This is a genomic window from Pseudomonas sp. Irchel 3H9 (genome assembly GCF_900187495.1).
Taxonomy (GTDB): Bacteria; Pseudomonadota; Gammaproteobacteria; order Pseudomonadales; family Pseudomonadaceae; genus Aquipseudomonas; species Aquipseudomonas sivasensis.
Genome location: NZ_FYDK01000003.1, coordinates 286,178 through 342,394 on the forward strand (window position 1 = coordinate 286,178; position 56,217 = coordinate 342,394).

At 59.9% G+C, this 56,217-nt stretch carries 53 protein-coding genes (2 of these 53 only partly in view); 15 read left to right on the forward strand and 38 right to left on the reverse strand.

Annotated features, from left to right (window positions below; translation table 11 throughout):
* The 5 genes from CKW32_RS13065 to CKW32_RS13085 form a co-directional block, all read right to left on the reverse strand.
* Positions 1-272: the 5' end (the start) of a putative 2-aminoethylphosphonate ABC transporter substrate-binding protein gene (locus tag CKW32_RS13065; protein ID WP_095185149.1), read on the reverse strand. 751 nt of this gene lie to the left of the window's left edge; 272 of the gene's 1,023 nt are visible here — the first part of the coding sequence; the start codon lies at positions 270-272; its stop codon lies off the left edge, out of view.
* Positions 273-291: 19 nt separating this feature from the next.
* Positions 292-1,998 (reverse strand): putative 2-aminoethylphosphonate ABC transporter permease subunit, encoded by a 1,707-nt coding sequence (locus tag CKW32_RS13070; protein WP_095185150.1) that lies wholly within the window; start codon positions 1,996-1,998, stop codon positions 292-294.
* Position 1,999: 1 nt separating this feature from the next.
* Entirely contained in the window at positions 2,000-3,064 is a 1,065-nt protein-coding gene (locus CKW32_RS13075; protein ID WP_032884191.1) for a putative 2-aminoethylphosphonate ABC transporter ATP-binding protein, read from the reverse strand.
* A 237-nt stretch (positions 3,065-3,301) separates the two neighbouring features.
* Complete coding sequence (locus CKW32_RS13080; protein WP_032884193.1) at positions 3,302-4,165, reverse strand: LysR family transcriptional regulator; 864 nt, start codon at positions 4,163-4,165, stop codon at positions 3,302-3,304.
* A gap of 16 nt (positions 4,166-4,181) precedes the next feature.
* A complete protein-coding gene (locus CKW32_RS13085) occupies positions 4,182-6,470 on the reverse strand; it encodes a heavy metal translocating P-type ATPase (RefSeq protein WP_095185151.1) in 2,289 nt (762 codons plus the stop codon).
* An 85-nt stretch (positions 6,471-6,555) separates the two neighbouring features.
* Between CKW32_RS13085 and cadR the strand changes: the two genes are divergently transcribed.
* Complete coding sequence (gene cadR / locus CKW32_RS13090) at positions 6,556-6,996, forward strand: Cd(II)/Pb(II)-responsive transcriptional regulator (protein ID WP_032884195.1); 441 nt, start codon at positions 6,556-6,558, stop codon at positions 6,994-6,996.
* A gap of 117 nt (positions 6,997-7,113) precedes the next feature.
* On the opposite strand, the gene CKW32_RS13095 is transcribed toward cadR, so the two are convergent.
* From CKW32_RS13095 to CKW32_RS13105, 3 genes are all read right to left on the reverse strand, one after another.
* Positions 7,114-7,947, reverse strand: coding sequence for a thymidylate synthase (locus CKW32_RS13095; protein WP_015886389.1), 834 nt, complete (start codon positions 7,945-7,947; stop codon positions 7,114-7,116).
* A 55-nt stretch (positions 7,948-8,002) separates the two neighbouring features.
* On the reverse strand, positions 8,003-8,815 hold the full coding sequence (gene lgt / locus CKW32_RS13100) for a prolipoprotein diacylglyceryl transferase (RefSeq protein WP_095185152.1): 813 nt from the start codon (positions 8,813-8,815) through the stop codon (positions 8,003-8,005).
* Positions 8,816-8,880: 65 nt separating this feature from the next.
* A complete protein-coding gene (locus CKW32_RS13105) occupies positions 8,881-9,663 on the reverse strand; it encodes a sulfite exporter TauE/SafE family protein (RefSeq protein ID WP_032884198.1) in 783 nt (260 codons plus the stop codon).
* Between the two features lie 121 nt (positions 9,664-9,784).
* On the opposite strand from CKW32_RS13105, the gene CKW32_RS13110 reads away from it, so the two are divergent.
* Positions 9,785-10,531 carry an NRDE family protein gene (locus CKW32_RS13110; RefSeq protein ID WP_032884199.1) on the forward strand — a complete coding sequence of 249 codons (747 nt, stop codon included), beginning with the start codon at positions 9,785-9,787 and terminating at the stop codon, positions 10,529-10,531.
* A gap of 126 nt (positions 10,532-10,657) precedes the next feature.
* Here CKW32_RS13110 and ptsP read toward each other — a convergent pair whose 3' ends face one another.
* Together ptsP and CKW32_RS13120 are read right to left on the reverse strand one after the other, a co-directional pair.
* On the reverse strand, positions 10,658-12,937 hold the full coding sequence (gene ptsP / locus CKW32_RS13115) for a phosphoenolpyruvate--protein phosphotransferase (protein ID WP_032884201.1): 2,280 nt from the start codon (positions 12,935-12,937) through the stop codon (positions 10,658-10,660).
* Between the two features lie 22 nt (positions 12,938-12,959).
* On the reverse strand, positions 12,960-13,439 hold the full coding sequence (locus CKW32_RS13120; protein WP_003176750.1) for an RNA pyrophosphohydrolase: 480 nt from the start codon (positions 13,437-13,439) through the stop codon (positions 12,960-12,962).
* Between the two features lie 143 nt (positions 13,440-13,582).
* On the opposite strand from CKW32_RS13120, the gene CKW32_RS13125 reads away from it, so the two are divergent.
* The gene (locus CKW32_RS13125; protein ID WP_032884204.1) at positions 13,583-14,242 is read left to right on the forward strand and encodes an HAD family phosphatase; all 660 of its coding nucleotides are present in this window, start codon (positions 13,583-13,585) and stop codon (positions 14,240-14,242) included.
* A gap of 149 nt (positions 14,243-14,391) precedes the next feature.
* Here the strand turns inward: CKW32_RS13125 and CKW32_RS13130 are convergent, their stop codons facing one another.
* Both CKW32_RS13130 and ilvA read right to left on the reverse strand, forming a co-directional pair.
* On the reverse strand, positions 14,392-14,805 hold the full coding sequence (locus CKW32_RS13130) for a DUF2269 family protein (RefSeq protein WP_095185153.1): 414 nt from the start codon (positions 14,803-14,805) through the stop codon (positions 14,392-14,394).
* A 42-nt stretch (positions 14,806-14,847) separates the two neighbouring features.
* Positions 14,848-16,362, reverse strand: coding sequence for a threonine ammonia-lyase, biosynthetic (ilvA, locus tag CKW32_RS13135; RefSeq protein ID WP_032884206.1), 1,515 nt, complete (start codon positions 16,360-16,362; stop codon positions 14,848-14,850).
* 136 nt (positions 16,363-16,498) lie between these two features.
* On the opposite strand from ilvA, the gene rpiA reads away from it, so the two are divergent.
* Positions 16,499-17,170, forward strand: a complete 672-nt coding sequence (rpiA, locus tag CKW32_RS13140) for a ribose-5-phosphate isomerase RpiA (protein WP_017253881.1) — start codon at positions 16,499-16,501, stop codon at positions 17,168-17,170.
* A 51-nt stretch (positions 17,171-17,221) separates the two neighbouring features.
* Here the strand turns inward: rpiA and CKW32_RS13145 are convergent, their stop codons facing one another.
* The 4 genes from CKW32_RS13145 to CKW32_RS13160 all read right to left on the reverse strand — a co-directional run bounded on the left by CKW32_RS13145 (position 17,222) and on the right by CKW32_RS13160 (position 21,518).
* Entirely contained in the window at positions 17,222-18,136 is a 915-nt protein-coding gene (locus CKW32_RS13145) for an SdiA-regulated domain-containing protein (RefSeq protein WP_032884208.1), read from the reverse strand.
* A 120-nt stretch (positions 18,137-18,256) separates the two neighbouring features.
* Positions 18,257-19,183 carry an SdiA-regulated domain-containing protein gene (locus CKW32_RS13150; RefSeq protein WP_095185154.1) on the reverse strand — a complete coding sequence of 309 codons (927 nt, stop codon included), beginning with the start codon at positions 19,181-19,183 and terminating at the stop codon, positions 18,257-18,259.
* A 251-nt stretch (positions 19,184-19,434) separates the two neighbouring features.
* A complete protein-coding gene (locus CKW32_RS13155; RefSeq protein ID WP_095185155.1) occupies positions 19,435-20,100 on the reverse strand; it encodes a fumarylacetoacetate hydrolase family protein in 666 nt (221 codons plus the stop codon).
* Positions 20,101-20,123: 23 nt separating this feature from the next.
* Complete coding sequence (locus CKW32_RS13160) at positions 20,124-21,518, reverse strand: FAD-binding oxidoreductase (protein ID WP_032884215.1); 1,395 nt, start codon at positions 21,516-21,518, stop codon at positions 20,124-20,126.
* A 205-nt stretch (positions 21,519-21,723) separates the two neighbouring features.
* Here CKW32_RS13160 and serA point away from each other — a divergent pair, with 205 nt between their 5' ends.
* Complete coding sequence (gene serA, locus CKW32_RS13170; protein WP_003176761.1) at positions 21,724-22,953, forward strand: phosphoglycerate dehydrogenase; 1,230 nt, start codon at positions 21,724-21,726, stop codon at positions 22,951-22,953.
* Positions 22,954-23,021: 68 nt separating this feature from the next.
* Here the strand turns inward: serA and CKW32_RS13175 are convergent, their stop codons facing one another.
* On the reverse strand, positions 23,022-23,462 hold the full coding sequence (locus CKW32_RS13175) for a DUF4399 domain-containing protein (RefSeq protein WP_032884216.1): 441 nt from the start codon (positions 23,460-23,462) through the stop codon (positions 23,022-23,024).
* 134 nt (positions 23,463-23,596) lie between these two features.
* Between CKW32_RS13175 and CKW32_RS13180 the strand changes: the two genes are divergently transcribed.
* On the forward strand, positions 23,597-24,121 hold the full coding sequence (locus tag CKW32_RS13180) for a transporter substrate-binding domain-containing protein (RefSeq protein ID WP_095185156.1): 525 nt from the start codon (positions 23,597-23,599) through the stop codon (positions 24,119-24,121).
* On the opposite strand, the gene CKW32_RS13185 is transcribed toward CKW32_RS13180, so the two are convergent.
* Positions 24,072-24,554, reverse strand: a complete 483-nt coding sequence (locus CKW32_RS13185; RefSeq protein WP_032884217.1) for a DUF523 domain-containing protein — start codon at positions 24,552-24,554, stop codon at positions 24,072-24,074. The two genes, CKW32_RS13180 and CKW32_RS13185, sit on opposite strands and share 50 nt — an antisense overlap.
* A gap of 2 nt (positions 24,555-24,556) precedes the next feature.
* Complete coding sequence (locus CKW32_RS13190) at positions 24,557-25,189, reverse strand: 2OG-Fe(II) oxygenase (protein ID WP_095185157.1); 633 nt, start codon at positions 25,187-25,189, stop codon at positions 24,557-24,559.
* A 131-nt stretch (positions 25,190-25,320) separates the two neighbouring features.
* On the opposite strand from CKW32_RS13190, the gene CKW32_RS13195 reads away from it, so the two are divergent.
* The gene (locus CKW32_RS13195) at positions 25,321-26,073 is read left to right on the forward strand and encodes a DUF2059 domain-containing protein (RefSeq protein WP_078050614.1); all 753 of its coding nucleotides are present in this window, start codon (positions 25,321-25,323) and stop codon (positions 26,071-26,073) included.
* 106 nt (positions 26,074-26,179) lie between these two features.
* Here the strand turns inward: CKW32_RS13195 and CKW32_RS13200 are convergent, their stop codons facing one another.
* Complete coding sequence (locus tag CKW32_RS13200; RefSeq protein WP_095185158.1) at positions 26,180-27,121, reverse strand: alpha/beta hydrolase; 942 nt, start codon at positions 27,119-27,121, stop codon at positions 26,180-26,182.
* A 104-nt stretch (positions 27,122-27,225) separates the two neighbouring features.
* On the opposite strand from CKW32_RS13200, the gene CKW32_RS13205 reads away from it, so the two are divergent.
* The gene (locus CKW32_RS13205; protein ID WP_032884222.1) at positions 27,226-27,801 is read left to right on the forward strand and encodes a DUF6436 domain-containing protein; all 576 of its coding nucleotides are present in this window, start codon (positions 27,226-27,228) and stop codon (positions 27,799-27,801) included.
* 27 nt (positions 27,802-27,828) lie between these two features.
* Entirely contained in the window at positions 27,829-30,183 is a 2,355-nt protein-coding gene (locus CKW32_RS13210; protein WP_095185159.1) for a penicillin acylase family protein, read from the forward strand.
* A 29-nt stretch (positions 30,184-30,212) separates the two neighbouring features.
* Here CKW32_RS13210 and CKW32_RS13215 read toward each other — a convergent pair whose 3' ends face one another.
* Positions 30,213-31,184: a GlxA family transcriptional regulator gene (locus CKW32_RS13215; protein WP_095185160.1), complete on the reverse strand. Its 972-nt coding sequence runs from the start codon at positions 31,182-31,184 to the stop codon at positions 30,213-30,215.
* 292 nt (positions 31,185-31,476) lie between these two features.
* On the opposite strand from CKW32_RS13215, the gene CKW32_RS13220 reads away from it, so the two are divergent.
* Positions 31,477-32,118, forward strand: coding sequence for an HD domain-containing protein (locus CKW32_RS13220; RefSeq protein ID WP_095185161.1), 642 nt, complete (start codon positions 31,477-31,479; stop codon positions 32,116-32,118).
* 112 nt (positions 32,119-32,230) lie between these two features.
* Here CKW32_RS13220 and CKW32_RS13225 read toward each other — a convergent pair whose 3' ends face one another.
* The 7 genes from CKW32_RS13225 to CKW32_RS13255 all read right to left on the reverse strand — a co-directional run bounded on the left by CKW32_RS13225 (position 32,231) and on the right by CKW32_RS13255 (position 40,599).
* A complete protein-coding gene (locus CKW32_RS13225) occupies positions 32,231-33,115 on the reverse strand; it encodes an ABC transporter permease subunit (RefSeq protein ID WP_095185162.1) in 885 nt (294 codons plus the stop codon).
* Entirely contained in the window at positions 33,112-34,032 is a 921-nt protein-coding gene (locus CKW32_RS13230; RefSeq protein ID WP_032884234.1) for an ABC transporter permease subunit, read from the reverse strand. Before CKW32_RS13230 ends, CKW32_RS13225 begins: the two co-directional genes overlap by 4 nt.
* Entirely contained in the window at positions 34,029-35,171 is a 1,143-nt protein-coding gene (locus CKW32_RS13235; protein ID WP_003195240.1) for an ABC transporter ATP-binding protein, read from the reverse strand. Before CKW32_RS13235 ends, CKW32_RS13230 begins: the two co-directional genes overlap by 4 nt.
* A 67-nt stretch (positions 35,172-35,238) precedes the next feature.
* On the reverse strand, positions 35,239-36,333 hold the full coding sequence (locus tag CKW32_RS13240) for a polyamine ABC transporter substrate-binding protein (protein ID WP_032884236.1): 1,095 nt from the start codon (positions 36,331-36,333) through the stop codon (positions 35,239-35,241).
* 208 nt (positions 36,334-36,541) lie between these two features.
* Positions 36,542-37,636: a polyamine ABC transporter substrate-binding protein gene (locus CKW32_RS13245; protein WP_095185317.1), complete on the reverse strand. Its 1,095-nt coding sequence runs from the start codon at positions 37,634-37,636 to the stop codon at positions 36,542-36,544.
* 181 nt (positions 37,637-37,817) lie between these two features.
* The gene (locus CKW32_RS13250; RefSeq protein WP_032884238.1) at positions 37,818-39,182 is read right to left on the reverse strand and encodes an aspartate aminotransferase family protein; all 1,365 of its coding nucleotides are present in this window, start codon (positions 39,180-39,182) and stop codon (positions 37,818-37,820) included.
* Positions 39,183-39,240: 58 nt separating this feature from the next.
* The gene (locus CKW32_RS13255) at positions 39,241-40,599 is read right to left on the reverse strand and encodes a glutamine synthetase family protein (RefSeq protein WP_032884240.1); all 1,359 of its coding nucleotides are present in this window, start codon (positions 40,597-40,599) and stop codon (positions 39,241-39,243) included.
* Positions 40,600-41,197: 598 nt separating this feature from the next.
* Here CKW32_RS13255 and CKW32_RS13265 point away from each other — a divergent pair.
* On the forward strand, positions 41,198-42,574 hold the full coding sequence (locus CKW32_RS13265) for a glutamine synthetase family protein (RefSeq protein WP_003213894.1): 1,377 nt from the start codon (positions 41,198-41,200) through the stop codon (positions 42,572-42,574).
* A gap of 220 nt (positions 42,575-42,794) precedes the next feature.
* Positions 42,795-43,424: a TetR/AcrR family transcriptional regulator gene (locus tag CKW32_RS13270; protein WP_032884245.1), complete on the forward strand. Its 630-nt coding sequence runs from the start codon at positions 42,795-42,797 to the stop codon at positions 43,422-43,424.
* 128 nt (positions 43,425-43,552) lie between these two features.
* Here CKW32_RS13270 and CKW32_RS13275 read toward each other — a convergent pair whose 3' ends face one another.
* From CKW32_RS13275 to ssuE, 6 genes are all read right to left on the reverse strand, one after another.
* Positions 43,553-43,768 (reverse strand): molybdopterin-binding protein, encoded by a 216-nt coding sequence (locus CKW32_RS13275; RefSeq protein ID WP_003176783.1) that lies wholly within the window; start codon positions 43,766-43,768, stop codon positions 43,553-43,555.
* 28 nt (positions 43,769-43,796) lie between these two features.
* On the reverse strand, positions 43,797-44,603 hold the full coding sequence (gene ssuB / locus CKW32_RS13280) for an aliphatic sulfonates ABC transporter ATP-binding protein (protein WP_032884247.1): 807 nt from the start codon (positions 44,601-44,603) through the stop codon (positions 43,797-43,799).
* Entirely contained in the window at positions 44,600-45,388 is a 789-nt protein-coding gene (ssuC, locus tag CKW32_RS13285; protein WP_032884249.1) for an aliphatic sulfonate ABC transporter permease SsuC, read from the reverse strand. Before ssuC ends, ssuB begins: the two co-directional genes overlap by 4 nt.
* Positions 45,389-45,397: 9 nt before the next feature.
* Positions 45,398-46,546, reverse strand: a complete 1,149-nt coding sequence (gene ssuD, locus CKW32_RS13290; protein ID WP_003176786.1) for an FMNH2-dependent alkanesulfonate monooxygenase — start codon at positions 46,544-46,546, stop codon at positions 45,398-45,400.
* A 25-nt stretch (positions 46,547-46,571) separates the two neighbouring features.
* Positions 46,572-47,540: a sulfonate ABC transporter substrate-binding protein gene (locus CKW32_RS13295; RefSeq protein ID WP_032884251.1), complete on the reverse strand. Its 969-nt coding sequence runs from the start codon at positions 47,538-47,540 to the stop codon at positions 46,572-46,574.
* 92 nt (positions 47,541-47,632) lie between these two features.
* Entirely contained in the window at positions 47,633-48,226 is a 594-nt protein-coding gene (ssuE, locus tag CKW32_RS13300; RefSeq protein WP_032884253.1) for an NADPH-dependent FMN reductase, read from the reverse strand.
* Between ssuE and CKW32_RS28100 the strand changes: the two genes are divergently transcribed.
* Positions 48,225-48,422, forward strand: a complete 198-nt coding sequence (locus CKW32_RS28100; RefSeq protein WP_143499368.1) for a hypothetical protein — start codon at positions 48,225-48,227, stop codon at positions 48,420-48,422. The two genes, ssuE and CKW32_RS28100, sit on opposite strands and share 2 nt — an antisense overlap.
* 125 nt (positions 48,423-48,547) lie before the next feature.
* On the opposite strand, the gene CKW32_RS13305 is transcribed toward CKW32_RS28100, so the two are convergent.
* Together CKW32_RS13305 and CKW32_RS13310 are read right to left on the reverse strand one after the other, a co-directional pair.
* Positions 48,548-49,186: a peroxiredoxin gene (locus CKW32_RS13305; protein WP_095185164.1), complete on the reverse strand. Its 639-nt coding sequence runs from the start codon at positions 49,184-49,186 to the stop codon at positions 48,548-48,550.
* A gap of 293 nt (positions 49,187-49,479) precedes the next feature.
* On the reverse strand, positions 49,480-50,880 hold the full coding sequence (locus CKW32_RS13310) for an OprD family porin (RefSeq protein ID WP_032884257.1): 1,401 nt from the start codon (positions 50,878-50,880) through the stop codon (positions 49,480-49,482).
* 370 nt (positions 50,881-51,250) lie between these two features.
* On the opposite strand from CKW32_RS13310, the gene tauA reads away from it, so the two are divergent.
* Positions 51,251-52,237 (forward strand): taurine ABC transporter substrate-binding protein, encoded by a 987-nt coding sequence (tauA, locus tag CKW32_RS13315; protein WP_095185165.1) that lies wholly within the window; start codon positions 51,251-51,253, stop codon positions 52,235-52,237.
* Between the two features lie 132 nt (positions 52,238-52,369).
* Here tauA and argA read toward each other — a convergent pair whose 3' ends face one another.
* A complete protein-coding gene (gene argA, locus CKW32_RS13320) occupies positions 52,370-53,671 on the reverse strand; it encodes an amino-acid N-acetyltransferase (RefSeq protein WP_032884260.1) in 1,302 nt (433 codons plus the stop codon).
* 135 nt (positions 53,672-53,806) lie between these two features.
* Positions 53,807-54,955, reverse strand: coding sequence for an acetylornithine deacetylase (gene argE, locus CKW32_RS13325; RefSeq protein WP_095185166.1), 1,149 nt, complete (start codon positions 54,953-54,955; stop codon positions 53,807-53,809).
* 158 nt (positions 54,956-55,113) lie between these two features.
* On the opposite strand from argE, the gene CKW32_RS13330 reads away from it, so the two are divergent.
* Positions 55,114-56,217: the 5' portion of an inorganic triphosphatase gene (locus CKW32_RS13330; protein WP_032884264.1), read on the forward strand. Its footprint extends 264 nt past the window's final position; only the first 1,104 of its 1,368 coding nucleotides appear in the window; its start codon is at positions 55,114-55,116; its stop codon lies beyond the right edge, outside the window.

A 56,217-nucleotide genomic window follows, 5' to 3' on the forward strand; every position in this document is an offset into this window, starting at 1 on the left:
TGGTCGAGGATCGCCAGACTGGAGGCCGCCAGTCCCCAGACCACGTCGGCTTGCGGGCGATCTTTCTCGGCCAGCAGCTTGGCCGTGATGATGCCGGTGGAGTCACGTACCCACTTGATTTCAACATCAGGGTTGGCTTGCTCGAAGGCCTTTTTGTAGGTCTTCAACTGCTCGGCTTCGAGGGCCGTGTACACGGTCAGTTCGGTTTTGGCGAAGGCATTCAGGCTGAATGCAGTGAGTACGGCAGCGACCAGCGCCAGGGGCTTGAACATGGAATACCTCCTTTAAGGGTTATTGGCCGGGCGCGGTCTGGCGCCAGGCTTGGGATCGGCGCAGCGCGCCACGTGAGGCCCACGCCAGCAGCAGCGAGACGCCGGCCGAGGTGAACAGGATCAGGGTCGACATGGCCGCCGCGCCGCCCACATTGCCGGCGTCGTCCATGTTCAACACGGCGACGGCGGCGAGGATGGTGTCGGGGCTGTAGAGAAAGATCGCGGCGGACACGGTGGTCATCGCCGATACAAACAGGTAGCGCACGATGTCCAGCAGCGCCGGCAGGCAGATCGGCACGGTGACGCGCAGGTAATGACGGTACAGCGGCGCCTTGAGCGACAGCGCGGCGGCTTCAAACTCGGCGTCCAGCTGGCGCAACGCGGTGGTGGCGGTCATCTGCGCAGTGGTCAAATAGTGAGCAATGGTGCACACCACCAGCAGGGTCATGGTCCCGTAGAACACGTGCAATGGGTTGCCGTTGAGGTTGAAGAAGAACACGTAGCCCAGGCCCAGCACCAAACCCGGCACGGCCATCGGGACAAAGCTGAGCATGCGCAGCGCCAGGTTCAGGCCCTTCTGACCTTTGGTTTTTTCCATCAGATAGGCGCCGGTGAAGATCAGCACACTGCCAATCAGTGCTGTGCACAAGGCCATGCGCAGGCTGTTGCGATAGGCCAGCCAGCCGCCGCCCGCCGTGTCTTCAAACTGGTAGTGGTTCAGCGACAGCGACAGGTTGTACGGCCAGAATTTCACCAGCGACGAGTACACCGCCATGCCGAACACCAGCAGCAACACGGAGCAGATCAGTAGGACGATGGCCAGGTAGCAGCCATCCCTTACCCGCGATGGCGTGGGCTGGAACACCTGGGCACGGCCACTCATGGCGTCACCATGACGCCGGCGCAACCACGCATCCACGCCAAAACTGAACAGCGCCGGCAGTAGCAACACCATGCCGATCAACGCGCCGCGACCGAATTGTTGCTGGCCGACCACCGCCTTGTAGGCTTCCAAAGCCAGCACTTGGTAATCACCACCGACCACCACGGGCACGCCGAAGTCGGTAATGGTCAAGGTAAACACCAGGCAGAATGCGGCGAACACCGCCTGGCGCGTGGCCGGCCAGGTGATGCTGCGAAACGCCCGTGCCGGGCTGGCGCCCATGCTGGAGGCGGCATCGAACAGCCGCGCATCCGCCAGGGACAGCGCCGACAGCAGGATCATCAACGCGTGCGGGAAGGTGTAGATCACTTCCCCGAGCACAATCCCCCAGAAGCCGTAGATGTTGTCCGAAAGCAGCCCGCGCAGCATGCCCTGATTACCGAACAGATAAACCAGCGCAATGCCCGGCAGCATCGACGGTGCCATCAACGGCAGCAGCGACAGGCCTCGCCAGATCGCCTTGCCTGGAATCAACGTGCGTTGCAGCGCGTAGGCAAACAGGTAGGCCAGCGGTACGACAATGGCCGCCACGCTGAGGGAGACTTTCAGGCTATTGCCCAGCAGCCAGTGGAAGTTCTCGCTGGTGATTAAATCCCGAGCGGCCACAAGGCCACCGCCCTGCCCGGCCTCGCTGCTGAAGCCGCGCCAGAAGATCGCCAGCAGCGGCATCAACACGGCAACACTGAGCAGGCACAGCCAGAGCAGTTTGCCGCCGAGCACAAAAATACGGTCGCCGGTTTGGGCGCGGGAAACTTGCCGCGGCAGGGTCATAACAGCGGCCATCTCAGGCAAACACCTGCAGGCTGCGCGGCGGCAAGGCGACCCAGATGTCTTGGGCGCCCAGGCGCGGCATCGCCTCCGGGGCCAGTTCGGCCAGCAGCGGGTGGCCAGGCAGTTGGTCCAGTTCAAAGCTCATGCGGCAGCGGTTGCCGAGGAAGGTGATCTCGCGGACCTTGGCCGCGAACAGGTTTTCTTCATGCACTGGCGGGTTGACGCTGATGGCTTCCGGTCGGCAGAACAGGCGGCCGGACGTGGCCACACCGGCATCCTCGGCCAGGCGCATGTTCATCCCGCCGACCTGGGCATGGCTGGCACTGTTGCGGCTGAACGGCAGCCAGTTGCCCTGGCCGACAAACTCCGCCACGAACGGCGTGGCCGGGCGGTCGTAAATTTCTTGGGGCGTGGCGTATTGCTCGACCTTACCGTTGTTCATTACGGCAATACGGTCGGCCATCAACATGGCTTCGTCCTGGTTGTGGGTGACCATCAGCGTGGTGATGCCCAAGCGCCGTTGCAGCTGGCGCAGCTCGGTGCACAGGTGCTCACGCACGCGGGCGTCGAGGGCGGACATGGGTTCGTCCAGCAGCAGCAACGAAGGGGCCGGCGCCAAGGCGCGGGCCAGGGCAACGCGCTGCTGTTGGCCGCCGGACAGCTGGCCGGGGTATTTCTTTTCGCTGCCGACCAGACCGACCAGTTCCAGCATCTGCCCGACACGCTGGCGCACTTCATCGCGACCACTGCCGGTGAGGCCGTAGCCGATGTTCGCTTCGATGGTCAGGTTGGGAAACAGCGCGTAGGACTGGAACAGAATGCCGTAGTCCCGCGCCTGAGGTGGCAGCAGGGAAACATCGCGATCACCCAGGTAAAGTTCGCCGCTGTCCTGGCGCTCCAGGCCGGCGATGCAACGCAGCAAGGTGGTCTTGCCGCAGCCAGACGGACCCAGCAGACACACCAGCTCGCCGGCGGCGACGTCCAGGGACACGTGGTCCAGCGCGGTAAAGGCGCCGAAACGCTTCTGGATACCGCGCACTTTCATTGGCGCGCCGGGTTGAGTCAGGACTGTGTTCATGGTGGCACCTCATCGAACTGATGAAGGCCATGCTAGGCGGGCAATGCGTCCCTCTTGTGGCAAAAAGGCAAAAGGGAGTGATAGTGGTATTGGTGGATTTGTGTAGGTGATTTGGAGGGGGGTGTCTGGTTTACCGCAATCGGGGGCAAGCCCCCTCCCACACTTGGAATGTGTTCGCAGATCAAAATGTGGGAGGGGGCTTGCCCCCGATTGGCCCTCAAGGCAGCCACAAAACCTCTAAATTGGCGACATTTCCTGCGCCAACCCTAGAAACGCCGCCGGCAGGCGAGCACCTTTTCGTTCTTTGAGGCAGTACAGGTACTCCGGAATCTGCGGCGCATTCTCAATGGTCAAGACCCGCAACTGCGGATCATGGGGCACTTCCTGTCGAGCAATGATGCTGATACCGATATTACGCAGCACCGCCTCCCGGATTGACTCGCGACTGCCGATCTCCAGCAACGGCCCATAGCTCACCCCAGCACCCTGCAACATTTCCTCGGTAAGCCGTCGGGTGGTGGAACCTGCTTCGCGCATCAATAAGGTGTGTCCGGCCAGGGCAGTCAATGGCACATGATCAAGCTTGGCCAGGGGATGATTGCGATGCACCGCCAACACCAGAGGATCAGTGCCCAATACGCGGCGGATCAAACGCGGGTCTTCCAGCAACTGCGAAGAGGCGGCGACGTCTACGCGGTACTCGTCCAGCGCTTCGAGTACCTGCTGAGAATTGCCGATGTCCACCGACACCTCCACATGGGGCAGGCGTTCGCGAAAGGCTTTGACCAGGTCGAGGATGTAATACGGCGCTGTCGCGGCAATGCGCAAAGCGCCCTGGAGTTGACCACTGTTGCGCAGGAAAAACTCGATGTCCGCTTCCTGCTGCAACAACGCCTTGACCATCGGCAGCAACCGGGCGCCGTCATCACTGACCGTGAGGCGGCGACCACCGCGGTAGAACAGCTCAACGCCGTACTGGCTTTCCAGGTTTCGGATCTGGGTGGTGACTGTGGGCTGGCTCAGGCCGAGTTTTTTCGCCGCCTGGGTAATGCTGCCCAGGCGGGCGACCATAAAAAACGCCTTCAGCTCAGCACTCAGCACACCGCCCTCTCATCGTTTATTTGCGCAAAAGGCGCAGGCCATTGAACACCACCAGCAGGCTCACGCCCATGTCGGCGAAGACCGCCATCCACATGGTGGCCATCCCCAGGAAAGTGACCGCAAGGAAGATCGCCTTGATCACCAGCGCCAGGGCGATGTTCTGCTTGAGGATACTCGACGTTTGCCGCGACAAACGAATGAATGCCGGTATCTTGCGCAAATCATCGTCCATCAGCGCCACGTCGGCAGTCTCGATGGCAGTGTCGGTACCAGCAGCGGCCATTGCAAAACCGATCTCGGCACGGGCCAGGGCCGGGGCGTCGTTGATGCCGTCGCCGACCATGCCCACCCGGTGGCCTTGGCCGTAGAGGGTTTCGATGGCTTGCAGTTTGTCGGTGGGCAACAGGTCGCCTTGAGCCTGGTCGATGCCGACCTGGGCCGCAATCGCCTGGGCGGTGTGGGTGTTGTCGCCGGTGAGCATCAGGGTTTTGATGCCCAACTCGTGCAATTGCTGAATGGCCTCGCGACTGCTGTCCTTGACGGTATCGGCCACGGCGAACAGCGCCAGGGGGCCGGACTTATCGAGCAGCAACACCACGGACTTTCCTTGCTTCTCCAGCGCGAACAGCTTTTCTTCCAGCTCAGGCGAGCACAGGCCGAGGTCTTCCACCAGACGGTGGTTGCCCAAGTGGTAAGTCTCACCGTTGATATCGCCGCGCACACCACGACCGGCCAGGGCTTCGAAGTTATCCACAACGTGCACCGGCAGGTTTTTATCCACAGCTGCATTCGCAATGGCCAACGACACCGGGTGGTCAGAACGCCCAGCCAAACTGGCGGCGAGGGCCGGTGCGCTGTCCTCGACGTTTGGGAACAACGCCAAGTAATCGGTCTGCACCGGTTTGCCGTGCGTGATGGTGCCGGTCTTGTCCAGCGCCAGGTAGTCGAGCTTGTAACCACCCTCCAGGTACACGCCGCCCTTGATCAGGATGCCTTTGCGCGCCGCCGCCGCCAGGCCGCTGACGATCGTCACCGGAGTGGAGATCACCAACGCGCAGGGGCAGGCAACCACCAGCAGCACCAGGGCGCGGTAGATCCAGTCGAACCAGACACCGGCCATGAACAGCGGCGGAATAATCGCTACACCCAAGGCAAACAGGAAGACGGCCGGGGTGTAGACCTTGGAAAAACTGTCGACGAAGCGCTGGGTCGGAGCCCGTGCGCCTTGTGCTTGCTCGACGGCGTGGATGATCCGCGCCAGTGTGGAGTTATTGGCCGCTGCCGTGACTTTGTATTCCAAGGAGCCGGCTTGGTTGATGGTGCCGGCGAAGACTTTATCGCCCACGGTTTTTTCAATCGGCAGGCTTTCCCCGGTGATCGGCGCCTGGTCGATGGTGGATTGACCTGCGGTGACTTCACCGTCCAGGCCGATGCGCTCGCCGGGTTTAACCCTGACGATGGCGCCCAGTTCGATGCTTTTAACCTCCTGCTCAACCCAGTTACCGTCAGCCTGCTGCACCGTGGCCTGTTCCGGGGTCATCTGCATCAAGCCGCTGATGGCATTGCGCGCACGGTCCAGGGACTTGGCTTCAATCAGCTCGGCGACGGTGAACAGGAACATCACCATGGCGGCTTCCGGCCACTGGCCGATCAGGATCGCGCCCGTCACGGCGATGCTCATTAAGGCGTTGATGTTCAGGTTGAGGTTCTTCAGGGCGATCCAGCCCTTTTTATAGGTGGTGAGGCCGCCGCTGAGGATCGACACCAGCGCCACGAGGGCGATGACCCACGTCGGCGCGGCATTCGTGAAGTGCAGCACTTCGGCGCCCAACGCACCGACGCCGGACAACGCCAACGGCCACCAGTGTTTTTTGGCAGGCGGTTCGGCAGCCGGGGTACCTTCCTCGATCGGGTCGGCCTGCATGCCCAAGGACTTGATGGCATCGATGATCGGCGCGGTACTCGGCAAGTTGTGGGTGACGCCGAGGATGCGGTTGATCAGGTTAAATTCCAATTGCTGCACACCCGCCAACTTGCCCAGTTTGTTCTGGATCAGCGTTTGCTCGGTGGGGCAGTCCATGGCTTCGATGCGGAAGGTGCTGAGGCGCGAGCCGGCGGTGGGCGCTTCGCTCAATTGCACCAACTCGGGTGCTGGAGTGCCGGAACAGCAGGCACCACCGTGGCCGTGGTTATGCACAGGCGTGAGTTTCTTAGGGCCATGATCATGATCGTGATCGTGATCGTGATCGTGATCGTGATCGTGATCGTGATCGTGTTTATGCGGGGTGTGGATGGAGTCGCTCATTCGGTCGCGTCCGTAAAGGTGCCTGTTGCCAAGTAAAGACCCTGTAGCCACTATAGGGTCAAGCACCCATTTGGAGATTGCTGCGATGAAGATCGGCGAATTGGCCAAACTGACTGACTGTCAGGTGGAAACCATCCGTTATTACGAGAAAGAAGGCCTGCTGCCGCCGCCGGCGCGCACCGACGCCAACTACCGCGTGTACACCCAGGCGCACACCGAGCGGCTGATCTTTATCCGCAACTGCCGCAGCCTCGACATGACCCTCGAAGAAATCCGCAGCCTGCTCAGCCTGCGCGACAGTCCACAGGACCAATGCGAAAGCGTGAATGCGTTGGTCGACGAGCATATCCACCATGTGAAAGCGCGGATCGACGGGCTATTGGCGTTGCAGGTGCAGTTGCTGGACTTGCGCCAACGCTGTGGCGGCGGGGATCACTGTGGGATTTTGCAGCAGTTGGAGGTCAGCGGGAGTATGCAGGCCAGCGAGGCTGAGCCCTCACATGTAGGCAGAAGCCACGGCCATTAAACGGGCCAAATGTGAGAGGGCGCTTGCCCCCCGATGGCGGTGGGTCAGTTAAGTATTGGGTGACTGACCCACCGCCATCGGGGGCAAGCCCCCTCCCACATTGGACGGCGTCAGACGCTAGATAGCGACATCGGCCTTGATGCTTGGATCAGCGTCATAGCCCACAATCTCAAAATCTTCGAACTTGTAATCGTAGATCGACGCCGGCTTACGCTTGATCACCAACTCCGGCAGCTTCTTCGGTGTACGCGCCAGTTGGGTCCGGATCTGTTCCATATGGTTGCTGTAGGCATGGGTATCGCCAGTGGTGACGATGATCTCGTGAGGGATCAAGTCGCACTGTTGGGCCAACATATGGGTGAGCAACGCCAGGGCAGCGGTGTTGTACGGCAGACCAAGGAATACGTCGGAGCTGCGGATGTACAACTGCATCGACAGATGGCCGTCATGCACGAACGCCTGGTACAGCAGGTGGCACGGTGGCAGGGCTTGTTTGCCGTTGCGCGCGTTTTCCTGTGGGCTCTTGGTTTCGTCCGGCAGGTATTCGACGTTCCAGCCGTGGAACAGAATGCGACGGCTGTTGGGGTTGGTCTTGAGCGTGTGCACCATGTAGTCGATCTGGTTGATCGTGCCGCCGTCTTTGGTCGGCCAGGCAGTCCACTGCTCGCCGTAGACCGGGCCCAGGTCGCCGTCTTCGGTGGCCCATTCGTCCCAAATCTTCACGCCGTTTTCGTTAAGCCACTTGATATTGGTGTTGCCGCTCAACATCCAGATCAGCTCATTGGCGATGCTTTTGAAGTGAAGCTTCTTGGTGGTCAGCAGCGGGAAGCCGTCGGCCAAGTTATGCCGATACTGACGGGCGAACACGGCCTTGGTGCCGGTGCCGGTGCGATCGCCCTTGGTCAGGCCATTGGTCACGACGTCGTTCAGTAGTTCGAGATATTGCTTCATGTAAGTACCCGTATCGTTGAAGCCGGAGCCCGCTCGCAGGCCCCGGCATTCGAATTTAAAGCGCGGTGTTCTTCAGCGGTTGCGGGCGATTGTACGCCCACCACAGCAGGCCCAGCCCCACGAGGATCATCGGGATGCTCAACACCTGACCCATGGTCAGCCAGCCCCACGCCAGGTAACCCAACTGCGCATCCGGCACACGTACGAACTCGACGACGAAACGGAAGATGCCGTAAAACAGCGCGAACATGCCGGAAACGGCCATGGTCGGGCGTGGTTTGCGCGAGAAAATGTACAGAATGAGGAACAGTGCCACACCTTCCAGTGCGAACTGGTATAGCTGCGACGGATGGCGCGGCAGTTGTGCCGGGTCGCTGAAGGGCGGGAACACCATGGCCCACGGCACGTCGGTCGGCTTGCCCCAGAGCTCGGCGTTGATGAAGTTACCGATACGCCCGGCGCCCAGGCCAATCGGCACCAGCGGCGCAACGAAGTCCATCAGTTGGAAGAACGACTTGCCATTGCGGCGGCCGAACCACCAGGCAGCAATCATTACGCCGATAAACCCGCCGTGGAACGCCATGCCGCCCTTCCACACTTCGAAAATCAGTGTCGGATTGGCGATGTAGGCGGACAGATCGTAGAACAGCACATACCCCAGACGCCCGCCGACGATGACCCCCATGGACAGCCAGAAGACCATGTCGGAGAGTTTCTCCTTGGTCCAGGTCGGGTCGAAACGGTTCAGGCGGCGGGAGGCCAGCAGCCAGGCGCCGCCGATGCCGATCAGGTACATCAACCCGTACCAGTGGATTTTCAGCGGACCGATGGCCAGAGCCACCGGGTCGATCTGCGGGTAAGGCAGCATTGCGACTCCTCGTTAAATCATGCGTTATGGCGACCGGACCATGCCCGGGCGCGATTAAGTCTGCGTTACAGCAAAAAGTTTAAGCCCACGCAAAACAGCAAGCCGGCGAACAACCGCTTGAGCAACCGCGGCGACAACCGATGCGCCAGGCGTGCGCCAAAGCGGGCAAACACCATGCTGGTCAGGGCAATGCCCAGCAGCGCCGGTAAATACACGAACCCTAGACTATGAGCGGGCAACAGCGGGTCATGCCAGCCCAGAATCATGAAACTTAATGCACTGGCCAGGGCAATCGGCAGGCCACAGGCGGACGAGGTGGCCACCGCCTGTTGCATCGGCACGCTGCGCCAGGTCAAAAACGGCACGGTCAGCGAGCCGCCGCCGATGCCGAAAATGGCCGAAGCCCAGCCAATCACCGTACCGGCCAGGGTCAGGCCGACCTTGCCTGGCACCGTTCGACTGGCCTTGGGCTTAACCTCCAGGGCCAGTTGCACGGCGATGATCAGCGCGAACACGCCAATGATCTTCTGCAAATGCGGACCGGAAATCGCCTCGGCGGTCAGCGCACCGAAACCTGCACCGATCAGGATGCCCACGGTCATCCACACAAAGATCGGCCAACGCACCGCGCCACGTCGGTGGTGCTCACGCACGGCATTGACCGAGGTAAAGATGATCGTCGCCAAGGATGTGCCTACGGCCAAGTGAGTCAGCACCTGCGGGTCGAAGCCCTGCAAGGTGAAGCTGAACACCAGCACCGGCACGATAATGATCCCGCCGCCCACGCCAAACAGCCCGGCGAGCACACCCGCACAGGCGCCCAGCAGCAAATACAGCAGAAATTCCATGGGAGCCCCCGAATCAAGTCCGGCATGTTAACGGATGGAAGGCATGCGGCCCAACTGGATACGATGGAACACCGCTGCCGGTGTGGGTAGAGTGGCAAAAAACACAAAAGGGAATCGCCTGATGTGCCTGATTGTTTTCGCCTGGCGGCCGGGCCACGCCCAACCGCTGATCGTCGCGGCCAACCGTGACGAGTTCTATGCCCGCCCCAGTCTGCCGCTGGCCCAGTGGCCGGACGTGCCCGAAATCTATGCCGGTCGCGATCAGGAAGCAGGCGGCACTTGGCTTGGCGTGAATGCCGATGGGCGATTTGCTGCCCTGACCAATATCCGTGATCCCCACCAACCGCCGGCACGAAAGTCACGCGGCGAACTGGTCGCGCGGTTCCTCAGTGGTTCACTGCCCATTGACGACTACTTGGCCGACGTTAACGGCCGATCGATTGAATACGCCGGGTTTAACCTGCTGGTGGGCACGCGGGATGAGTTGTGGCATTACAACGCCAATCACACCGAGCCCACGCAGTTGAAAGCGGGCGTGTACGGGTTATCCAACGCAGGGCTGGATACGCCTTGGCCGAAACTGCTTAAGGCCAAAGCTGCGCTGAGTGAGTTGCTGAACAATCCGCAACCCGAAGCGCTACTGGAGATTCTGAGCGATCCGCAGATCGCGCCCTTTGCTGAGTTGCCGGATACCGGCGTGGGGTTGGCGACTGAAAGCCTGTTATCGAGCGTATTTATCGCCAGCCCAAGTTATGGAACACGGGCGAGTACGGCGCTGATTGTAAATGCCGATGGCACGCGGCGGATGGTGGAGCGTAGCTTTGGGCCCCATGGTGGCCGACTCGGGGAAGTCGAACTCACGCTCTAGACACACCACAAAACCAATGTGGGAGGGGGCTTGCTCCCGATGGCAGTGTGTCAGTCAGAATATCTGGTACTGACACACCGCCATCGGGAGCAAGCCCCCTCCCACATTTTTGATCGGCGCCAGGCGTTAGAGGGTCTTGGCAGAGGCCGGATTGATCATCCGTGTCAGCCCAAGGTTCTTCAGCGCCAATTGCAGCGAGCTGTGGATAACTTGCGGGTTGTCGATGGTCATCAACTCCGCCAGCAGATCCTTGGCCATACTCAGCTCGACTTGGCGCAACATCCACTTCACCTTCGGCAAGTTGGTGGCGTTCATCGACAGGCTGTCAAAGCCCATCGCCATCAACAGCACCGCCGCCGCCGGATCACCAGCCATTTCACCGCAGATGCTCACCGGCTTGCCTTCGGCATGGGCGTCGCGCACTACGTGTTGCAGCGCTTGCAGCACCGCCGGGTGCAGATAGTCGTAGAGATCCGCTACCCGTGGGTTGTTGCGGTCCACGGCCAGCAGGTATTGGGTCAGGTCGTTGGAGCCTACCGACAGGAAGTCCACCTGCCGCGCCAGTTCTTTGGCCTGGTACACCGCCGCTGGAATTTCGATCATGACGCCAATCGGCGGCATCGGTACGTCAGCGCCTTCGTCGCGCACCTCGCCCCAGGCGCGGTGGATCAAATGCAGCGCCTCCTCCAGCTCATGAGTGCCGGAGATCATCGGCAACAGGATGCGCAGGTTGTTCAGGCCTTCGCTGGCCTTAAGCATGGCGCGAGTCTGTACGAGGAAAATTTCCGGGTGGTCGAGCGTGACGCGAATGCCGCGCCAGCCGAGGAAGGGGTTGTCTTCCTTGATCGGAAAATACGACAGTGACTTGTCGCCGCCAATGTCCAGGCTGCGCATGGTCACCGGCAACGGGTGGAAGGCTTGCAGTTGCTCGCGATAAATCGCCAGCTGCTCCTTCTCACTCGGGAAACGCTGGTTGATCATGAACGGCACTTCGGTGCGGTACAGCCCCACGCCCTCGGCACCGCGCTGCTGCGCCCGGGCCACGTCGGCAAGCAGTCCGGTATTCACCAACAGCGGTACTCGGTGACCATCAGTGGTCACGCACGGCAACTCGCGCAATGAATCCAGGCCCAGCGCCAGTTGTTTCTCTTCTTCCACCACTTCGGCGTATTGCTTGCGCAGCACGTCGCTGGGGTTGGTGAAGACTTCACCACGATGGCCATCGACGATCATGTCGATGCCGTCGACCTTGGAGTACGGCAGGTCCACCAGGCCCATCACCGTCGGAATGCCCATGGCGCGGGCCAGGATCGCGACGTGGGAGTTACCCGAACCGAGAACCGAGACCAAGCCCACCAGTTTGCCTTCCGGCACTTCGCCGAGCATGGTGGCGGTCAGTTCTTCACTGATCAGGATGGTGTTGTCGGGGTAGACCAGGTTGGTGGTGCGGTCTTCCTGCAGGTAAGCCAGCAGACGGCGACCCAGGTCGCGCACATCCGAGGCACGCTCGCGCAGGTAGGCGTCGTCCATCAATTCGAAACGGTTGACGTGATCAGTGACCACTTGGCGCAGTGCGCCCTGGGCCCATTGACCGGTCTTGATCACGGTTTTGACTTCGTTCCCGAGGGACGCGTCGTCGAGCATCATCTGGTAAACGTCGAACAGCGCACGTTCTTCAGGGCGCAGCTGGGTGGCCAGCTTTGTCGACAGGTTGCGCATGTCGGCGCGCACGCCTTCCAGGGCGGTCTTGAACAGTTTGATTTCGGCGTCGATGTCGTTGACGGTCTTGTCCGGCACCACATCGAGGTCGGCCGGTGGCAGCATGACCACCGCCGTACCGACGGCAGCACCCGGCGAACCCGGTACGCCGACGAACTTGGCTTCCTGGATGCCCTTGCCCTGACGGCCCAGGCCGCGAATCGAACCCGTGGCCTCGGCGTGGGCAATAACCCCGGCGAGCTGCGCGCTCATGGTCACGAGGAAGGCTTCTTCACCTTCGTCGAACTGGCGGCGTTCTTTTTGCTGGATGACCAACACGCCGACAACGCGGCGGTGGTGAATGATCGGTGCGCCGAGGAATGACGCGTAGCGCTCTTCGCCGGTTTCGGCAAAGTAGCGATAACGCGGGTGATCGGCCGCGTTTTCAAGGTTGAGGGGTTCTTCACGCGTCCCCACCAGGCCCACCAGACCTTCATTGGGCGCCATGCTGACTTTGCCGATGGAGCGCTTGTTCAAGCCCTCCGTGGCCATCAGCACAAAACGGTTGGTCTCTGGGTCCAGCAGGTAAACCGAGCAGACCTGGCTGCCCATGGCTTCCTTGACGCGCAATACAATAATCCCCAACGCCGCCTTGAGATCCTTGGCGGAGTTAACTTCCTGGACGATCTTGCGCAGCGTATTGAGCATGGCTCGGGGTCGAACTCCGTCGTCAGTCGCGCGCTAAAAGGCGCGGGGCAAGCTCTTTGAGAGCGCGACGATAAACCTCGCGCTTGAATGTCACCACCTGGCCCAACGGGTACCAATAGCTGACCCAACGCCAGCCATCGAACTCCGGTTTACCGGTCAAATCCATCCGCACCCGCTGCTCGTTGGAGATCAGGCGCAGGAGAAACCATTTCTGCTTCTGGCCGATGCACAGCGGTTGGCTGTGGGTACGCACCAGGCGTTGCGGCAAACGATAGCGCAACCAGCCACGGGTACAGGCCAGAATCTGCACATCTTCGCGCTCAAGGCCGACTTCTTCGTTCAACTCACGGTACAAGGCGTCTTCAGGGGTTTCGTCGGGGTTGATTCCGCCTTGAGGAAACTGCCAGGCATCTTGGTTGATTCGGCGAGCCCATAGCACCTGTCCGGCATCATTCGTAAGAATAATCCCGACATTAGGACGGAAACCATCGGGGTCGATCACGGCAACAACCTCGCAAACGCATGTCGCCGCATTGTTCCACAAAGGTTGCGCAAGCGGCAACGAGGCTTCTTAGCTTATGTGCACTCTTGTGAAAAGACCGTATTCTGGACGCCTTTTTACAGACTTTTCAGCGAGTAACTGCAATGCGCCTGGCTTTATTCGACTTGGACAACACCCTTATCGGCGGTGACAGCGACCACGCGTGGGGCGATTACCTGTGCGAACGCGGGATTCTCGACCCGGTAGCCTACAAGGCCCGCAACGACGAGTTCTATCAGGACTACTTGGCCGGCAAGCTGGACAACGCCGCCTACCTGAATTTCTGCCTGGAAATCCTCGGCCGCACCGAAATGGCCCAACTGGATGAGTGGCACAACGACTATATGCGCGACTGCATCGAGCCGATCATGCTGCCACTGGCCGTCGAACTGCTGGCCAAGCACCGCGCCGCTGGCGACAAGCTGGTGATCATCACCGCCACCAACCGTTTCGTCACCGCGCCAATTGCCGCACGCCTGGGCGTTGAAACCCTCATCGCCACCGAGTGCGAAATGGAAAATGGCCGATACACCGGGCGCAGCACTGACGTGCCGTGCTTCCGAGAAGGCAAGGTGACGCGCTTGAATCGTTGGTTGGAAGAAACGGGGTATAGCCTGGAAGACAGCTACTTCTATAGCGACTCGATGAATGACCTGCCGCTATTGGAACAAGTGACGCATCCGGTGGCGGTGGATCCGGATCCGAATCTGCGCGCTGAAGCCGAGAAGCGTGGTTGGCCGGTGATTACGCTGCGTAGCGAGTAACCGTGGTGAGCGGGCTTGTCCCGCGCTGGGCTGCGAAGCAGCCCCAAAACCTGCCAACCGGTCTTATCAGGAAAAATGCGGGCCTTTGTCAGGGCCGCTTCGCAGCTCAGCGCGGGACAAGCCCGCTCACCACAGAAGCCCTCACCGCGTTAAACCGGCTTGGCGCCCATGAGCCCGGCAATCGCCACAAACCCCACCAGGCTCACCACCGCCAGCACCAGGGTGAAATTCAGGCTGCCGCCCTCGCCTTTGCGCAGGCGATTGAGCCGTGCCACCAGCCAGAACCACGCCAGCGCCGCCACGGTGTAGAGAATGCTGGAGCCCAGAATCCAGGTCTGCCCCAATGGCCAGCCGACTAGGTGCACCAGCCACCAGCCGGTGAACGGCATGCTCACCATACAAATACCCATCAGCAACCACACAAACGCCCACGGGCGCTGCACGGTGACGGCTGGGCCGGCGCTGCGTTTACGCCAGGCCAGTAGCGCCAAGCCAAGGCCGCTGAGCAACAACACCACGGTGGCCGCGATGTGGACAACTTTCAGGGTGATCAGGGTTTCCATGTTTCGTATTCCTTAGAGGCTGCCCCCAATCAGCGTAGTCGCTCAACCGAGGAACAGTTTGTAGGCCGGGTTATCACTTTCATCCCAATACGGGTAGCCAATCGCCTCCAGCGCTGCCGGTACCAGGTGACGTTCGTTCGCCGGCACTTGCAGGCCGGCGACCACACGACCATCAGCCGCGCCGTGGTTGCGATAGTGGAACATCGAGATATTCCAGCGCCCGCCCAACTTGTTAAGAAAGTTGAACAGCGCCCCCGGACGCTCCGGGAACTCAAAGCGAAACACCACTTCATTGCTGACGTGCGCGGCATGCCCACCGACCATATGGCGGATGTGCAGCTTGGCCAGTTCGTTCTCGGTCAGGTCCAGCACCGGGAAACCCTGCTCGGTGAGGCTGGCGATCAGCGCGCTGCGCGGGTCGGTTTCCGGGTGGGTCTGCACGCCGACAAAGATGTGCGCCTCGCTGCCGGAGTGGTAGCGGTAGTTAAATTCGGTGATCTGGCGCTTGCCCACGGCCTCGCAGAACGCTTTGAAACTGCCCGGTTTCTCAGGAATGGTCACGGCGATGATGGCTTCACGGCCTTCACCCAACTCAGCGCGCTCAGCCACGTGGCGCAGGCGGTCGAAATTGACGTTGGCCCCGGAGTCGATGGCAACGAACGTCTGGCCGCTGACACCACGGGTCTCAACGTACTTCTTGATCCCGGCCACACCCAACGCGCCTGCTGGCTCGGTGATGGAGCGGGTATCGTCGTAGATGTCCTTGATCGCCGCACAGATTTCATCGGTGCTCACGGTGATCACTTCGTCGACATAGTCTTTGCAGATTTCAAAGGTGTGCTGGCCGATCTGCGCCACCGCCACGCCGTCGGCAAAGATCCCAACCGTCGGCAAGACCACGCGCTCACCCGCGGCCATGGCAGCTTGCAGGCAGTTGGAGTCGTCCGGCTCGACGCCGATGACCTTGATTTCCGGGCGCAGGTATTTCACGTACGCCGCGATGCCCGCGATCAAACCACCGCCACCCACGGGTACGAAGATCGCATCCAGCGGCCCTGGATGCTGGCGCAGAATCTCCATCGCCACGGTGCCCTGCCCGGCAATGGTGTGCGGATCATCGTAGGGGTGAATGTAGACGTAGCCTTTCTCGTCGACCAGTTTCAGCGAGTAGGCCAGCGCCTCTGGGAAAGAGTCGCCATGCAGCACCACTTTACCGCCGCGAGAGCGCACGCCTTCGACCTTGATCTCAGGGGTGGTCTTGGGCATCACAATAGTGGCCTTGACCCCCAGCACCTTGGCCGCCAGGGCCAGGCCCTGCGCATGGTTGCCCGCCGACGCCGTGACTACGCCGCGTGCGCGCTCTTCAGCCGTCAACTGAGTCAGCTTGTTGTACGCGCCGCGAATCTTGAACGAGAACACCGGCTGCAAGTCTTCGCGCTTGAGCCAGACCTTGTTGCCCAGCCGCTCGGAGAGCTGGCGGGCGGTCTGCAGCGGGGTTTCTACGGCAACGTCGTAAACGCGCGAGGTGAGGATCTTTTTGACGTACTGTTCAAGCATCGGCGGGAATCACTGGGCGAGTTGGGCAGGGCCGAGGAGTCTAACCCGGCTTTTGGCCGTACGACCACACGAATCCCGAGGTTTTGTTGGGTTATACTCGCGCCCCTCTTTACTCCCCGCCCGTTCCGGAGCCCGCATGACCCAGGATCAACTCAAACAGGCAGTGGCCCAGGCCGCTGTCGATTTAATCCTTCCTAAACTCGACGACAAAAGCATCGTCGGTGTCGGCACCGGCTCCACTGCCAACTGCTTTATCGATGCGCTGGCCCAGCACAAGGGCGCGTTCGATGGCGCCGTGGCCAGCTCCGAAGCCACTGCCGCACGCCTGAAAGGCCATGGCATTCCGGTGTACGAGCTCAACACCGTGAGCGACCTGGAGTTCTATGTCGACGGCGCCGATGAGAGCGATGCGCACCTGAACCTGATCAAGGGCGGCGGCGCAGCCCTGACTCGCGAGAAGATCGTCGCGGCCGTGGCCAAGACCTTCATCTGCATCGCCGACGCCAGCAAGCTGGTACCGGTCCTCGGCGCATTCCCGCTGCCGGTGGAAGTCATCCCGATGGCCCGCAGCCACGTGGCCCGCGAGCTGGTGAAGCTGGGCGGCGATCCGGTGTACCGCGAAGGCGTGCTGACCGACAACGGCAACATCATCCTCGACGTATTCAATATGCAGATCACCAATCCGGTGGAGCTTGAAACGCAGATCAATGCCATCGTCGGCGTGGTCACCAACGGCCTGTTCGCTGCGCGTCCGGCGGATGTGCTGCTCTTGGGCACTTCCGAAGGCGTGAAAACCCTCAAGGCCTGAGGACACCACCAATCCAATGTGGGAGGGGGCCTGCCCCCGAATGGCGGTGTGTCAGGGACTGGGTTTCTTGAACACGTAGAACAGGTTCGGCTCGCTGACCAGGTACAACGTACCTTCGTCGTCCATGGCGATCCCTTCGGCCTGAGGCACACGTTTTTTCAGGCCATGGCGCCCATTGAGTAGAGAAAGACTGCTCAATGGGCGACCGTCGATATCCAGTTCCAACACCAAAAATGACTCATCCGACAGCGCCAGCAGATGGCCGCTGCGCTCGTCGTATTGCAGGCTCGACAGATCGCGTACAAACAGCCCGGCGTCACGCTTGGGGTTATTGATCACGTGCACCGAGTAGGTTTTTTCCGGCTTGAAATGAGGAAACCCGTGGACCTCATAGATCAACATCGGATCGCGCTCCTTGGCCACGAACAGGCGCTTGCCCACTGAGTCATAGGCCAGCCCCTCAAAGCCCTTGTTGCCACCTACATGCAGGCCCAGGGTCATTTGCTCTGCATCTGCGGCGTCGAGGAACTGGGTGTCGTCGTCAACATGCACCTTGATCAGGCGCTGTTGGCGTTCATCGGTGATGACGTAGATGTTGTCGCTGATGAACTCCACGGCCTCGGCATCACCAAATCCCACCAAGGGAATGCGCCGCAGGATCTTGCCGTCCAGCGACAACTCGATCAGTTCGGCGTTTTGATTGGTCACGGTAAACAGGCTTTTGCGCACAGGGTCATAGGTGAGTGCCGAGACATCGTCATCGAGCCCCTCGATGACTTGGGCCTCCAGCGTTACCCGGTAATCGGCGAGGCCAATGGAACGCTCATCGGCGGGATGACGCCATGTCTGCCAATTGAACCAAGCGCGCTCGAACAAGCGAAAGTGCTGCCCAGCGACCCCGGCGCAGATCAGGGCGATCAGCACGAACAGAAAAAGAATGGGCTTGGGGCGGGCAAGTCGGCGCATTGGGCGGGCTCAAAATCAAAAGTGGCGAATGAATATCACGCCTGTCTGAATTTAAACTTAAACGCGCCCGGATGTCTGGCGAATGCCGCTGATAGAGAAATATCCGACGTAACTGGTCGATTATTTCTGCTTTTCGAAACGATAGAACAGATTCGGCTCACTCACTATGTACAGAGTGCCTTCCTCATCCATGGTCACCCCTTCCGCACGAGGAATGGTTTTGTTGAGACCATTGAAGCCGCCCAGCAAGGTCATGAAGCTGACTTGTTCGCCCTTCTCGTCCAGCTCCAGCAACAGGTGAGAGTCGGCCGAAAGCGCAAGGAGGTGGCCGGTGCGCGGATCGACAGCCAGGGCCGAGAGGTTGCGCATATCCAGTTCTTTGCTGGCGAGTTTTTGTTTATCACCGTTCAGGATCTGGCTGCCGTCGCTTTTCCAGGTAAACAACGCCGGCGGGCGCTCTTCGCCCAACACCAGTTGCTGGTTGCGCTTGTCCCAGGTGATCGCCTCAAAAGCTTTGTTCTGATCTTTGGACGGGCCCAGGTCGTAGGCCTGGAAATCAGCCTTGTTCAACTGTTGGGTCGTCGCGTCGACCTTGACGATGGTCAGGCTGTGCTGGCGCTCGTCGACCACTGCCATCAGCCCATTTTCCAGCACCGTTACGCCTTCCGGATTTTCCCAGCCATTGAGCGGCATTTTGCGCAACACATCGCCTTGCAGGCTCAACTCAACGAGGAACGGGTTTTTGCCCATGACGGAAAACAGCGTTTTGGTCTGCGGGTTGTAGGCGACGTCCGAGGCTTCGTCCTTCTCCATTCCCGGCAACACCTTGGCGTCGATGACCGCGTGGTAGTCCGGCAGCCATACGCTTTCACTGCGCTCGGTGGGCGTCTCGAAGCGCTCCAGCACCCACAGCACGCCGCGGTCATCCCAATGCATGGCCCAGGCAACGCCATAAAAGATGGCCCCCGCCAGAAACAGCCAGGAATACCAGCGCAGGGCAAAACGGGAACGCGGCTTGGGTGTGGCGGAGGGCAGGGACACGGCCATGGGGCGCTTTTTCCGGAAAGTCAGCGTTAGGTGATAGCACAGGATCGACGGGCCCGCGCTCTGGAGGCTGGGGATTATCCGGATGGCGTGTGAAAAAAATGCAAAAACCCGGGGCTTTACCGGCCGACACAACTCCAATGTGGGAGGGGGCTTGCCCCCGATAGCAGCGCGTCAGTCAACATCCACTTAACTGATACACCGCCATCGGAGGCAAGCCCCCTCCCACAGGTTTGACCGCGTTGGCCAGGTGCTTATCGAACGCTGCTGTCGAAGCGATTCACGCCCGCCAACTCCAACACCAACTCATCACCCACATTCAGCGGACCCACGCCAGCCGGGGTGCCGGTGAGAATCACATCACCAGCCTGCAGCGAGAAGCAGCCGGCCATGTGCTGGATCATCGGGATGATCGGGTTGAGCATCTGCGAGCTGTTGCCGTCCTGGCGCACTTCGCCGTTGATGGTCAGGCGAATGCCGATATCGGTCACGTCCGGGAAAGTGCTGCCCACCACGAACGGTGCGATCACTGCCGCGCCGTCGAAGGATTTGGCAATTTCCCACGGCAGGCCCTTGGCTTTCAGCTCGGCCTGTTTGTCACGCAGTGTCAGGTCCAGGGCCGCGGCGAAGCCGGAGATGGCGTCCAGCACTTCTTCACGGCTTGGCTTGTTCGACAACGGCTTGCCGATCAATACCGCGATTTCCGCTTCGTAGTGCACCGAGCCACGGTCGGCAGGGATGGCAAAACCGCCTTCCAGCGCCACGACACAGCTGCCGGGCTTGATGAACAGCAACGGTTCGGTCGGCACTGGATTATCCAGTTCCTTGGCATGTTCGGCGTAGTTACGGCCAATGCACACCACTTTACCCACCGGGAAGTGGATGTTGGTGCCGTCGACATACTTGTGCTGGTAGCTCATGGAACGACTCCTTCGGGGGGCGGTTAAACAGCGAAGATCTTGCCAGGGTTCATGATCCCGTTCGGGTCGAACACTGCTTTGACGGCCTTCATGTATTCAATTTCGACCGGCGAACGGCTGTACGTCAGGTAATCGCGCTTGGTCATGCCCACGCCGTGTTCGGCGGAGATAGAGCCGTTGTATTTCTCAACGGTCTCGAACACCCATTTGTTCACGGTGGCGCATTTGGCGAAGAACTCGTCCTTGCTCAGGCTTTCAGGCTTGAGAATGTTCAAGTGCAGGTTGCCGTCACCGATGTGGCCAAACCAGACGATTTCGAAGTCCGGATAGTGTTCGCCGACGATCGCGTCGATTTCTTTCAAGAACGCTGGCACTTTGGAGACAGTGACTGAGATATCGTTCTTGTACGGCGTCCAGTGGGAAATGGTCTCGGAGATGTACTCACGCAGTTTCCACAGGTTGTGCAGTTGGGTTTCGCTCTGGCTCATCACGCCGTCCAGCACCCAGCCCTGTTCGACACAGTGTTCGAAGGTTTCCAGCGCGTGGTTGGCGACTTCTTCGGTGGTGGCTTCGAATTCCAGCAGTGCGTAGAACGGGCACTCGGTTTCAAACGGTGCCGGCACATCGCCACGTCCCAGCACTTTGGCCAGGGCTTTGTCGGAGAAGAACTCGAACGCGGTCAGGTCCAGCTTGCTCTGGAACGCGTGCAGCACCGGCATGATCGAGTCGAAGTCGGTGGTGCCGAGCACCATGGCGGTCAGGTTCTTCGGCGCACGGTCCAGGCGCATGGTGGCCTCGACCACAAAACCCAGGGTGCCTTCAGCGCCGATGAACAGCTGGCGCATGTCGTAGCCGGTGGCGTTCTTGATCAAGTCGCGGTTCAGTTCCAGCACATCGCCTTTGCCGGTGACGACTTTCATGCCGGCGACCCAGTTACGGGTCATGCCGTAGCGAATAACCTTGATCCCGCCGGCATTGGTGCCGATATTGCCGCCAATCTGGCTGGAACCGGACGAGGCGAAGTCCACCGGGTAGTACAGGCCTTTTTCTTCGGCGACGTTCTGCAACTGCTTTGTGACCACGCCCGGCTGGCACACGGCGGTGCGGTCGGTGAGGTTCACGTCCAGAATCTGGTTCATATAGTCGAAGGACACGACCACTTCGCCGTTGGCCGCTACAGCAGCTGCAGACAGGCCAGTGCGACCGCCAGACGGCACCAGTGCCACCTTGTGCTCATTGGCCCAACGGACAATGGCCTGTACCTGCTCGATGGTCTTGGGGAACACGATGGCGGTGGGCGCGGGTGCGAAGTGCTTGGTCCAATCCTTGCCGTAAGTCTCCAGGGAGTCGGCGTCGGTCAGCACTTTGCCGGGCTCAACCAGGGTCTTTAGCTCATCAATCAGGGCAGGATGGGTCATCGACAGAACTCTCGAACAATTCATGGTCATCCTGAGAACGCTTCACGTCGCAGGAATAGGTGTTTAGCGGGGCGCGTATGCTAGCATACCGCCCCCGCAGGACAGAGCCCAAGGGCGTTTCTGCGGTGACGGCTTTCCTGCCGTCCGGGTCAGCTTGCGCTGCTCGATTCCCTGCCATTTTTCTCCGGGATACAGGTTTACGCAGATGAGCAAGACTTCTCTCGATAAGAGCAAGATCAAGTTCCTTCTTCTGGAAGGCGTCCACCCATCGGCTGTCGACGTTCTGAAAGCCGCCGGGTACACCAGCATTGAGTACATCACCAGTTCTCTGCCGGAAGCCCAGCTCAAGGAAAAGATCGCCGACGCGCACTTCATCGGCATTCGCTCCCGCACTCAGCTGACCGAAGAAATCTTCGATCACGCCAAGAAACTCGTGGCTGTCGGCTGTTTCTGCATCGGCACCAACCAGGTCGACCTCAACGCTGCGCGCGAACGCGGCATCGCGGTGTTCAACGCACCGTACTCCAACACCCGTTCCGTTGCGGAGCTGGTGCTGGCCGAGGCCATCCTGCTGCTGCGCGGCATCCCGGAGAAGAACGCTTCCTGCCACCGTGGCGGCTGGATCAAAAGCGCGGCCAACTCCTTCGAAATCCGCGGCAAGAAGCTGGGCATCGTCGGTTATGGCTCGATCGGCACTCAGCTGTCGGTACTGGCTGAAGGCCTGGGCATGCAGGTGTTCTTCTACGACACCCTGACCAAGCTGCCATTGGGCAACGCTACCCAGGTGTCGAGCCTGACCGAGCTGCTGGGCATGTCCGATATCGTGACCCTGCACGTTCCGGAAACCGCTGAGACCCAGTGGATGATCGGCGAGAAGGAAATCCGCGCCATTAAGAAAGGCGGCATCCTGATCAACGCCGCGCGCGGCACTGTGGTCGAGCTGGACGCCCTGGCCGACGCGATCAAGGACAAGCACCTGATCGGCGCCGCCATCGACGTGTTCCCGGTGGAGCCTCGCTCCAACGACGATATATTCGAAAGCCCACTGCGTGGCCTGGACAACGTGATCCTGACTCCGCACATCGGCGGCTCCACCGCTGAAGCGCAGGCCAACATCGGCCTGGAAGTCTCGGAAAAGCTGGTCAAGTACAGCGACAACGGTACGTCGGTATCGTCTGTGAACTTCCCGGAAGTGGCCCTGCCGGCTCACCCTGGCAAGCACCGTCTGCTGCACATCCACCAGAACATCCCTGGCGTGATGATGGAGATCAACAAGGTGTTCGCGGAAAACGGCATCAACATCTCCGGTCAGTTCCTGCAGACCAACGAGAAGGTTGGCTACGTGGTGATCGACGTCGACGCCGAGTACTCGGACCTGGCGCAAGAGAAGCTGCAGCACATCAACGGCACTATCCGTAGCCGCGTATTGTTCTAACGCTTTAAACGCTGCACAAGAAAATGGGAGACCCGCAGGGGCCTCCCATTTTTTTGTCTGAACACATCTTACTTGACGTTAACCGTGATCACTTTCGACGCTACAGTGGGTTCGAACTGGCGATGCACGTTGTCGCCAGCTACCAGCTGCAGGGTGTGCTTGCCTGGAGTCAGGGTCAGTTCGGTTTCGGTTTGCGCCTTGCCGAAGTGAATCGAAGTTGCAGTGGCCGGGATGGCTTCGTCGGCTTTAAGCGACTGCACGTCCTGGTCTACCAGCAAGTGGTGGTGGCCGGCGTTAGGCACTTGCTTGTCGATCGGCTCCAGGTCCAGGCCCTTGACGCCGAATTTGACAGTGAAGGTTTTGTCGACGGTGGCGCCATCTTTGGGCGAGACGATAAACACCTCCGCGCCCTTGGGTGCTGGGGTACGAGGCACATCAGCGGCATTTGCCAACACCGAGGCACCCAGCAACAGGCTGGCAATCGTTGCACGGGACAAAAGGGCTTTCATTCGCTTCTCCAGTTTTTCTGTGAAATCTGTAGGGTTATGACAACTTCGCGATAAATTGCTGTCCAAGTCACTCACCACCATAGCAAAGCGATGCTGAACGGCGTCTCGCACATTCGAATTCTTTAGGAGTGACCATGCGCTTTTCGCCTGGCCTGTTACTTTTGCTTCCCCTTCTGAGCCCCTTGGCTCATGCCGAACTGATCGACGACGTCAATGATCGCGGTGAACTGCGCATCGCCCTTGAAGCCAACACCCCGCCCTATAACTTCAAGGAAGGCGAAAAACTCACCGGTTTTGAAGTCGAGCTGGGAGAACTGCTGGCTAAAGAAATGGACGTGCGCCCCTCGTTTATCACCACTGATGGCGCCGACCTGCTGCCAGGGGTTGCCACCGGCAAATACGACGTGGCCATCAACCATATCGCTCTGACTGCCGAGCTTAAGGATCAGTTCGATTTCAGCGAGGCTTATAGCGAGAAACCCGAGCTGGCAATCCCGTTCCAGAAAGGCAACCCGGCGTTCAAGACCAGCCTGGACGGGGCGTTGAAGCGGGTGAAGGACGATGGCCGGTTGAAAGCGCTGTCGCAGAAGTGGTTAGAGGGGGATGCCTCTACAGAAGCGCCAACGCCTGTGCCGCCTCCGGCAACTCCAGCTCACTGAACACCTGCACACCATGGCGTTTGAGCAGCGCCGCCGTGACGCCCTCGCCGCTCACCTTTACGCCAGTGAAGGTGCCGTCATAGGTCAGCAGATTGCCGCAGGATGGGCTATTGGCCTTTAAGATGGCGACGCGGATGTTGTGGCGCTGCACCAGCGCCAACGCTTGGCGGGCGCCGTCTAGGAAGGCAGCGCTGAAGTCTTCGCCCTCGGCAGTCAGTACTTTGGCGCGACCTTCCCAGACATCGATGCCTTGCCCGCCGGGAATTTCGGCAGAGGGCCTGGGCGTCGGCAAACCGCCCGACACTTCCGGGCAGATCGCAACCACACGGCCTTCGGCCTGCCACGCAGCCAATTGATCGAACGGCCCGCTGGCTCCGCCGTCATAACGCACCTTGTGCCCGAGCAGGCAGCGGCTGATCAGTATCTTTTGCATGATTAAAACGGCTCGTTGCCCCGCCGCCGAAACCAGCCGGTCAGGGACAGGCGTTCGCGCGTGGCGGGCATAACTTCGTGGGGCACTTCGCCCGACAGGAACACCACTAGGCAACCGCCGGTAGGCACCACATCGTATTCAACACCGTCCTTGAGGTACATGCGCAACTGGCCACCATGCTCGGGCAGCCAGGCGTCATTCAGGTAGATCACCGCCGAAACCATGCGCCGGTCATCGTCGCGGAAACGGTCCAGGTGCTTGAGGTAAAACGCCCCCGGTGGGTACATCGCGAAGTGGCTTTCGAAGTCTTCCAGACCGAGAAACAGCCCTCGATTCATCGCCAGGCGCAGGCTGTCCATCAACGCCATGTAGCTGTCGCAGACGGCGGCGTCGCCCTCCTCCAGCCACTGGATATGGTCGCCGCGAATGCCCTCGCGGATCTCCTGGGATGGTCCGCGCCCCACCGCCGCCGGTGCCAATTCACCCTCGGCCGCACGTTTACGGCACTCAGCCGCCAGTTCCAGGGTCAGAGCCTGGGGCAGGAAGCCGTTCTGCTGCGACCAACCTTTCTCGGCCAGGTCGTCGACAATGCGTTGCAGCAGGGGGTGATCAAGGGGTATTTGCATGGCGCGCATAGTATCCATACGCCTTCAAATCCGACAGCGCCGTCGAGCGTCTCAATACACTTTAGTCAGGTGACTGATAGGACTTCTCGACAAATCCTACGCCCGACACGGACAATAGTGGCCGACTGACAGGAGTCCATATGCGTCGTTTGTTTTTTTCCTTGCTGATGTTCTGCGTTTTGCCCGCTTGGGCAGACGGCCATGACCAGTTGTACAAGGTCGCCGGCTGGGCCGAACAACGTGCGCATTTCAATGACGCCCTCAGTGCCGCCCAGCAGCGCTACCGCAATAGCCTGCCACCGGCGGTGTACCAGGCGCTGGTGGACAACAGCAATAAGCGCTTTGCCGCCCAGGCCATGGACCAGCGCGCCGAGGCACAATTGCGCAAGAACCTGGCGGATCCCAAGCCTGCCCTGGCGTTCTTCCAATCACCGCTGGGCCGCAAGATTGTCGCCGCAGAGCTGCTGGCCACCCGCCGCGACCAGCTGGCCAAAAACGCCCAAGGCCTGCCGAAAATCGAAGCCGACGCCACCCGCAGCCTGATCATCGGCCACCTGGCCCAGGCCCTGCCCGCCCGCGAGGCCGGTGCGGAAGTCAGCCTGGCGATTGCCGGCGTGGCGGCCGACAGTTTGAGCCAAATGATTCCCGGTTTGCTGGGCGGTGGTCAGGCGCAGGGCATGTTGAATGGTCAACGTGAACGGCTGATGCAGCAGATCGATAAGGATCTGAACAACACCCTGCTGTACGTCTATCGGGATTTGTCCGACCCGGAGCTGGAAGAGTTCGCCACGTTTGCAGAGTCGCCGGAAGGTAAGGCGTATTACCAGGCGGCGCTGGCAGCGATTCGCGCGGGGCTGGCGGTCGGCCAAAGCACTTCAAGCCTGACGCAGTAGAAAATGTGGGAGGGGGCTTGCCCCCCCGATGGCAGTGGGTCAGCTACAGATAAGCAGACTGATGCACCGCTATCGGGAGCAAGCCCTCTCCCACATTTGGATTGTGTTATTTCAAATGGTCTGTCAAATACCGGAAGTACTCTTCACGAATCTCGGGAATCTCATTCGCCAGGTGATGCCTTCCCCGCTTCAGCATCAGCACCTCAGGCTGGTCGAACTTACCCCGAAGCACCTGCAAGTTGTGCTGCCAGTCCACCGTCATGTCTTCCTCACCCTGCACAATCACCGGCCTCCGGGGGCTGCGCGGTGCGGCTTCGATGCGCTTGATCCAGCGCGCCAACGCCCCCACCCAGGCGGTGGGCAGTTGGCGCGGCTGAAGCGGGTCGGCCTCCAGGAACGGCTTGAAGGCGGGGTCGTTAGTGTTCTCGCTGAAACGCCGGGCGATACCTTTGACGAACGGACGCAGCAGGTAATAACTGACCTGCGACCACCCCCACGCACGCGGCCGCACTAACGGTGACAGCAGGAAGGTCTTGCCTTGGGCCGGGCTGTCGGCCCCCTGGTTAAGCAAATGGTCCACCACCACCGCGCCGCCCGTGCTCTGCCCAAACAGATGCCAGGGCTGCGGCAATTTCAGCGCCTGGGCTTGGGCGAACAGCGCCTGCACCACCTCCTGGTACACCGCAAAATCATCGATGCTGGCCCGCGCGCCGCTGGACAGGCCATGGCCCGGCAGGTCGCAGGCGATCACCACAAAGCCCTGGTCCAGCGCCCAGTCCACCACGTGGCGGTACAGGCCCATGTGGTCGTAGAAGCCGTGAAACATAAACATCGTCGCCACCGGTTGTGGGGGCGACCACACCTGCCCCACCACCTCGAACCCGCGCACCTCAAAGCGCCCCAGGCGGCTCATAGCCGGCACTTTGCGCGCGGCCAGGTCCAATCCATAAAAGCGCTGGTACACCCGCGCTTCGGCGCTGAGCGGTTGCGCATCCACCAGGGGTCGCAAGCTGTCGCGCAGATGATCGGGGTCAAAGGTAACGGGCATAAGGGGTTCCAGACTTAACGCACAGGGCAGATGAATATCGAGCTGCGATATTCATCTGTCAGGACAAGCATGGCAAGCTACGCGACCTTCGAGGATAGATCCGGATGCGACAACCCTACCGTACCACCCTGTTCGCCAGCCTGATCCTGATCATCTGCGCTGTCGCGCTGTGGGCCGCGTATGACTGGTTCCAGGGCCGCTACCTGCGCGCCTTCAGCGAACACACAGCGGTGTTTTCCGGCGATGCACTGCGCCTGCCCGCCGAGCTGAGCGGGCCTGGCCCGATCCGCCTGGTGCACTTCTGGGACCCGGCCTGCCCGTGCAACGTCGGTAACCAGCAACACTTGGGCGAGTTGATCGAGCAATACGCGCCACAAGGCGTCGAGTTCTACGCCCTGCAAAAACCTGACAGCCACGGCCGTTTGCCAGACAACCTGCGCAGCATGAAGATCCTCACCGCCCTGCCCGGCGCCGACCAAGTACCGGCCAGCCCGGCCGTGGGTATCTGGGATCGCACGGGCAAGCTCGCGTATTTCGGGCCGTACAGCGAAGGCCTGACGTGCAACGCCAGCAACAGTTTTATCGAGCCGATCCTGAAGGCACTCCAAGCGGGGCGCGAAGTGAATGCCACTCACACCTTGGCAGTGGGCTGCTATTGTTCGTGGCCTGAAGATCGTTAGTCACTCCACTCCCGGTAAGGAAAGTTCATGAAGCGCGTCTTGCGGGTTCTCGCGGTTCTGCTGGTGCTGATCGCCCTCGGCGGCGGCTGGTACGTGTACAGCAAGCAGCCCACTCGCCAGGGCTCGGTCACGCTGACCAACCTGCAAGGCTCGGTCACGGTGCGCTACGACGACCGTGGCGTGCCGCATATTCGCGCCGACAACGAGACAGACCTGTATCGCGCCCTGGGCTATGTGCACGCCCAGGACCGCTTGTTCCAGATGGAGATCATGCGGCGCCTGTCCCGTGGAGAGTTGGCCGAAGTACTCGGCCCCAAGCTGCTGGAGACCGACAAACTGTTTCGTAGCCTGCGCATCCGTGAGCGGGCCTTGAGCTATGTGGAGCAGATGGATCACGAGTCTGCGTCCTGGAAGGCCCTGCAAGCCTATCTGGATGGAATCAATCAGTATCAGGACACCCACGCCAGCCCCATGGAGTTTGACGTGCTGGGCATCCCCAAGCGCCGGTTCACCGCCGAAGACACCATCAGCGTCGCCGGATACATGGCCTACAGCTTTGCCGCCGCGTTTCGCACCGAGCCCTTGTTGACCTACGTTCGCGACCAATTGGGCGGTGACTACCTGAAAGTGTTCGACCTCGACTGGCAACCCAAAGGCGCACTCAACCTGGCTGCCGGCGATTGGCAAACCCTCGGTGCCATCGCGTCCCTGAGCGAACAGGCCTTGGCCGACAACGGCTTGCCGCAGTTCGAAGGCAGCAACGCTTGGGCCATCAGCGGCAGTCGCACCAAGAGCGGCAAGCCGCTACTGGCGGGTGACCCGCATATTCGCTTCTCGGTGCCGTCGGTGTGGTACGAGGCGCACCTGTCGGCGCCGGGCTTTGAGCTGTATGGCTATCACAACGCGCTGGTGCCAGTGGCATTCCTGGGGCACAACCTGGATTTCGGCTGGAGCCTGACGATGTTCCAGAACGACGACGTCGACCTGATCGCCGAGAAGCTCAACCCGGACAACCCCAACCAGGTCTGGTACCAGGGCCAATGGGTCGACATGACCAGCAGCGAACAACAGATCGCGGTGAAGGGCCAGACGCCAGTCACCTTCACCCTGCGCCAGTCGCCCCACGGGCCGATTATCAATGACGTACTCGGCGAGAGCGCCGGCAAGACGCCCATCGCCATGTGGTGGGCCTTCCTCGACACCCAGAACCCGATCCTCGACGGCTTTTACCAACTCAACCGCGCCGACACCCTGACCAAGGCCCGTGCGGCGGCGGCCAAAGTGTCGGCGCCGGGGCTGAATATCGTGTGGGCCAACGCCAAGGGCGATATCGGCTGGTGGGCGGCGGCGCAGTTGCCGATTCGGCCGGCCGGCGTCAATCCTGGGTTTATCCTCGACGGCAGCACCGCCCAGGCCGACAAGTTGGGCTTCTACCCCTTCAGCGCCAACCCCCAGGAAGAAAACCCCGCGCGTGGCTATGTGGTGTCGGCCAATGCCCAACCGGCATCACCCACCGGCCTGGAAATCCCCGGCTATTACAATCTGGCCGACCGTGGCCAGCAGTTGAACGCGCAGTTAAGCGACAAAAGCGTGAAGTGGGATGTAAACAACAGCCAGGCCCTGCAACTGGGTACCACTACCGCCTTCGGCCCGCGCCTGCTGGCGCCGTTGTTGCCGGTGCTGCGTGAGGTGGTCAAAGACCCGGCACAGTTGAAACAGGTGGAACAGCTTGCAAGCTGGAAGGGTGACTACCCACTCGATTCCATCAGCGCCACGCTGTTCAACCAGTTCCTGTTCAACCTCGCCGATGCAGCCTTCCACCCGAAACTGGGTGACGCCATGTTCAAGACCCTGCTCACCACCCGCGTAATCGACGCCGCCCTGCCCCGCCTGGCTGCCGACCCGGACTCACCCTGGTGGGACGGCAAGCGCGCCGACACCGTCAAACTCGCCTGGGACAACAGCCTCACGCACCTGAAAGCCACCTTCGGCGATGACCCGACCCAGTGGCAGTGGGGCAAGGCCCATACCCTGACCCACGGCCATCCGCTGGGTTCGCAAAAGCCGCTGGACCTGATTCTCAACGTCGGCCCCTTCCCGGCGCCCGGCACTCACGAAGTGCCGAACAATCAGTCGGCCGCCATCGGCCCAGCGCCCTGGCCGGTGACCTACGGTCCTTCGACCCGCCGTCTGATCGACTTCGCCGATGTGGCCCACGCGCTGACGATCAACCCGGTCGGTCAAAGCGGTGTGCCGTTTGACAAGCACTATGGCGACCAGGCAGAGACCTATATCGAAGGCGGTTACGAGCAAGCGCATTTCAGTGATGAGGAAGTCACGGCGAATACGCGCGGCACCTTGAAGCTACTACCGGCGCGGTAGCCCTATGCAAGCCAACGCCTACAGTTGGTCTACGCCGTTGCTGGGGGCGCAAAGTTGAGCCGAAACTGCTGTGGCGTCCCCCCCAGGCGGCGATTGAACACACTGCGCATGTGCTGGGCATCGCGAAAACCGCATTGGTACGCCACGGTTTTCAATGGCGCGTGAGTACTTCCAAGCATCACCCGCGCCGCATCCACCCGGGCCCGCTCAACAAATTCCGCAGGCGTAACCTGCGCCTCACGGGCAAACACCCGAGAAAAATTGCGCGCGCTCATATTGGCAGCCTTGGCCAGGTCGGCGATGGTCAGATCCCCGGTCAAATTCGCCAATACATACAGCTGCACCAGCGCTACCGCCGATGTGGTTTCGGCGTGGGGTGTAAGAAAAGGGCTGAACTGCGACTGCCCGCCCGAACGCTGGGTGAACACCACCAGGCGCTTGGCCACGCTCAAAGCCACTTCCGGACCGTGGTCCTGGGCCAGCAGGTACAACGACAAATCGATACCCGCCGTGACCCCGGCCGAGGTGTAGAGGTTGCCGTGCTGGACGTACAGGCGGTCGGCTTCGACCTGGGCCGAGGGGCACAGGCGCGCCAGGTCAGCGGCGTCGTTCCAATGGGTGGTGACGGTTTTTCCGTCCAGCAATCCGGCGCGCGCCAGCATGAAGGCGCCGTTGCAGATCGAGCCAAAACGTCGCGCCCGAGCGGTGGCGCCACGCAGCCAATCATCGAACGACACGCCGAAATCTTCGAACGGCAACTGCGGGCCACCGGCGACCAGCAGCAGGTCATAGGCCTGCAGGGCTTCGCTGTAATGCCGGTGGGCCTGCAATGCCAAACCATTGGAGGCGGCCATGGTGCCGTGGCCTAGCCCGATGACCTCTATCTGGTAGTGATCCTGGGGCGGCAGAAAGCGGTTGGCTTCGCAGAACACATCCATGGGGCCGGTCACATCCAGTGACTGGACGCCGGGGAAGATCAGGATGGCGACGGTCTTGTGCATGCTCACAGACACCTTTTTCTAGCGGAATAAAATGCAAACCCTGTGGGAGGGGGCTTGCTCCCGATGGCGCTGTATCAGCCAGCAGATGCAGTGCCCGGTACTCAGCAATCGGGAGCAAGCCCCCTCCCACATTGGGATTTTCGCAGGCTTCAAGAGTGATATCGCCCGCTACACCCTAGTCGATTTCTGCTTGGCACGATGTGTCGGCACATTGGCCGGGATCGCGCCCTCACCGCGATGGCCGCTGCACAGATGAGCGACCAAACTGATTGCTTTCCAGAGGAGAGCAACCATGACCACCACCATCGCCGGTATCAAGATCCCCGACAGCGCCCTGGCCAAGGCCACCACCGAGTACATCCGCGACATCGAATCCGATCTGCTCTACCACCACTCGCGGCGGGTATTTCTATTCGGCGCATTGAGCGGTGAGCGCAAGCAGTTGGCCTATAACCCGGAGTTGCTCTACGTGGGCGCGATGTTCCATGACTTGGGCCTGGTGGAAGGGTATCGCAGCGATAACGAGCGTTTCGAAGTGGACGGCGCCAACGCGGCGGCGGCCTTCCTCAAACCTTACGGGCTCAGCGACGACGATATCGAACAGGTGTGGCTGTCCATCGCCCTGCACACTACGCCAGGTGTGCCGCAGCATCTGCGCCCTACCGTCGCGCTGGTAACTGCCGGGGTGGAGATGGACGTGCTGGGCATGGACTACGCCGCGTTTAGCAGTGTGCAGCGCGAAGCAGTGGTGCATGCGCATCCACGGGGTGAAGGGTTCAAGGAGTGCATCATCTGTGCGTTCGCCGACGGCTTGCGCCATCGCCCGCAGACCACGTTTGGCAACGTGAAGACGGATGTACTGGTGGATCAGGAGCCGGGGTTCAAACCGATGAACTTTGTCGAGGTGATTCGCCAATCGCCGTGGTTGGCGTAGCGGAGTTGAAATGCGATCAAATGTGGGAGGGGGCTTGCCCCCGATTGCTGAGTGTCAGTCACTGCATCTATTGACTGACCCACCGCCATCGGGAGCAAGCCCCCTCCCACCTTTAGACCGGCGCCTGCGCCCGACGCACGTCCGGCTGTTTCCAGCCATCCGCCGCGGCTTCTTCGATGGCTTGCTGGATGGCCTTCTTGCGCATCTCTTCGGCACGACGGCTGAAGAACCACACCAGGAAGGTCACCAACGACACCGCCAACAGAATCAGGCTGGCGACGGCGTTGATCTCAGGTTTAACCCCAAGGCGCACCGCCGAGAACACCTCCATCGGCAACGTCGTCGAACCCGGGCCCGAGACGAAGCTGGCAAGTACCAGGTCATCCAGGGACAGCGCAAACGACATCATGCCGCCTGCCGCCAACGATGGCGCGATCATCGGGATGGTGATCAGGAAGAACACCTTCCAAGGCCGCGCGCCGAGGTCCATGGCCGCCTCTTCAATCGACAGGTCCAGCTCACGCAAACGCGCCGACACCACCACCGCCACATACGCCGCACAGAACGTGGTGTGGGCGATCCAGATGGTGACGATGCCACGTTCCTGGGGCCAACCGATCATCTGCGCCATAGCCACGAACAGCAGCAACAGCGACAGACCGGTGATCACTTCCGGCATCACCAACGGCGCGGTCACCAGGCCGCCGAACAACGTGCGGCCCTTGAACTGGCTGATGCGCGTCAGCACAAACGCCGCCAACGTACCCAGCGCAACAGCGGCCACCGCCGTGTAGCAGGCGATTTCCAGGGAACGTGCCACCGAGCCCATCAACTGGGTGTTGTCCAGCAGGCCCACGTACCACTTGATCGACCAACCGCCCCACACCGTTACCAGCTTGGATTCGTTGAACGAGTAGATCACCAGGATCAACATCGGCAGGTAGATGAACAACAACCCCGCCACCAGCATGAAGCTTGAGAAACTGACGCGCTTCATATCTTGCCCTCCATCTCTTTGGCTTGGCTGCGGTTAAACAGAATGATGGGCACGATCAGGATCGCCAGCATCACTACCGCCAGGGCAGACGCCACCGGCCAGTCACGGTTGTTGAAGAACTCTTGCCACAACACTTTACCGATCATCAGGGTTTCCGGGCCGCCCAGCAGTTCCGGAATCACGAACTCGCCCACCACCGGGATAAACACCAGCATGCAGCCGGCGATGATGCCGTTCTTGGACAGCGGCACGGTGATTTTCCAGAAGCTGTTGAAGGTGCTCGAACCCAAGTCGGATGCGGCTTCCAGCAGGCTCTGATCGTGCTTCACCAAGTTGGCGTACAGCGGCAGGATCATGAACGGCAGGTACGAATAGACCACGCCGATGTACACCGCGATGTTGGTGTTGAGGATCTGCAGCGGTTCGTTGATCAGCCCCATGGACATCAGGAAACCATTGAGCAAGCCGTTATTGCTGAGGATGCCCATCCACGCATACACGCGGATCAGGATCGCGGTCCAGGTCGGCATCATGATCAGCAGCACCAGCACGGTCTGCATCTCTTTGCGCGCAGTGGCAATGGCATACGCCATCGGATAGCCGATCAGCAGGCACAGCAGCGTGCTGAAGAACGCCATCTTCAGCGAGCCCAGGTACGCAGCGATGTACAGCTCATCACCTGCCAACAAGCTGTAGTTGGCCAGGTTCAGCACCACTTGCAGCTTTTGCTCAACGTAAGTGTAGATCTCGGTGTACGGCGGGATTGCCACGTCGGCTTCGGCAAAGCTGATTTTCAGGACGATGAAAAACGGCAGGGCAAAAAACAGGAACAGCCACAGGAACGGAATCCCGATGACCACCTGCTTGCCGCTCGGGACGAGGCGGTTCAAGCGCCGCTTGAGCTTTTTTGTGTTCATGAGCGAAGTACCACGCCGCTGTCGTCTTCCCACCACACGTAAACCTGATCACCCCAGGTCGGCCGCTGACCACGGCGCTCGGCGTTGGCGACGAAGGACTGCACCAGCTTGCCGCTCGGCAGTTCCACGTAGAACACCGAGTGGCCGCCCAGGTAAGCGATGTCGTGCACCTTGCCGCTGGACCAGTTGTGCTCGCAGGTCGGCATTTCGGTGGTGACCAGCAATTTTTCCGGGCGAATCGCGTAGGTCACCGACTTGTCTTCCACCGAAGTGGCGATGCCGTAGCCCACGTAGATGTCGCGGTCCAAGTCCGGGCACTTGAGCACGGCGTGGCCTTCGGCGTCGTCCACCACTTGGGTGTCGAAAATATTGACGTTGCCGATGAACTCGCACACCAGGCGGCTGGTAGGGGTTTCGTAGATATCGATCGGGCTGCCGATCTGTGCGATCCAGCCCAAGTGCATGATTGCGATGCGCTCGGCCATGGTCATGGCCTCTTCCTGGTCGTGGGTCACCATCACGCAGGTCACGCCGACGCGCTCGATGATCTCCACCAACTCCAGTTGCATCTGCGAACGCAGTTTCTTGTCGAGGGCGCCCATGGGCTCATCGAGCAGCAGCAGTTTCGGGCGCTTGGCCAGGGAGCGGGCCAGGGCCACACGCTGACGCTGGCCGCCGGACAACTGGTGCGGCTTGCGTTTGGCGTACTGGCTCATCTGCACCAGCTTGAGCATTTCGGCTACGCGGGCGTCGACTTCGGCCTTGGGGATCTTGTCCTGTTGCAGGCCGAAGGCGATGTTCTGCGCCACGGTCATGTGCGGGAACAGGGCATAGGACTGGAACATCATGTTAATCGGCCGCTCGTACGGCGGCATGTCGGTGATGTCCACACCGTCGAGGTAGATGCGACCCTCGGTCGGGCGCTCGAAACCTGCGAGCATGCGCAGCAGCGTGGATTTGCCCGAACCCGAACCGCCGAGCAAGGCGAAGATCTCGCCTTTCTTGATTTCCAGGGACACATCGTCCACGGCAATCGTCTCGTCGAACTTCTTCGTGACCCGGTCGATTTTGACCAACACCTTCTTCGGTGTCTGGTCCCCTTCGAGGGCTTTCTTGTAGGCGCCGGAGGCAACTGCCATTTACGAAACTCCCAGAAAAAAAGAGTGCAGAGCGCCCAATACGGACGACCCTTGGATAATTTGAGCCTTACTTGCCCGTCTTGACCTTGGTCCAGCTACGGGTCATTAAACGTTGCACTTTCGGGGGTAGCTCGAAGTTGACGAATGTCCGATCGAGAACCGCCTGCGGTGGGTAAACCGCTTCGTCGGTGCGTATCGATTGCTCCATAAGTTTGTCCGCCCCTGGGTTAGGGTTGGCGTAACCGACGTAATCACTGACCTGGGCGATTACCTCAGGTTGCAGCAAATAGTTGATGTAGGCGTGGGCCTGTTTAACGTTGGTGGCGTCCTTGGGGATCGCCAGCACGTCAAACCACAGGTTGCCGCCTTCTTTCGGAATCGCGTAGGCGATGTTCACGCCCTTGCCTGCCTCAGCCGCACGGGCCTTGGCCTGAAACACATCGCCAGAGAAACCGGCCGCCACACAGATGTTGCCGTTGGCCAGGTCCGAGATGTATTTGGACGAATGGAAGTAGGTCACGTAGGGCCGTACTTTAAGCAGCTTTTCTTCGGCCTTTTTGTAGTCTTCAGGGTTGGTGCTGTTAGGGTCCAAGCCCATGTAGTTGAGCACCGCCGGCAGCATTTCATCTGCCGAATCCATGAACGACACACCGCAGGTGGCCAGCTTCTTCATGTTTTCCGGCTCGAACAGCACAGCCCAGGAGTCGATCTTGTCGACGCCCAACACTTCCTTCACTTTGTCGACGTTGTAACCGATGCCGTTGGTACCCCAGAGGTACGGCACGGCGTACTGGTTGCCTGGGTCGTTCTTTTCCAGGCGTTTGAGCAAGGCCGGGTCAAGATTTGCGTAATTCGTCAGCAGCGATTTGTCGAGTTTCTGAAACGCCCCGGCCTTGATCTGCTTGCCGAGGAAGTGGTTGGACGGCACGACTACGTCGTAGCCGGTACGTCCGGCCAGCAACTTGCCTTCGAGGGTTTCGTTGGAATCAAACACGTCATACACGGGCTTGATGCCGGTGGCCTTTTCGAAGTTGGCCAGGGTGTCGGTACCGATATAGTCCGACCAGTTATAAATATGCACCGTCGATGCGGCCTGCACGCTGACAGCCAGCGTGACACCTGCGCCCACCAGCATGGCTTTGCGAAATAAAGAAATTGGCAAGTGGAGGTCCTCTTAAATAGTTGGGCCTGAAGTTGTTGCCCGGCAACAAAACCGGCGCGCAACTTACCCTCGATAAACCGATCCGGCAAAACTTTCTGTCATTTAATGTGCGGGAGGTGGTTTACCCCCGATGGCGGTGTGTCAGCTTGCGCATGTGTTTCTGATACAACGCCATCGGGGGCAAGCCCCCTTCCACAGGTTTTAAGGCTTACTTGCCCGATTTGATCTTGGTCCAGCTGCGCGTCATTTCACGCTGAGTTGCGGCTGGCAAGTCAGCAATGGCGTAGAGCTTGGCTTGCACATCGGCTGGCGGGTAGATGCCCGGATCGCTGGTGATGTCTTTGTCGACCAGTGCGGTGGCCTTCTCGTTACCGTTCGGGAAACGCACGCTGTTGGTGATCGACGCCATGACTTCCGGCTTGAGCAGGTAGTTCATGAACTTGTAAGCGGCGTCGACGTTTTCGGCATCTTTAGGGATGGCGACCATGTCGAAGAAGCTACCAGCGCCTTCTTTCGGAATGTCGTAGGCAACTTTCACTTTGCCACCGGCTTCAGCCGCGCGGGATTTAGCCTGCTGGATATCACCCGAGTAACCCACGGCCACGCAGATGTTGCCGTTGGCCAGGTCCGAGATGTACTTGGAGGAGTGGAAGTAGCCGATCGAAGGACGGATCTTCAGGAAGAGCGCTTCGGCTTGCTTGAGGTCGTCTTTCTTCTGGCTGTCGGTCGGCAGACCCAGGTAATGCAGCGCGATTGGCAGCATTTCGGTCGGCGAATCGAGGAAGCTCACGCCGCAGCTTTTGAGCTTGGCGATGTTCTCAGGCTTGAGCAGGATGTCCCACGAGTCGATCTTGTCCACGCCCAGCGCAGCCTTGACCTTCTCCGGGTTGTAGCCGATGCCGATCGAACCCCACATGTACGGGAAGGCGTGCTTGTTGTCCGGGTCGCTGACCGACACGGCTTTAAGCAGGGACTTGTTCAGGTTGCTGTAGTTGGACAGCTTGGACGTGTCCAGCTCCTGGTAGACACCGGCCTTGATCTGCTTGGCGAGGAAGTTGTTCGACGGCACGACGATGTCGTAACCGGACTTGCCTGCCAGCAACTTGGCTTCCAGGGTTTCGTTGCTGTCAAAAACGTCGTACACCACTTTAATGCCCGACTCTTTTTCAAAGTTGGCGATGGTGTCCGGTGCAATGTAGTCGGACCAGTTGTAGACGTGCAGCACCTTATCGTCTGCCTGGGCCGCGCCCGCCATTGCGCCCATCAGGGACAAGGCGAGGAGGGTCTTGCCAGCGTTCTTCAAACCTAATGCCTTCATTTGGTGATGCTCCAATTTTTCTTTTTTGGGCCACGTTTTTTCATGTTCTGCGGCCCTTCCAGAGGGCAACAAAACAGGGCGACAGTCTGGCAAGTTCAGGGGCCGGCTTTCAACCAAAGCCCCTACATTTATAACTGCCCAGTGCTCTGCGCACTGAGCCTAGCACTTAGCCCTGCAATGCCGCCAAAGTCAGATCCAGGCACTTGCGCGCCTTGGTCACCAACTCATCGATCTCAGCCTTGCTGATCACCAGTGGCGGGGAAATGATCATGGTGTCGCCCACGGCGCGCATGATCAGGCCATTGTTGAAGCAGAAGTTGCGGCAAATCATGCCCACGCCTTTGCCTTCATAACGCTTGCGCGTGGCCTTGTCCTGCACCAGCTCAATGGCGCCCAACAGACCCACTCCGCGAACTTCGCCCACCAACGGGTGATCATTGAGCTCGCGCAGACGACGCTGCAAATAGGGTGCCGTTTCGCTGTTGACCTGCTCGATGATTTTTTCATCACGCATGATGCGGATGTTTTCCAGGGCCACCGCTGCGGCCACCGGGTGACCGGAGTAGGTAAACCCGTGGTTGAAATCGCCGCCTTCGTTCAGCACCTCGACCACTTCGTCGCGCACGATCAGGCCGCCCATAGGGATGTAACCCGAGGTCAGGCCCTTGGCGATGGTCATCATGTCTGGCTTGAGGTCGTAGAAATCGCTACCGAACCACTCACCGGTACGGCCAAACCCGCAGATCACTTCGTCGGCCACAAACAAGATGTCGTATTTAGCGAGGATTTCCTTGATGCGCGGCCAGTAAGTGGCGGGCGGGACGATCACGCCACCGGCACCCTGGATCGGCTCGGCAATAAAGGCACCGACGGTGTCCACGCCCAATTCGAGGATCTTCTCTTCCAACTGGTTGGCGGCCCAGATCCCGAACTCTTCGGGGCTCATGTCGCCACCTTCACCGAACCAGTACGGCTGGGCGATGTGGGTGATGCCCGGGATCGGCAAGTCGCCCTGTTCGTGCATATAAGTCATGCCACCCAGGCTCGCGCCGGCCACGGTGGAGCCGTGGTAGCCGTTCTTGCGGCTGATGATGGTTTTCTTGTTCGGCTGGCCTTTGATCGCCCAGTAGTGGCGGACCATGCGCAACATGGTGTCGTTGCCTTCGGAGCCGGAACCGGTGAAGAACACGTGGTTCATGCCGGCGGGTGCGATGTCGGAAATGGCTTTGGCCAGCTCCAGCACCGGCGGGTGAGCGGTCTGGAAGAACAGGTTGTAGTACGGCAGTTCTTTCATTTGCTTGGCGGCGGCGTCAGCCAGTTCATCGCGACCATAACCGATCGCCACGCACCACAGGCCGGCCATGCCGTCGAGGATCTTGTTGCCTTCGCTGTCCCACAGGTAAACGCCGTGGGCTTTGGTGATAATCCGTGGGCCTTTCTCTTTCAATTGCTTGAAGTCGCTGAACGGCGCCAGGTGGTGATCGTTGCTCAAGGCTTGCCATTCACGGGTTTGCGGGTTGTTGCTGGACATACCAATCTCCTAGACTTTTCAGTTAAGGGCGCGCGGGTTACCCCGTGCGCCCGGCGCATCAGACGGCGAAGAGCAGGAATTCCCGCTCCCACGAACTGATCACGCGCTTGAAGTTTTCATGCTCGGCCCGCTTGACCGCGACGTAGCCTGTGATGAATTTCTGACCCAGGTATTTCTCGATGGTCTTGCTGTTTTCCATGCGTTCCAGGGCGTCTTCGATGGTCAACGGCAGACGCAGGTTGCGTCGTTCGTAACCACGACCTACCACCGGTGCGCTCGGGTTATGGCCTTCGACCATGCCGATGTAGCCGCACAGCAAACTGGCGGCAATCGCCAGGTAAGGGTTGGCGTCGGCCCCCGGCAGGCGGTTTTCTACGCGGCGGTTCTGCGGGCCGGCATCCGGTACGCGCAGGCCGACGGTGCGGTTTTCTTCGCCCCATTCCACGTTGACCGGCGCCGAGGTGTCGGGCAGGAAACGGCGGAACGAGTTCACGTTGGGAGCAAACAGCGGCAGCAATTCAGGGATGAATTTCTGCAGGCCGCCAATATGGTTGAGGAACAGCTGGCTCATGCTCCCGTCTTCATTGGAGAAGACGTTCTTGCCAGTCGCGATGTCGATGATGCTCTGGTGCAGGTGCATCGCGCTGCCGGGCTCGCCGGTCATCGGCTTGGCCATAAAGGTGGCCGCCACGTTGTGCTTGAGCGCTGCTTCACGCATCGTGCGTTTGAACACTAGGATCTGGTCAGCCAGGGACAGCGCGTCGCCGTGACGGAAATTGATTTCCATCTGCGCGGTGCCGTCTTCGTGGATCAGCGTGTCGAGGTCCAGCTCCTGCAGTTCGCACCAGTCGTAGACGTCTTCGAACAGCGGGTCGAATTCGTTGGCGGCTTCTATAGAGAAGGACTGACGACCGGTCTCCGGACGCCCGGAACGGCCAATCGGCGGTTGCAGCGGGAAGTCAGGGTCTTCGCAGCGTTTGGTCAGGTAGAACTCCATCTCCGGCGCCACGATGGGCTGCCAGCCTTTGTCGGCGTAGAGCTTGAGGACTTTCTTGAGCACGTTGCGCGGCGACAGCTCGATCGGGTTGCCTTGCTTGTCGTAGGTATCGTGGATCACCTGGGCGGTGGGCTCGATGGCCCAAGGCACCAGGAATACCGCGTTCTGGTCGGGACGGCAGATCATGTCGATATCGGCCGGGTCGAGCAATTCGTAATAGATGTCGTCTTCGACATAGTCGCCGGTCACGGTCTGGAGCAGAACGCTCTCGGGCAGGCGCATGCCTTTTTCGGCGATGAACTTGTTGGTCGGCGAGATCTTGCCCCGGGTGATGCCGGTGAGGTCGCCAATCATGCATTCGACTTCTGTGATCTTGTGGTCTTTCAACCAATCGGTGAGCTGGTCGAGGTTGTTACTCATAAATGCCTCTGGGCTGGGTTTCCTGGCATCCATTAAAGGCCAGGCGTTGGTTGACGCAGCATCCGCGTCGTTTTGTTCATTCAGGGTAGGAGCTTACCTGCCATTTGCTGCAGCGTTGCATTCCTCACGCCAAAGTCGTGCAGAATCATGATCGGTTCCGTGGACGGGAGCCGGTCAGAGGCAGTTGAGGTGGCAAAGAAGAGGTCGGACGGGCTGTCAAGAATATTGGCCGGTGCAGGGACATTCACGCGGGGCGAACGAACTGCGGACAACGCCTGGCTGGAGCAGGCAGAGACGCCGAGCGGCGGCAGGTGAAACATGAAGCACCCCGGTATTATTGCTGTTATGGGTTTGAATCGAGCTTAGCCTTGTTCATTTTTTTACACAACACCCCCGTAAAAAATACAACACGGCCCGCTCAAGCCTGCGAGTCCCAAGCGAATCAAATGCAAAAAACCGCCCCAAAAAGCCCCAAAAATGCCTTCACGGCGCTTTTTTAGGGCAAAAAAGGCCTCGCTTGACTTCGGCATGCCGTTCGGGTTGACTGAAACCAGAAAAGATCAATGATTGATATTTTTAACAACAAAGGTGTTGCATCATGTCGGTACCCCCGCGTGCCGTTCAGCTTAACGAAGCGAACGCGTTCCTTAAGGATCATCCTGAGGTTCTGTACGTAGACCTTCTAATTGCGGATATGAATGGTGTGGTGCGCGGTAAGCGCATCGAACGCACCAGCCTCCACAAGGTTTACGAGAAGGGCATTAACCTGCCTGCCTCTTTATTTGCCCTGGATATCAACGGCTCGACGGTGGAAAGCACCGGCCTGGGTCTGGACATCGGTGATGCTGACCGAATCTGTTATCCAATCCCCGACACCCTGTGCAATGAACCTTGGCAAAAGCGCCCTACCGCGCAATTGCTGATGACCATGCACGAACTTGAAGGTGAACCTTTCTTCGCCGATCCACGCGAAGTGCTCCGCCAAGTTGTAAGCAAATTTGACGACCTCGGTCTGACCATCTGCGCTGCCTTCGAGCTTGAGTTCTACCTGATCGACCAGGAGAACGTGAACGGCCGCCCACAACCGCCCCGCTCGCCGATCTCCGGCAAACGCCCGCACTCGACACAGGTCTACCTGATCGACGACCTCGACGAATACGTCGACTGCCTCCAGGACATCCTGGAAGGTGCCAAAGAGCAAGGTATCCCGGCTGACGCCATCGTAAAGGAAAGTGCCCCGGCGCAGTTCGAAGTGAACCTGCACCACGTCGCCGACCCGATCAAAGCGTGCGATTACGCTGTACTGCTCAAGCGTTTGATCAAGAACATCGCCTACGACCATGAGATGGACACCACCTTCATGGCCAAGCCTTACCCAGGCCAGGCAGGCAACGGGCTGCACGTACACATTTCGATTCTGGACAAAGACGGCAAGAACATCTTTGCCAGCGAGGATCCCGAGCAGAACGCCGCATTGCGTCACGCGATCGGCGGTGTGCTGGAGACCCTACCCGCCCAAATGGCGTTCCTGTGCCCTAACGTCAACTCCTACCGTCGTTTCGGCGCACAGTTCTACGTGCCGAACTCGCCGTGCTGGGGCCTGGATAACCGCACCGTGGCGATTCGCGTACCGACCGGCTCGTCCGACGCTGTACGTATCGAACACCGTGTAGCCGGCGCCGACGCCAACCCTTACCTGTTGATGGCTTCGGTCCTGGCAGGCGTGCACCACGGTCTGACCAACAAGATCGAACCGGGCGCACCCGTGGAAGGCAACAGCTACGAGCAGAACGAGCAGAGCCTGCCGAACAACCTGCGCGATGCCCTGCGCGAGTTGGACGACAGCGAGGTGATGGCCAAGTACATCGATCCTAAGTACATCGATATCTTCGTCGCCTGTAAGGAAAGTGAGCTGGAAGAGTTCGAACACTCCATCTCCGACCTTGAGTACAACTGGTACCTGCATACCGTCTAAACGACGGCTGCAGAAAAAAGAGCGCCGCAGACCTTATGGTCTGCGGCGTTTTTTTTGGGTTTCTTCCAGAAGACCGAGCCGGCCTCATCGGGGGCAAGCCCCCTCCCACATTTGAATGTTCACAGATCAAAGTGTGGGAGGGGGCTTGCTCCCGATGGCGGCCTGGAAGACAACACAGACTCCTACTCATACAATGCCCGCTGCCTTGTAGGAGACTTCCATGACCACCCGCCCCGCCGCCCCTCGCAAACCCCGCGCACGCAGCCAGGCGCGGATCGACGCGATTCTCGACGCCGCCCGCACCTTGCTGGCCGCCGAAGGCGTGGCAGGCCTGTCGATCTACAGCGTGGCCGAGCGCGCGCAGATTCCGCCGTCGTCGGTGTATCACTTTTTCGCCAGTGTGCCCGCGTTGCTGGAAGCATTAACCGCTGACGTCCACGCAGCCTTCCGCGCGGCCATCCAGGCCCCCATCGACCATGACTCACTCAAGCACTGGCGGGACCTGTCCTACGTGGTCGAGCAGCGCATGCTCACCATCTACAGCAACGACGCCGCCGCGCGCCAATTGATCCTGGCCCAGCACGGGCTGACCGAAGTAACCCAGGCGGATCGTCAGCATGATCTGGAATTAGGGGATTTGATGCTGGCGGTGTTCAGCCGTCACTTCGAAGTGCCGACCTTGCCGACTGATGTGGATGTATTTGCGCTGGCGTTGGAACTGAGTGATCGCGTCTACGCGCGCTCAGTGCATCAGCATGGGCTGATTACGCCGCGGATGGCCGAGGAAGGGATGCGTGTGTTTGATGCGTATGTGGGGCTGTATTTACCGGCGTATCTGCCTAAGCGCTGAACCCTGGGTTGGCTGGGCGGGCCTCATCGGGGGCAAGTCGAATCGTCGCACCGCCCCTCCCACATATTGATCTGTGAACACATTCAAAATGTGGGAGGGGGGCTTGCTCCCGATAGCGGTCCAAGTGATCACAACTTGGCGATCGACACCTCAGTCGACTTCACGAAGGCAATCACTTCGCTGCCGATCACCAGTTCCAGCTCTTTGACCGAGCGAGTAGTGATCACGGAAGTGACGATACCGGACGCGGTCTGCACGTCGATTTCCGACAGCACGTCGCCGACTACGATTTCCTTGATGGTGCCTTTGAACTGGTTACGCACGTTGATAGCTTTAATAGTCATGGTGTTCTTCCTTCGCGGGACAAGTGAGTTATTGAGCCCAACGCAATTGCGTAGGCAGCGGTGAAACAGGTTCGGGTTCCGGCGGTGTACCGGGCAACGACAGCACACGGTTGAGCACTTCAGCTTCCAGTGCGGCCAGGCGGTGTGAGCCACGGGCACGCGGACGTGGAAGATCAACGATCAGATCGAGGCCGATCTCGCCGTCTTCGATCAGGATCACCCGGTCGGCAATCGCCACCGCTTCGCTGACGTCATGGGTCACCAGCAACACAGTGAAGCCGTGCTTCTGCCAGAGGTTTTCGATCAGTTGCTGCATCTCGATGCGAGTCAAGGCATCCAGAGCCCCCAACGGTTCATCAAGCAACAGCAGGCGCGGTTGGTGGATCAGCGCACGCGCCAGGGCGACACGTTGCTTCTGGCCACCCGACAGAGCCGCCGGCCATTCATTGGCACGCTCGGCCAGGCCGACCGCTTCTAACGCCTCCAGCGCTTTAGGGCGCCAGTTGCCGGTGAGCCCCAGGCCCACGTTGTCGATGATCTTTTTCCACGGCAGCAAACGTGCTTCCTGGAACATCAACCGCGTGTCTTCAATCGCTTCGCTCAGCGGCGCAGAACCGGCCAGCAACTCGCCGCCGCTGGCTTTGTCCAGACCCGCCAGCAGGCGCAGCAAGGTACTTTTGCCGCAACCGCTGCGGCCGACCACGGCCACAAACTGGCCAGCCGGAATGTGCAGATCAATCTCTTTGAGCACTTCACGTGCGCCGAAAGATTTGCGCAATTTGCGCACCGCCAGAGGAATTCCCTTCAGCAGGCGCGGAGGTTGTTGAGCTGTCATGCCGCACCGCCTTTATTCACTTGATACGCCGGATGCCAGCGCAACCAAACCCGCTCCAGACCGCGCGCGGCCAGATCGGCGAGTTTGCCGAGGATCGCGTACATCACGATGGCCAGTACCACCACGTCGGTTTGCAGGAATTCACGGGCGTTCATTGCCAGATAGCCGATGCCCGAGCTGGCGGAGATGGTTTCCGCAACGATCAGCGTCAACCACATAAAGCCCAGAGCAAAGCGCACGCCCACCAAAATCGAGGGCAGCGCACCCGGCAGGATCACTTGCCAGAACAGGCTGAAACCGGACAAACCGTAGCTGCGCGACATTTCCACCAGCGCCGGGTCGACGTTGCGGATGCCGTGATAGGTGTTCAGGTAGATCGGGAACAACGTGCCGAGGGCGACCAGGAAAATCTTCGCGGTCTCGTCAATCCCGAACCACAGGATCACCAGCGGAATCAGCGCCAGGTGCGGCACGTTGCGGATCATCTGCACCGAGCTGTCCAGCAGGCGCTCGCCCCATTTCGACAAACCGGTGATAAAGCCCAGCGCCAGGCCGATGCTGCCACCGATCACAAACCCCAGGCCGGCGCGCCAGCCACTGATGGCCAAGTGCGTCCAGATTTCGCCGCTGGCCACCAGGTGAACACCGGCTTCAATCACCGCACTGGGCGCCGGCAGAATGCGCGTCGACAACCAGCCCGCCGACACCGACAACTGCCACACCGCCAGTAATAGAATCGGCAGCACCCAAGGCGCTACGCGATGGCTCAATTTTTCAAAGTTCATAACGCCGCCTCAGCTCTGTGACGCAGCTTTGGGAAGGATGTCGTTGGCGACCATTTCACCGAACGGGCTGACGTAACCGGCGCTTTTCGGCAGTTCGGGACGTTCGATGTCCAAGTGCGGAAACAGCAGTTCAGCCACCCGATACGACTCTTCCAGGTGCGGATAACCGGAGAAGATGAAAGTGTCGATGCCCAGCGCGGCGTACTCCTTGACCCGCGCCGCAACGGTTGGGCCATCGCCCACCAGCGCGGTGCCCGCACCGCCACGCACCAGGCCGACACCGGCCCACAGGTTGGGGCTGACTTCGAGGTTGTCGCGGTTGCCGCCATGCAAGGCAGCCATGCGCTGCTGACCGACGGAATCGAAGCGCGCCAAGGAAGCCTGGGCACGGGCGATGGTGTCGTCGTCCAAGTGGGAGATCAGTTTGTCGGCGGCTTTCCAGGCCTCATCGTTGGTTTCGCGCACGATCACATGCAGGCGAATGCCGAAGCGCACGGTGCGCCCGAGTTTCGCGGCCTTGGCCCGTACCTGTTCGATTTTCTCGGCGACTGCGGCCGGTGGCTCGCCCCAGGTCAGCACCATCTCCACCTGTTCGGCTGCCAGGTCCTGGGCCGCTTCGGAGGAACCGCCAAAGTACAGCGGCGGACGCGGTTGCTGGATCGGCGGGTAGAGCAACTTGGCGCCTTTGACGCTGATGTGCTCGCCGTCGTAATCCACGGTTTCGCCTTCCAGCACGCGGCGCCAGATGCGGGTGAATTCCACCGAAGCCTGGTAGCGCTCTTCGTGACTGAGGAACAAGCCATCACCGGCCAGCTCTTCCGGGTCACCACCGGTCACCAGGTTGAATAACGCACGGCCGCCGGACAGTCGATCCAAGGTCGCGGCCTGACGCGCCGCCACCGTCGGGGAAATGATCCCGGGGCGCAACGCGACAAGGAATTTCAAACGCTGGGTCACCGGGATCAGCGAGGCGGCCACCAGCCACGAGTCTTCGCAGGAGCGACCAGTGGGGATCAGCACCCCGCCGAATCCCAAGCGGTCAGCGGCCTGGGCCACTTGCTGCAGGTAACCGTGATCAACGGCGCGAGCGCCTTCGGCGGTGCCAAGGTAATGGCCGTCGCCGTGGGTAGGCAGGAACCAGAAAATATTGAGGCTCATGGAGTTGTCTCCTGAAGAAGTCGAATTACGGCGCTTTGGCCACAGCGGCGGGTGGCGTCCAGATCACGTCCTTGATGCTCAAGGGTTTGGGGATCAATTTGAGTTGGTAGAAGCTGTCGGCGATCTTTTGCTGGGCGGCGACCACTTCCGGGGTCAGGAACAGCGCGCCGTAGCCTTGGCGTTTCACCGAGGTCAGGGTGATATCCGCCGGCAGGCCGAGCAGTGGCGCGACTTGTTCAGTCACTTCCTGGGGGTTGGCCTTGGACCACTCGCCCACGGCGCGCACTTCTTCAATCAGTGCCTTGACGACTTCAGGGTGCTGCTCGGCGTAGGGCTTGGTCGCCAGGTAGAACTGATGGTTGTCGGCGATGCCGGTGCCGTCACGCAGGGTGCGGGCTTGCAATTGTTTCTCGGCGGCAGCTTGGTACGGGTCCCAGATTACCCAGGCGTCTACGCTGCCACGCTCGAACGCGGCGCGGGCATCGGCGGGCGGCAGGAACACGGTTTGTACGTCGGTGTATTTGAGGCCGGCGTCTTCCAGGGCACGTACCAGCAGGTAGTGCACGTTGGAGCCTTTGTTGAGCACGATTTTCTTGCCCTTGAGCTCGGCCACCGATTTGATCGTCGAGTCTTTCGGTACCAGGATCGCTTCACTGGTTGGCGCTGGCGGCTCGTAGGCCACGTAGAGAAGATCGGCACCGGCGGCCTGGGCGAACACCGGCGGGGTTTCGCCGGTCACGCCGAAGTCGATGGAGCCCACGTTCAGGCCTTCAAGCAGTTGCGGACCACCGGGAAACTCGGTCCATTGCACCTGCACGCCCTGGGCGGCCAGGCGCTTTTCCAGGGTGCCCTTGGCTTTGAGCAGCACCAGCGTGCCGTATTTCTGATAGCCGATCCGCAGTGTCTCGGCGGCTTGAGCTTGAACGATGGCGCCGAAGGACACAGCCGCAGCAAACAGTGCGACCAGACCACGACGCAAGATGACAGTGCGCATGGCGCTCTCTCCAAATATGCGATTAGGGTTTTGGCTGCACCTGCTTGGCCGTTAGCGGCTGAGTAAGGTGAGTGTTTCTTAAAGGGTGAGGCTCAGATGCTCCAGCGAGCAGTCAACAAACGGTCATTCAACACATGGGGGTCCAGCGGTTTAGGGCGGCGGGCCATGGCGCTGTAGAGCGTTTCCAAAGCCTCATGCAAACGGTGTTCAAGCACCGGCACCAGTTGCGCCTGGGCGCTGCCTTCGGCGTAAGCAATCTGGCTATCTTCGGCAAAAATGCCGTGGAGCAATTCCTGGGCTTTCAACGCCGACAACACTGGCTTGAGCGCGTAGTCCACCGCCAACATATGGGCGATGCTGCCGCCGGTTGCCATCGGCAATACGATCTTGTGGGCCAGGGCGCGTTCGGGCAGCAGGTCGAGCACGGTTTTCAGCGCACCCGAGAACGAAGCCTTGTACACCGGCGTGGCGATCACCAGGCCATCTGCATTAGCCACCTGTTGCAGCAAGTCGATGACCTTGGGGCTATCGAAGCGCGCGTGCAGCAAGTCTTCGGCCGGGAAGTCCCGTACCTGATAACTCACCACTTCAACGCCTTTGTCTTGCAACCATTGACGGGTTTTTTCCAGCAAGACCCCGGAGCGGGAACGCTGGCTGGGACTGCCTCCAAGTGTTACGACCAACATGCAGGAATTCCTTGAGCAAGTGCCGGCGGTTCGCTGTGCGGCGATGGCGCCAATATGTGACAGACCTTATCAGCAGATTTATATATCTATAAATCTTATTTTTTCATTTGTTTATTCTTTAAATGCATATGCAGTTCGTAAACCGCCAGGCGAAAAAAAAGGCCGTAAAAACGGCCTGAAAACCCCTGCTATGTGATTCGGTTTGCAACTTGGAATGCAGTCAAAATGTGGTGGCTTGCTCCCGATTACGGTGTGTCAGTGACCAACGAATTGGCTGATCCACCGAGATCGAGGGCAAGCCCTCTCCCACACAGTTATGTGCTAACGATTGGGCTGTGGAGTAAGCCGCAGATACGGCTTCACCGCCCGATAACCCTTCGGAAATCGCTTCTTGATCTCTTCCTCATCCTTGAGCGACGGCACGATCACCACTTCATCACCGTCCTGCCAGTTGGCAGGAGTGGCGACTTTGTAGTTGTCGGTCAGTTGCAGCGAGTCGATTACCCGCAGGATTTCGTGGAAGTTGCGACCCGTACTGGCCGGATAAGTGATGGTCAGGCGAATCTTTTTGTTCGGGTCGATCACGAACAAGGAACGTACGGTGAGGGTGTCACTGGCGTTTGGGTGGATCAGGTCGTAGAGGTCCGAAACCTTGCGGTCGGCGTCGGCGAGGATCGGGAAGTTGACGATAGTGTTCTGGGTTTCGTTGATGTCTTCGATCCACTTGTGGTGCGAATCCACCGGGTCGACCGACAGGGCGATGGCTTTGACGCCGCGCTGGGCGAATTCATCCTTGAGCTTGGCGGAAAAACCAAGCTCGGTGGTGCACACCGGGGTGAAGTCCGCCGGATGGGAAAACAACACACCCCAGCTATCGCCCAACCATTCGTGGAAACGAATCTTGCCGGCGCTGGAATCCTGTTCGAAGTCGGGGGCGATATCGCCCAGTCTTAGGCTCATGGTGTGGCTCCTGGTGAGTGCTTATGGAGCCCACTGTGCATGGATTAGAGATTATTTAAAAAGAATAAATATCGATTTATCTAGACGATAAAGGAATATTAAAAATGTGTTCATTGGACGCCGGAAACGGTGAAGGGCACCATCGTTTCCAAGGTTCGAGAAGGCCTTGAGACGCTGTACAAAGAGGGGTTCAGGAAGGGCTTGCGGGGGTTGAGCCCGACTTGAAAAGCAAGACACCTTGCCCGGCGTTGCGCCGGGCAAGGTTTTTACAGTCTTACAACAGCTTCAAGCTACTAGAACAGTGGCAGCGAGTAGCTGACGATCAGGCGGTTTTCGTCCTGATCGCGCTGGCCGGCAATATCGTTGCGCCACATGGCGTTTTTCCAGGCTACGCCAACGTTCTTCAGCGGACCTTGTGGCACGACGTAGGCAACAGTGATGTCACGTTCCCACTCGCTCGCGCCGTTGGAGTTTGTCTGGACCTGAGCAACACCCACTCGGCCACGGGTATCGATATTGTCGCCACGCAGGTAAACCACACCAGCGGTCAAGCCAGGTACGCCAATCTTGGCGAAGTCATACGCGTAGCGAGCTTGCCAGGTACGTTCGCCAGCACGGGCAAACTTGGCAATCTGCGAGTCAGTGGTCAGATAAGCAGAAGCACCGTCGCCCTGGTTCAGGAACGGGAAGTCACTGTTGCCGTTGCTGGCCTGGTAACCGCCACCGAAGGTGTGACCTTCAACGGTGTACAGAAACAAGCCGCTGTACAGGTTGTTGTCGACTTTACCTTTGACGATATTAGCGCCGGCGGCGTTAGTACCGTAGTCACCGCTGGTGAAGTAGTTGGCGTCGTTGCTGTTGTTACCGTCAGAGCGGCTATTGAAGTAGCGCAAGTCGGTTTTCAACACGCCAGGACCGATAGCCCAGTTGTGCAGCAGGCCCAGGAAGTGTTGCTTGTAGAACTGGTCCAGATTGCCGTAGTAGTACTGGGCAGTCAGGTCTTTGGTGATCTTGTAGTCGCCACCGGCGTAGATGAACTTGTTGCTGTCGCGACCCGCAGCAGTACGACCGTTGGCACCTGCGATGGACAGGTTTTCAACGTTGCTGGAGTTACGACCCTTGGCCTTTTCGATCTGACCCGCTACCAGCGTGAAGTCCTTGATATCGTTGGTAGTAATCTGGCCACCTTGGAAGGTTTGCGGCAGCAGACGACCATCGTTGGTCACCAGAACCGGCAGCTTTGGCTGCAGCGTGCCCAGCTTCAATTCGGTCTGAGAGATCTTGGCTTTGGCAGTCAGGCCCAGGCTGGAGTAGTTATCAACGGCTTCGCCATTGGACTTGCTCGGGAAAACCGTGCCGCCGTAAGAGCCAGCGTTGCCAGTCGACGGAGCAGTGGCGCCGTTGGTGCCGCCGCCCGAATCCAGACGCACGCCCAGCAGGCCGATAGCGTCAAGACCAAAGCCTACGGTGCCTTGGGTGTAACCGGAGATGAAGCGCAGGTCGAAAGCCTGGCCCCACTCTTCCGACTTGTTCTGCGCGCCGGCTGCTTTGGTAGCGTCGTCACGGTTATCAGTGTTGATGTAGAAGTTACGCAGACCCAGTGTGGCCTTGCTGTCTTCGATGAAACCGGCAGCGCCTGCATGCTGGGCGATCGCGCCCAAAGCTACAGCCAAAGCCAAGGTGGACTTCTTCATGTACCGCTCCTCTCATTTCTAATTTTTGTATTTCTTTGGTCTCGGGTCTGACGCCCTCGATCCACAGATGCGCGATTACCACCGGATAGTGACTGACAAGTCAATCGTAACCTTGTGTGTCTACTACCTTCGTCTAATCGCAGTTGATTTGGTCCCTGCAGGGTAATGAGTTTTTCATACACCCAAAAAGAATTATTTCATTCTTTTTCATACGATCTGGGAATAAGCCTTTGCATGAAAAGGACCGGTCAGGATAGACCACCCGCTCCATAAGCTAATTCCTAAAGGGTATTTATTAGCGCTTTTTTAGATCGATTAGTGTGACGACTCTGCTGCATACGTCACCCACGATCAAAAAGGCGACGCCATCATGGCCAAACGCATATCCTCCCGTCAATTTGTTACAGTTTTTGTGTCACTAATAGTTTCTTTTGCTGTCCAAGCCGCCGATTTGACCATCGGCTACCAAACCGGCATCGATCCCAGCAAGGTCCCACAGGCCGATGGCGCCTATGAAAAGGCCATTGGCGAGAAGATTGCCTGGCGCCGCTTCAACAGTGGTCCGGAAGTCGTAACGGCTATCGCCTCCGGCGATGTGCAAATCGGCAACCTCGGGTCCAGCCCCCTGGCAGCTGCTGCCTCGCGCAATCTACCCATCGTCGCGTTCATCGTATCGGCGCAGATCAATAGTTCTGAAGCCCTGGTAGTTCGCAACGGCAGCGGCATCGATAAACCCGAAGACTTGATCGGCAAGACGATCGCGACGCCCTTTGTCTCGACGTCTCATTACAGCCTGCTCGGCGCCTTGAAGCACTGGGGTCTGGACACCAAGCAAGTCAAAGTGGTCAACCTGCAACCGGCTGAAATTGCCGCTGCGTGGAAACGTGGGGATATCGATGGAGCCTTCGTGTGGTCGCCTGCGCTGGGAGAAATCCGCAAGACCGGCAAAACCCTGACTGACGCGGCCCAGGTGGGCCAGTGGGGTGCTCCGACGTTTGAAGTCTGGGTGGCGCGCAAGGATTTTGCGGAGAAACATCCTGAGGCAGTGGCCAAGTTTGCCAAGGTGACCCTGGACGCGTTCGCCGATTATGCCGCCCATAAAGACAGCTGGACGGTGGACTCGGAGCCGGTGCAGAAAATCGCCAAATTGACAGGCTCTAATGCCGCGGACATTCCCGAGCTGCTGGCCGGCACCACATTCCCGGATGCCCAAGCGCAGCAAACCGATGCGCTGCTCAAAGGCGGCACGGCGAAGGCGATTGGGGAAACAGCGAAATTCTTGAAGGAGCAAGGGAAGGTTGAGACGGTGCTACCGGACTATTCGGCCTTTGTGACCGACAAATTCATCAAAGACTAAACTCGGTAAAAAACGTGGGAGGGGGCTTGCTCCCGATGGCGGTGTATCAGTCGACATCTCTCTGACTGATACACCGCCATCGGGAGCAAGCCCCCTCCCACATTTGGGTCTCCAGCGCTTTGAAGATCGGGTTTACAGCGCCTTTTCGAAAATCTTCGAATTACGCTGATAGTTGTACAGCGACGCCCGCGCCGACGGCAGTCGGTCCACAGTACTCGGTACAAAACCACGCTCACGGAACCAGTGCGCGGTGCGAGTGGTGAGGACGAACAAGGTCTTCAAGCCTTGGGCACGGGCGCGTGTTTCGATGCGCTCGAGCAACTCATCACCACGACCGCCATGGCGATACTCCGGGTTCACCGCCAGGCACGCCAGCTCACCCGCATCCGAATCGGCAATCTGATAAAGCGCCGCACAGGCGATGATCATGCCTTCGCGCTCGACCACGCTGAACTGTTCGATTTCACGCTCCAGCACTTCCCGCGAACGGCGTACCAGGATGCCCTGCTCTTCCAGCGGGCTGATCAGATCAAGCAAACCACCGACGTCTTCGATCGCCGCTTCGCGCACCAGTTCGAATTGCTCCTGGGCCACCAGCGTGCCGCCGCCATCGCGTGTAAACAGTTCGGTGAGCAGCGCGCCATCTTCGGCGTAGCTGACGATATGGCTGCGCCCTACCCCGCCCCGGCAAGCCTCGGCCGCGGCATCGAGCAGTTCGGCCTGGTAGTTGCTACTTCCCAGGCGTTGCAGGTGAGCCGGTACTTGTTGCGGACGCAGTTCGCGCACCAACCGGCCATTTTCATCGATCAGGCCGAGGTCGGCGCCGAACAGCAACAGTTTGTCGGCTCCCAGGTCGATGGCGGCGCGGGTGGCGACGTCTTCGCAGGCCAGGTTGAAGATTTCACCGGTAGGCGAGTAACCCAATGGCGACAGCAGCACGATGGAGCGCTCGTCCAGCAGGCGATTAATACCTTTGCGGTCGACCCGACGCACTTCGCCGGTGTGGTGATAGTCCACGCCTTCCAACACGCCGATCGGGCGCGCGGTCACGAGATTGCCGCTGGCCACGCGCAGGCGCGAGCCCTGCATCGGCGACGAGGCCATGTCCATCGACAAGCGCGCTTCAATAGCGATACGCAGGTGGCCGACGGCGTCGATAACGCATTCCAGCGTCGGCGCGTCGGTGATACGCATACCTTCGTGATAAGCCGGGATCAGGCCGCGCGCTTCAAGGCGCGCTTCGATCTGTGGGCGCGAGCCATGAACCAGCACCAACCGCACGCCCAGGCTGTGCAGCAGCACCAAGTCGTGGACGATATTGCCGAAGTTGGGATGGTCCACACCGTCGCCAGGCAGCATGACTACAAAAGTGCAGTCGCGGTGGGCGTTGATGTAGGGCGAAGCGTGACGAAGCCAATTGACGTATTCGGGCATAACACCTGGGCCTGTAATAAAAAGCAGCCAAAAAAGGATGAATCGTGAAAACGCACAGCGGGCTGATGGTTATCGTCGGAACAGGCTTGGCGACACGCTCGCTCTCCTTCTATGTACGAATAGGCTGGGGTTAATTTATGCAGGTTTCAGGCAGTAATGGTCGATCAGTTCCCGCAATAGACGCACTGTAGGCGTCAAGCGTGACATTTCGAGGTACTCACCCGGTTGGTGGGCGCAGGCGATATCGCCAGGGCCAAGCACCAGGGTTTCACAACCAAGGCGCTGAAGATAAGGCGCTTCGGTGCCGAACGCTACTGCTTCGGCACGATGACCGGTCAATCGTTCCGCAACCCGCACCAGTTCGGCGTCTTCCGATTGTTCGAACGGCGGCACCTCGGGGAACAGCGGCGCATAGTCGATCTTGACCTGATGCCGCTCGGCCAAGGGTTCGAGCTTCTGCCGGATGGCTGCACGCAACACCTGTGGGTCCATGCCCGGCAAGGGCCGCAGGTCGAACTCCAGGGAGCACTGACCGCAGATGCGGTTCGGGTTGTCGCCGCCGTGGATACAGCCGAAGTTCATGGTCGGCTGCGGTACGCTGAATTGCGGGTTGCGGTACTCGCGCTGCCAGGCCAGGCGCAGGCCACGCAACTCGCCGATGGCATCGTGCATGGCTTCGAGGGCGCTGTGGCCCAGGCTTGGATCCGACGAGTGGCCGCTGCGCCCAAGGATGTCGATGCGCTCCATCATCACGCCCTTGTGCAGGCGGATCGGCTTGAGCCCGGTGGGCTCGCCGATCACCGCCGCACGGCCCAGAGGGCGCCCGGCTTCGGCCAGCGCGCGGGCGCCGGACATGGAACTTTCTTCGTCGCAGGTGGCGAGGATCAATAGCGGTTGCTTGAACGGTTGGTCCAGCAGCGGCAACACCGCTTCGATGGCCAGGGCGAAAAAGCCCTTCATGTCGCAACTGCCCAATCCTACCCAGCGGCCGTCGACTTCCGTCAGCTTGAGCGGGTCGGTTTTCCACAGGGCGGCGTCATAAGGGACGGTGTCGCTATGACCGGCCAGCACCAGTCCACCGGGGCCGCTGCCGAAGGTGGCCAAGAGGTTGAACTTGCCGGGGCTGACTTGCTGGATGTCGATGGCAAAACCCAGATCACCCAGCCAACTGGCGAGCAAATCGATCACGGGCCGGTTGGTCTGGTCGAGAAACGCTTGGGTGCAACTGACCGACGGCGCGGCAATCAAGGCGGCAAACTGCTCTTTCATGGACGGTAACGGCATGCGCGGTCTCTCAACTTCCCGGATGAGTCCCACTATAGAGCCATCTGCACGACACAATAAACCGTTGCGGCACGTTGCCGGGCTCAGTCCTGTACACTGCACGACCTTGGCAGCCACACTTTTCCCCGGCTGCGCTCCCGATCCTGGATTTTCCGGCCATGCAGAAAGAAACCGAAATCAAGCTACGCGTCAGCCGCGAAACACTCGCCGCGCTGCGTGAGCACCCGTTACTGAAAAAACGCAACAAAAGTGGCTGGGAACGCCGTGAGTTGATGAACCAGTACTTTGACACCCCCGAGCGCGACCTGGCCCAGGCAAAAGTCGCCCTGCGCCTGCGCAAAGACGGTGACGACATTATCCAGACCCTCAAGACCCGTGGCCAAAGCGTCGCCGGTTTGTCGGAACGCAATGAGTACAACTGGGACCTGCCCAAAGCCAAGCTCGACGTGAAGAAACTCGACGGCGAATGCTGGCCCGAGCAATTGGCCGAGCTGGACAAGAAGACCCTCAAGCCGATCTTCACCACCGACTTCGTACGTGAACGCGCTGAAATCGCCTGGGGCCGCGGTAAGGCCAAAGTCGTGATCGAAGCCGCCCTGGACTTGGGCCACGTGGTGGTCGGCAAACAGAAAGAAGAAATCTGCGAGCTGGAGTTGGAACTGCGCGAAGGCGAACCAGCGGCCCTGCTGGAGCTGGCCGCTGAACTGGCCGCGACGCTTGCCCTGATGCCGTGCGATATCAGCAAGGCCGAGCGCGGCTATCGCCTGTACGACGCCAGCAGCTACTCCCTGAGCCTGCCGGCGCCGCAGATCCACGCCGAAATGCCGTTGGACGACGCCTTTGCCGCGATCATGTGGCACCTGTTGGGCAGCAGCCAACGCCTGGCCGAACAATATCGCTTCAATGGCCACTGGCGCCTGCTGCAAGACTGGGTCGACAACCTCGGCGAATTGCGCGCCCTGATCGGCAGCCTCGGCCAGGCCGCACCGCGTCAATCCACCAGCGAACTGCGCAGCGTACTTGATGCCTTGCTGGAAGATTGGCGCCCACTGGTACAAGCCGGTGACGACGATGAAGACATCCGCAAAGCCGCACCGGAGCAATTCGTCGAAGAGTTGGAAGACGTGCGTTGGGGCCTGTTCTCACTGAACCTGTCGCGATGGCTGCTCGCCCGCACTTGGACCGCCGACCGCAACGTGCGTGGCAACCGTCAGGGCGCTGCGCAAATCACCAACTGGCTGCCACGCCTGTTGGCCGAAGAT

Excerpts from the sequence above, each read along its gene's own strand:
- CKW32_RS13255 (WP_032884240.1), bottom strand. The coding sequence starts at position 40,599 with ATGAGTAACAACCTCGACCAGCTCACCGATTGGTTGAAAGACCACAAG.
- CKW32_RS13110 (WP_032884199.1), top strand. The coding sequence starts at position 9,785 with ATGTGCCTGATTGTTTTCGCCTGGCGGCCGGGCCACGCCCAACCGCTG.
- CKW32_RS13155 (WP_095185155.1), bottom strand. The coding sequence starts at position 20,100 with ATGAGCTACCAGCACAAGTATGTCGACGGCACCAACATCCACTTCCCG.
- CKW32_RS13205 (WP_032884222.1), top strand. The coding sequence starts at position 27,226 with ATGCGACAACCCTACCGTACCACCCTGTTCGCCAGCCTGATCCTGATC.
- tauA (WP_095185165.1), top strand. The coding sequence starts at position 51,251 with ATGGCCAAACGCATATCCTCCCGTCAATTTGTTACAGTTTTTGTGTCA.
- ssuD (WP_003176786.1), bottom strand. The coding sequence starts at position 46,546 with ATGAGCCTCAATATTTTCTGGTTCCTGCCTACCCACGGCGACGGCCAT.
- CKW32_RS13130 (WP_095185153.1), bottom strand. The coding sequence starts at position 14,805 with ATGGAAACCCTGATCACCCTGAAAGTTGTCCACATCGCGGCCACCGTG.
- CKW32_RS13270 (WP_032884245.1), top strand. The coding sequence starts at position 42,795 with ATGACCACCCGCCCCGCCGCCCCTCGCAAACCCCGCGCACGCAGCCAG.
- CKW32_RS28100 (WP_143499368.1), top strand. The coding sequence starts at position 48,225 with ATGCAGGAATTCCTTGAGCAAGTGCCGGCGGTTCGCTGTGCGGCGATG.
- ssuC (WP_032884249.1), bottom strand. The coding sequence starts at position 45,388 with ATGAACTTTGAAAAATTGAGCCATCGCGTAGCGCCTTGGGTGCTGCCG.
- CKW32_RS13105 (WP_032884198.1), bottom strand. The coding sequence starts at position 9,663 with ATGGAATTTCTGCTGTATTTGCTGCTGGGCGCCTGTGCGGGTGTGCTC.
- argE (WP_095185166.1), bottom strand. The coding sequence starts at position 54,955 with ATGCCGTTACCGTCCATGAAAGAGCAGTTTGCCGCCTTGATTGCCGCG.
- CKW32_RS13295 (WP_032884251.1), bottom strand. The coding sequence starts at position 47,540 with ATGCGCACTGTCATCTTGCGTCGTGGTCTGGTCGCACTGTTTGCTGCG.
- CKW32_RS13310 (WP_032884257.1), bottom strand. The coding sequence starts at position 50,880 with ATGAAGAAGTCCACCTTGGCTTTGGCTGTAGCTTTGGGCGCGATCGCC.
- ssuE (WP_032884253.1), bottom strand. The coding sequence starts at position 48,226 with ATGTTGGTCGTAACACTTGGAGGCAGTCCCAGCCAGCGTTCCCGCTCC.
- CKW32_RS13195 (WP_078050614.1), top strand. The coding sequence starts at position 25,321 with ATGCGTCGTTTGTTTTTTTCCTTGCTGATGTTCTGCGTTTTGCCCGCT.
- CKW32_RS13190 (WP_095185157.1), bottom strand. The coding sequence starts at position 25,189 with ATGCGCGCCATGCAAATACCCCTTGATCACCCCCTGCTGCAACGCATT.
- CKW32_RS13180 (WP_095185156.1), top strand. The coding sequence starts at position 23,597 with ATGCGCTTTTCGCCTGGCCTGTTACTTTTGCTTCCCCTTCTGAGCCCC.
- CKW32_RS13200 (WP_095185158.1), bottom strand. The coding sequence starts at position 27,121 with ATGCCCGTTACCTTTGACCCCGATCATCTGCGCGACAGCTTGCGACCC.
- CKW32_RS13160 (WP_032884215.1), bottom strand. The coding sequence starts at position 21,518 with ATGACCCATCCTGCCCTGATTGATGAGCTAAAGACCCTGGTTGAGCCC.
- CKW32_RS13125 (WP_032884204.1), top strand. The coding sequence starts at position 13,583 with ATGCGCCTGGCTTTATTCGACTTGGACAACACCCTTATCGGCGGTGAC.
- CKW32_RS13220 (WP_095185161.1), top strand. The coding sequence starts at position 31,477 with ATGACCACCACCATCGCCGGTATCAAGATCCCCGACAGCGCCCTGGCC.
- ptsP (WP_032884201.1), bottom strand. The coding sequence starts at position 12,937 with ATGCTCAATACGCTGCGCAAGATCGTCCAGGAAGTTAACTCCGCCAAG.
- CKW32_RS13250 (WP_032884238.1), bottom strand. The coding sequence starts at position 39,182 with ATGTCCAGCAACAACCCGCAAACCCGTGAATGGCAAGCCTTGAGCAAC.
- CKW32_RS13185 (WP_032884217.1), bottom strand. The coding sequence starts at position 24,554 with ATGCAAAAGATACTGATCAGCCGCTGCCTGCTCGGGCACAAGGTGCGT.
- ilvA (WP_032884206.1), bottom strand. The coding sequence starts at position 16,362 with ATGCTTGAACAGTACGTCAAAAAGATCCTCACCTCGCGCGTTTACGAC.
- CKW32_RS13230 (WP_032884234.1), bottom strand. The coding sequence starts at position 34,032 with ATGAACACAAAAAAGCTCAAGCGGCGCTTGAACCGCCTCGTCCCGAGC.
- argA (WP_032884260.1), bottom strand. The coding sequence starts at position 53,671 with ATGCCCGAATACGTCAATTGGCTTCGTCACGCTTCGCCCTACATCAAC.
- CKW32_RS13145 (WP_032884208.1), bottom strand. The coding sequence starts at position 18,136 with ATGCGCCGACTTGCCCGCCCCAAGCCCATTCTTTTTCTGTTCGTGCTG.
- CKW32_RS13210 (WP_095185159.1), top strand. The coding sequence starts at position 27,829 with ATGAAGCGCGTCTTGCGGGTTCTCGCGGTTCTGCTGGTGCTGATCGCC.
- CKW32_RS13075 (WP_032884191.1), bottom strand. The coding sequence starts at position 3,064 with ATGAACACAGTCCTGACTCAACCCGGCGCGCCAATGAAAGTGCGCGGT.
- CKW32_RS13305 (WP_095185164.1), bottom strand. The coding sequence starts at position 49,186 with ATGAGCCTAAGACTGGGCGATATCGCCCCCGACTTCGAACAGGATTCC.
- CKW32_RS13215 (WP_095185160.1), bottom strand. The coding sequence starts at position 31,184 with ATGCACAAGACCGTCGCCATCCTGATCTTCCCCGGCGTCCAGTCACTG.
- serA (WP_003176761.1), top strand. The coding sequence starts at position 21,724 with ATGAGCAAGACTTCTCTCGATAAGAGCAAGATCAAGTTCCTTCTTCTG.
- CKW32_RS13275 (WP_003176783.1), bottom strand. The coding sequence starts at position 43,768 with ATGACTATTAAAGCTATCAACGTGCGTAACCAGTTCAAAGGCACCATC.
- CKW32_RS13095 (WP_015886389.1), bottom strand. The coding sequence starts at position 7,947 with ATGAAGCAATATCTCGAACTACTGAACGACGTCGTGACCAATGGCCTG.
- CKW32_RS13085 (WP_095185151.1), bottom strand. The coding sequence starts at position 6,470 with ATGAGCGACTCCATCCACACCCCGCATAAACACGATCACGATCACGAT.
- rpiA (WP_017253881.1), top strand. The coding sequence starts at position 16,499 with ATGACCCAGGATCAACTCAAACAGGCAGTGGCCCAGGCCGCTGTCGAT.
- CKW32_RS13175 (WP_032884216.1), bottom strand. The coding sequence starts at position 23,462 with ATGAAAGCCCTTTTGTCCCGTGCAACGATTGCCAGCCTGTTGCTGGGT.
- CKW32_RS13070 (WP_095185150.1), bottom strand. The coding sequence starts at position 1,998 with ATGGCCGCTGTTATGACCCTGCCGCGGCAAGTTTCCCGCGCCCAAACC.
- CKW32_RS13265 (WP_003213894.1), top strand. The coding sequence starts at position 41,198 with ATGTCGGTACCCCCGCGTGCCGTTCAGCTTAACGAAGCGAACGCGTTC.
- CKW32_RS13225 (WP_095185162.1), bottom strand. The coding sequence starts at position 33,115 with ATGAAGCGCGTCAGTTTCTCAAGCTTCATGCTGGTGGCGGGGTTGTTG.
- ssuB (WP_032884247.1), bottom strand. The coding sequence starts at position 44,603 with ATGACAGCTCAACAACCTCCGCGCCTGCTGAAGGGAATTCCTCTGGCG.
- CKW32_RS13235 (WP_003195240.1), bottom strand. The coding sequence starts at position 35,171 with ATGGCAGTTGCCTCCGGCGCCTACAAGAAAGCCCTCGAAGGGGACCAG.
- CKW32_RS13150 (WP_095185154.1), bottom strand. The coding sequence starts at position 19,183 with ATGGCCGTGTCCCTGCCCTCCGCCACACCCAAGCCGCGTTCCCGTTTT.
- cadR (WP_032884195.1), top strand. The coding sequence starts at position 6,556 with ATGAAGATCGGCGAATTGGCCAAACTGACTGACTGTCAGGTGGAAACC.
- lgt (WP_095185152.1), bottom strand. The coding sequence starts at position 8,815 with ATGCTGCCTTACCCGCAGATCGACCCGGTGGCTCTGGCCATCGGTCCG.